General features: G+C 34.2%; 27 protein-coding genes (1 of these 27 running past the window's edge). 13 read left to right on the forward strand and 14 right to left on the reverse strand.

Going from position 1 to position 57,671, the window contains the following annotated elements; genetic code table 11:
- On the forward strand, positions 1-547 hold a 547-nt coding region (locus tag ACEN2I_RS08480), incomplete at its 5' end, for a transposase (RefSeq protein WP_441765667.1).
- Here the strand turns inward: ACEN2I_RS08480 and cas2 are convergent.
- The 4 genes from cas2 to ACEN2I_RS08500 all read right to left on the reverse strand — a co-directional run bounded on the left by cas2 (position 544) and on the right by ACEN2I_RS08500 (position 6,788).
- Positions 544-849 (reverse strand): CRISPR-associated endonuclease Cas2, encoded by a 306-nt coding sequence (gene cas2, locus ACEN2I_RS08485; RefSeq protein WP_441765668.1) that lies wholly within the window; start codon positions 847-849, stop codon positions 544-546. The genes ACEN2I_RS08480 and cas2 overlap by 4 nt on opposite strands.
- Positions 849-1,763: a type II CRISPR-associated endonuclease Cas1 gene (gene cas1, locus ACEN2I_RS08490; protein ID WP_441765669.1), complete on the reverse strand. Its 915-nt coding sequence runs from the start codon at positions 1,761-1,763 to the stop codon at positions 849-851. The genes cas2 and cas1 overlap by 1 nt, the downstream gene beginning before the upstream one ends.
- 300 nt (positions 1,764-2,063) lie before the next feature.
- A complete protein-coding gene (locus ACEN2I_RS08495; RefSeq protein ID WP_441765670.1) occupies positions 2,064-4,109 on the reverse strand; it encodes a transketolase family protein in 2,046 nt (681 codons plus the stop codon).
- A 54-nt stretch (positions 4,110-4,163) separates the two neighbouring features.
- Positions 4,164-6,788 (reverse strand): glycoside hydrolase family 3 C-terminal domain-containing protein, encoded by a 2,625-nt coding sequence (locus tag ACEN2I_RS08500; RefSeq protein ID WP_441765671.1) that lies wholly within the window; start codon positions 6,786-6,788, stop codon positions 4,164-4,166.
- Between the two features lie 222 nt (positions 6,789-7,010).
- Between ACEN2I_RS08500 and ACEN2I_RS08505 the strand changes: the two genes are divergently transcribed.
- The 12 genes from ACEN2I_RS08505 (at position 7,011) to ACEN2I_RS08560 (ending at position 33,034) form a co-directional block, all read left to right on the forward strand.
- Positions 7,011-8,042 carry a LacI family DNA-binding transcriptional regulator gene (locus tag ACEN2I_RS08505; protein ID WP_441765672.1) on the forward strand — a complete coding sequence of 344 codons (1,032 nt, stop codon included), beginning with the start codon at positions 7,011-7,013 and terminating at the stop codon, positions 8,040-8,042.
- Between the two features lie 302 nt (positions 8,043-8,344).
- The gene (locus ACEN2I_RS08510) at positions 8,345-10,510 is read left to right on the forward strand and encodes an alpha-glucuronidase family glycosyl hydrolase (RefSeq protein ID WP_441765673.1); all 2,166 of its coding nucleotides are present in this window, start codon (positions 8,345-8,347) and stop codon (positions 10,508-10,510) included.
- A 42-nt stretch (positions 10,511-10,552) separates the two neighbouring features.
- Positions 10,553-11,668, forward strand: a complete 1,116-nt coding sequence (locus ACEN2I_RS08515; protein ID WP_441765674.1) for an endo-1,4-beta-xylanase — start codon at positions 10,553-10,555, stop codon at positions 11,666-11,668.
- Between the two features lie 525 nt (positions 11,669-12,193).
- Positions 12,194-15,283 (forward strand): SusC/RagA family TonB-linked outer membrane protein, encoded by a 3,090-nt coding sequence (locus ACEN2I_RS08520; RefSeq protein WP_441765675.1) that lies wholly within the window; start codon positions 12,194-12,196, stop codon positions 15,281-15,283.
- A gap of 12 nt (positions 15,284-15,295) precedes the next feature.
- Positions 15,296-17,242 (forward strand): RagB/SusD family nutrient uptake outer membrane protein, encoded by a 1,947-nt coding sequence (locus ACEN2I_RS08525; RefSeq protein WP_441765676.1) that lies wholly within the window; start codon positions 15,296-15,298, stop codon positions 17,240-17,242.
- Positions 17,243-17,526: 284 nt separating this feature from the next.
- Complete coding sequence (locus tag ACEN2I_RS08530; RefSeq protein ID WP_441765677.1) at positions 17,527-19,260, forward strand: glycoside hydrolase family 43 protein; 1,734 nt, start codon at positions 17,527-17,529, stop codon at positions 19,258-19,260.
- A 44-nt stretch (positions 19,261-19,304) separates the two neighbouring features.
- A complete protein-coding gene (locus tag ACEN2I_RS08535) occupies positions 19,305-20,543 on the forward strand; it encodes an SGNH/GDSL hydrolase family protein (protein ID WP_441765678.1) in 1,239 nt (412 codons plus the stop codon).
- 73 nt (positions 20,544-20,616) lie between these two features.
- Positions 20,617-23,340 (forward strand): alpha/beta hydrolase-fold protein, encoded by a 2,724-nt coding sequence (locus ACEN2I_RS08540; RefSeq protein WP_441765679.1) that lies wholly within the window; start codon positions 20,617-20,619, stop codon positions 23,338-23,340.
- A gap of 42 nt (positions 23,341-23,382) precedes the next feature.
- Positions 23,383-25,917: a glycosyl hydrolase 115 family protein gene (locus tag ACEN2I_RS08545; RefSeq protein WP_441765680.1), complete on the forward strand. Its 2,535-nt coding sequence runs from the start codon at positions 23,383-23,385 to the stop codon at positions 25,915-25,917.
- Between the two features lie 146 nt (positions 25,918-26,063).
- Complete coding sequence (locus ACEN2I_RS08550; protein WP_441765681.1) at positions 26,064-28,361, forward strand: beta-L-arabinofuranosidase domain-containing protein; 2,298 nt, start codon at positions 26,064-26,066, stop codon at positions 28,359-28,361.
- 84 nt (positions 28,362-28,445) lie between these two features.
- Entirely contained in the window at positions 28,446-31,040 is a 2,595-nt protein-coding gene (xyl3A, locus tag ACEN2I_RS08555) for a xylan 1,4-beta-xylosidase (protein ID WP_441765682.1), read from the forward strand.
- Between the two features lie 50 nt (positions 31,041-31,090).
- Positions 31,091-33,034, forward strand: coding sequence for a glycoside hydrolase family 97 catalytic domain-containing protein (locus tag ACEN2I_RS08560; RefSeq protein ID WP_441765683.1), 1,944 nt, complete (start codon positions 31,091-31,093; stop codon positions 33,032-33,034).
- A 118-nt stretch (positions 33,035-33,152) separates the two neighbouring features.
- On the opposite strand, the gene ACEN2I_RS08565 is transcribed toward ACEN2I_RS08560, so the two are convergent.
- The 10 genes from ACEN2I_RS08565 to ACEN2I_RS08610 form a co-directional block, all read right to left on the reverse strand.
- Positions 33,153-35,318 (reverse strand): beta-glucosidase, encoded by a 2,166-nt coding sequence (locus ACEN2I_RS08565; RefSeq protein WP_441765684.1) that lies wholly within the window; start codon positions 35,316-35,318, stop codon positions 33,153-33,155.
- 253 nt (positions 35,319-35,571) lie between these two features.
- Positions 35,572-37,020: a RagB/SusD family nutrient uptake outer membrane protein gene (locus ACEN2I_RS08570; protein WP_441765685.1), complete on the reverse strand. Its 1,449-nt coding sequence runs from the start codon at positions 37,018-37,020 to the stop codon at positions 35,572-35,574.
- A gap of 18 nt (positions 37,021-37,038) precedes the next feature.
- Positions 37,039-40,224: a SusC/RagA family TonB-linked outer membrane protein gene (locus ACEN2I_RS08575; protein WP_441765686.1), complete on the reverse strand. Its 3,186-nt coding sequence runs from the start codon at positions 40,222-40,224 to the stop codon at positions 37,039-37,041.
- Positions 40,225-40,339: 115 nt separating this feature from the next.
- Positions 40,340-43,636, reverse strand: a complete 3,297-nt coding sequence (locus ACEN2I_RS08580) for a VCBS repeat-containing protein (protein ID WP_441765687.1) — start codon at positions 43,634-43,636, stop codon at positions 40,340-40,342.
- Between the two features lie 62 nt (positions 43,637-43,698).
- Positions 43,699-45,909: an FG-GAP-like repeat-containing protein gene (locus tag ACEN2I_RS08585; RefSeq protein WP_441765688.1), complete on the reverse strand. Its 2,211-nt coding sequence runs from the start codon at positions 45,907-45,909 to the stop codon at positions 43,699-43,701.
- Positions 45,910-45,942: 33 nt separating this feature from the next.
- On the reverse strand, positions 45,943-47,427 hold the full coding sequence (locus tag ACEN2I_RS08590) for a vanadium-dependent haloperoxidase (RefSeq protein WP_441765689.1): 1,485 nt from the start codon (positions 47,425-47,427) through the stop codon (positions 45,943-45,945).
- Positions 47,428-47,594: 167 nt separating this feature from the next.
- A complete protein-coding gene (locus tag ACEN2I_RS08595) occupies positions 47,595-48,137 on the reverse strand; it encodes a hypothetical protein (protein ID WP_441765690.1) in 543 nt (180 codons plus the stop codon).
- A 209-nt stretch (positions 48,138-48,346) separates the two neighbouring features.
- Positions 48,347-49,855: a RagB/SusD family nutrient uptake outer membrane protein gene (locus ACEN2I_RS08600; RefSeq protein WP_441765691.1), complete on the reverse strand. Its 1,509-nt coding sequence runs from the start codon at positions 49,853-49,855 to the stop codon at positions 48,347-48,349.
- A 10-nt stretch (positions 49,856-49,865) separates the two neighbouring features.
- Positions 49,866-52,883 carry a SusC/RagA family TonB-linked outer membrane protein gene (locus ACEN2I_RS08605; RefSeq protein WP_441765692.1) on the reverse strand — a complete coding sequence of 1,006 codons (3,018 nt, stop codon included), beginning with the start codon at positions 52,881-52,883 and terminating at the stop codon, positions 49,866-49,868.
- Positions 52,884-53,548: 665 nt separating this feature from the next.
- A protein-coding gene (locus ACEN2I_RS08610; protein WP_441765693.1) for a two-component regulator propeller domain-containing protein crosses the window boundary here: on the reverse strand, positions 53,549-57,671 show its 3' portion. It continues 14 nt past the right edge of the window; 4,123 of the gene's 4,137 nt are visible here — the last part of the coding sequence; its start codon lies beyond the right edge, outside the window — the gene reads right to left on this strand; the stop codon is at positions 53,549-53,551.

The raw sequence follows: 57,671 nt of genomic DNA on the forward strand, positions 1-57,671 counted from the left end.
TGAAAATCATTCCAATGAAAATTTTCCCAATGGAAATCATTCCGATGGGAATCATTCTAATGAAAATCATTTCAATGAAAATCATTTCAATGAAAATCATTTCAATGAAAATCATTCTAATGAAAATAATTCTAATGAAAATAATTCTAATGAAAATCAAGCAGAATCCTTGTCAGGAATAAAAATGAATTTGAATTTTTATGGTAAAATTGTTGAAGAACAAATAATTTGGTTGCAAGAACAATATTTATATGTTGATATTCATAATTACATTATTATGCCAAATCATCTCCATTTAATTTTAGAAATTGATAGTTTGATCGTTAAAGACAAGGCTGTTAAAATAAAATCTTTGTCGAGTTTGATTGGAGCTTTTAAGACAACTTCTTCAAAATTTATTCATAAAAAAGGATTTGAGAATTTTGCCTGGCAACGTTCTTTCCATGACCATATTATTAGAAATACAAATGCTTATGACAACATTTATACGTATATTGATTTGAATCCTCAAAAATGGCATCAAGATTGTTTTTTTGAAAAAAATTAAAATAATTCTAATTGTGTAGGCTGAGGTGCAGACGGTACGGCAGCTTTTCCCCAAAAATTCAAAATATTACCAAATTGTTTATCGGTTATTCGAAGCACACTTACTTTTCCTAAGGGAGGCAATAGTCTGTGGATTCTCTTTTCGTGTACATCGGCGCTTTCACTGCTGGCACAATGGCGTACATAAACAGAATATTGCATCATCGAGAATCCATCTTTCAATAAATTGTTTCTAAAACCGGATGCATTTCGTCTGTCCTTTTTTGTTTCTGTGGGCAGATCAAAAAAAACAAATAGCCACATTATTCGATATCCGTTAAGCTCCATAAGGCTGGATATTTAATTTTTTTTCGATTTTCTGTAAAGCATTGCTGGAGAGAACTTGACGTTTTTTGTAAAGCTATCATTAAAGGACTTTTCTCTTCTTTAAAGTACACTGTTCGGGTTAATATTTGTAATAATTCGGCCTTAATAGCAGTGTTTAATTCCTGTTCATCAAAACGCTGCATAATTTCAAAGACTTTTTCATCTACAATTGGTCGAAATGGTTCCATAATATCATCGGCAAGTGCAAAAGCATTATACTTACTTTTATGGTGGATTCCTAATGTATTCAGTAATCCGCTTCCGGAAAGAGCCCTTGCAGTGGCGGCTCGTAAAATAGCATAGCCATAATTCAGGAAATTATTAGGATAATTTCCGTATCGTTCACGTTTGATTCCATCATAATCTAAATTCGGAAGAGGGAAATATTTCCAGTATTGCTGTGCTGCTACTCCTTCCATATTAGATGAATCACCACTTAAAACTTTATTTGCCAGAAATGCAAAGCTATTTTTAGAGTCCGTTATTTTTTCGAGTAATTGCCCTTGGTTTTTAATTTTTTCTACGATGGTTTGCTGCCACAACTGTTTTTTTAAAGGTATTGAAGCTTCAATTTGATTTTTGAATATTTCCTGTTGAATATGATGACTGTTGAGGTTTAACAGCATTCCGTTAGGAAGATGATTCTTCCCGCAGATGACAATAGCAGTATTGTTCTCAACAAGTAAATTCATAGCAGGAATACTCAGGTAGATTTCATTATGATCAAGAACAAGAAAACCAATGTCCTCAATTGGAATAGAACTTTCTTTCAGTTCTGATTTTAGTACCAGCTGATTGTTTTTTGCCGTTATGGAAAATTTGTTTTCAATTAAAATAGTTCTTTTTAGCATAATTATAGCATCCTTAAATTATTTCTTTAAAGTTCGACTTAAAAGAAATGCTGTTTTTACGGATTTCCATAATTTCGGATTTTAGTTTCGATATTATTAATGAAAACTTAGTGATGTTAGATTATTTGTTGAATTTATCAATCCTCAGATAATTGCGTTTTGAATTGATTTTAGAAGGATTATTCGAAAATTTTAAGACAATTAAAAAACAGCCTCCAAATCAATACAATTTGGAGGCTGTTAATCAAGTACTAAAAAAAGGAAATACTCTTTTTTATTTAATCATTGCAAACTTTCAATTCAGTTAGACTTATTTGCTTCTAAATATTTTATGATTTCCTCACAGGCATTTTTACTGGTAAAACCAAATTTGTGATCCAGAACTGATGCCGGAGCTGAATATCCAAAATGATCCAATCCGAAAACTTTTCCTCTGTTTCCGGCAAGGCTTTCCAGATTCACAGGAAGCCCTGCCGTAAGTCCAAAAACCAGTCCGTTTGTTGGAATTACACTTTCTTGATATTCTTTTGACTGTGATCTGAAGAGTCCTTCTGAGATTATCGAGGCTACATTTATTTTGATATTTATTGTTTTTTCAAGTTCAGCAGCTGCATCGATCAATGTTGCCACTTCAGATCCGTTGGCGATTAGGGTAATATCTGGATTTTGAATTTCTTTAACCAGGTATCCTCCTTTTTTGGCTTTGCCTGCTTCTTCAAATCTTGAAGTTCCAAGAGTTGGGATGTCTTTAATATCCTGTCTGGAAAGAATCAGTCCCGTTGGAGTTTTCTTATTCTCCAGTGCTATCTGCCAGGCTACTGAAGTTTCGATTGCATCTGCCGGACGTAATGCCAATAAACTTTGGTCTCCCGAATGGTTTTTGATTTTTTCCAACAACCTGATCTGTGCTTCCTGTTCAATAGGCTGATGCGTTGGTCCGTCTTCTCCTACGCGGAAAGAATCATGTGTCCAGACATACTTTACCGGAAGTTCCTGAATCGCTGCCAGACGAATGGCTGGTTTCATATAATCGGAGAATACGAAAAATGTTGCTACAACAGGAATTACGCCTCCGTGTAGTGCGATTCCGTTAGCGATTGCCGCCATTGTCAATTCAGCCACTCCAGCCTGCAGGAATGCTCCGCTGAAATTATTCTTTTTTAAAACGGATGATTTTTTTAAAAAACCGTCTGTCTTGTCGCTATTTGATAAATCGGCAGAAGATACGATCATGTTTTCTACATTTTCAGCCAGATAGCCCAAAACAGCTGCAGAGGCATCACGTGTTGCAGCATTTGCTTTTTGTGCAATACTGCCAAAATCCAGATTTGGTAAATCGCCTGAGAAAAACTTCTGGATTTTTTTTGACAATGCAGGATTTTGATTTTCCCACTGAGCAATTTTTGCTTTTCTATCTGCTGATTCTGCTATTTTTTTGTCTAAAATATTCTCGTAATGTGCAGCAACTTCTTCGTATACAGCAAAGGAATCTTTCGGATTTGCGCCCAGATTAAGAAGTGTTGATTTAAAACACGCTTTGGTAGCACCAATTGGTTTTCCGTGCAGTTCGCACTGGCCTTCATACATTGATCCGTCTGCCGTAACACAGCCTTTGCCCATTATAGTTCTTCCAATAATTAGGGTGGGTCTTTCCAATTCGGCATGAGCCGCATTCAAAGCTGAGCGAATATGGGTATGGCTATGACCGTCGATGGTGATCACTTTCCATCCCCAGGATTCGTATTTCATGGCGGTATCTTCTGTGGTAACCTCATCGGTCATTGAGGAAAGCTGTACATCATTGGAGTCATAAAACATAATAAAATTATTCAGTCCCAAATGTCCTGCAATACGTCCTGCGCCCTGAGAAATTTCTTCCTGAACGCCTCCATCGGTTATAAAACCATATATTTTATGATCGAATAAATTATCAAATCTGGCCGATAAAAATTTGGCGGCAATTGCTGCACCAACACCCATTGCATGACCCTGACCCAAAGGTCCGGAGGTATTTTCGATACCTCTTTTTACATCAATTTCGGGATGTCCCGGCGTAGCAGAACCCCATTGTCTAAATTGCTCTAAATCTGATTTTTCGTAATTACCAAGCAAATGATACTGGGCATACATCAAAGCCGAAAGATGTCCGGCATCCATAAAAAAACGATCCCTGAAAATCCAATGCATGTCGGTTGGATCGTATTTTAGATATTCTGTATAAAGAATATGCATAAAATCGGCTCCTCCCATTGATCCGCCGGGATGGCCTGAATTGGCTTTCTCAACCATTGAAATGGCCAATGCTCTAATATTATCTGCTGATAACTGGTCTATTGTCTTGTTCATTTTATTGTGTATTAATGTAATCTTGAAATAGGGTTGAAGCTTAAGTTTTTATCGTTAGTTTATTTGAATAACATGAGTTACTATATTGCTTTTTATTTCGTTTTTTTCATCTGGCTGAGAGCCGCCAATTGCAAGTTTAATTTTGCCAGAAAACTGTTTTTGGACACCTTCTGCCGTAATTGATGACAAGTCTTCCGGAGAAAGTGTAAAGTTGATGGTTTTGCTTTCACCTGATTTTAAATGAAGCCTTTCAAAACCTTTTAGGCTCTTTATCGGAGCTTTTATGGACTTATTTTGATTGATTACATAGAGTTGGGCAACTTCTTCACCTTCCATTCTGCCAGAGTTGGTTATTCTTACAGAGACTGAAAGAGGATTACCCTTTTTTATTTCGGAGGAAACTTTTAATTGATCATATTTAAATGTAGTATAGCTAAGTCCATAACCGAAGCCATAAAGCGGACTGCCTTTAAAATAACGATACGTTTTGTTATCCATGCTGTAATCTACAAAAGAAGGCAGGTCTGAATCGCTTTTATAAAAGGTTATGGGAAGCCTTCCTGCAGGATTGTAATCTCCAAAAAGTATATCCGAGACTGCTGTTCCTGATTCCTGACCTCCATACCATGCATTGAGTATGGCAGGAATATTTTCTGCTTCCCAGGGAATAGCTATAGCACTGCCGGTCATCATAACAAAAATCACTGGCTTTCCCGAAACTTTAAGCGCTTTCATCAGTTCAGTCTGGATTTTTGGAAGAAGGATAGATGTGCGGTCACCACCACTGAAGCCCGGATAGTTAACAGGCATTTCTTCACCTTCTAATTGTGGGGATATTCCGCCGACATAAATAAAGGCATCAGCATCTTTATTTTTCTCCGCTATTTTTTTAAAATCAGTTCTTTCAAAATTACCTGTATTTAAGGTTACGTTTGCTTTTCCCTCTCCCTGCCAATATTCTAAAACTAAATTATATACAGTATTCTTTTTAGTACTTAATTTAAAAGTTTTTTCTCCCCATCTATTTTTGTCCCATGCATTTATAACTTCCTTTCCGTCTATTAAAAAACGATATCCATCATCTGCACTGATTTCAAATGTAATTGAGCCATCCTGAGTTGCCGTAAAGTTTGTAGTATAACGTGCAGAAAAATGGTTTGCTTTAATAGCATTTACAATAAGTTCGCCTTCCTGCCAAAAGTTATTGATTTCAGATTCTGTTCTCACAGCTTTAGGCCTACCTGTCAGATCTTTATTGTTGTAATATTCTGCTTTAAAACCCTGTTTTCCTTCATAAGTGTATTGATTTTTAAGATCCTGATATACTAATAAAGTATCATTGGTAAAGTTGATTGCTTTTTCATAAATAATTTCTGTATTGATCCCCACTTTATCTTTAATTCCTTGCAGCACTGTTGTCAGTTTGCTTGGAGTTCCGTTATAATTTCCTAATATGGAAATAGAATTGTCTGCATTAGGACCAAGAATCACAATCTTTTTTAAGTTTTTGTTTAAGGGTAGTGTGTTCTTTTCATTTCGAAGTAAAACCATGGATTGCCTTGCCATTTTTAACGCATGCTGCTGATGTTGGGTACTTTCTAAAACTGATGATGGTGTTTGTGCATAGTTTACCATTTCGACAGGATCAAACATTCCAAGTCTGAAACGGATCATAAAAAGGCGTTTTACAGAAATATCAATTTGGCTCTCACTGATTTTTCCATTCTTCACAGCTTGAACCAAAGCTTTGTAAGCATCTGTACCACAGTCAATATCTGTTCCGTGAAATACAGCATCTGCAGAAGCGGATTCAGCATCGGGATGCGTTTTATGATTTTTGAAAAAGTCATCAATTGCCCAGCAGTCTGAGGTCACATAACCTTCAAATTTCCATTGATTTCTTAAAATGTTTGTCATTAAAATATCACTGGCACAACATGGCTGAGTTCTAAAAGCATTATATGCACACATAACACCAGCTACTTTGGACTCTGTTACTAATTTTTTAAATGCAGGAAGATACGTATCCCAAAGTTCATAAGGAGTGACATCTACATCAAAGGTATGTCGTAAAGATTCAGGTCCGCTGTGTACGGCGTAGTGTTTGGCACATGCAGCAGCTTTTAAATATTTAGGATCATCGCCCTGGAGGCCTTTGACAAATGAATCTCCCAATACACTCGTTAAATAAGGATCTTCGCCATAAGTTTCCTGTCCGCGTCCCCAGCGTGGATCTCGAAAAATATTAATGTTGGGTGTCCAATATGTAAGACCTAAATAGCGTTCATTGGTTCGGCCCAATTCAACAGCTTTATTATAAATAGCTCTTCCTTCAAGTGCAGAATAATCGGCCATTTTAAAAAGTGAATTTTTATCAAATGTAGCAGCCATTGCTATAGCCTGAGGATAAACAGTAGTTTTAAAAGGAGTTCTTGCTACACCGTGTAAAGTTTCGTTCCACCAGTCATATGCAGGTATAGACAGCCGGGGAATTGCCGGAGATGAATTTAACATCTGTGATACTTTTTCTTCCAGTGTCAATTTGCTTACCAGATCATTTACACGTTCTTCAAAAGTTAATTTGGGGTTTTGAAATAAAAATTTAGCTGCTTTTTTCTGTCCTAAGCAATAACATGAAATTAACAATGCTATTACAGGGATGATTTTTTTTGTTCTCATTAGTTTCATTTTTTACGATTAAATTAAAACAACCGATTGTGTAAAGAAATAACTTTTTTTTAAAATAAAAAAGTTATGTTCATTATAATGTTTCAAAAAATGTATATTCAATATAAATACGTTATAAAATTTTATAATAAAACTTTAAATATCTTAAATGATTGTGAAATATATTATTGTATCACTAAAAGGAGTACATTTACAGATTTACTATTTTTATTTATGGAAGAACATAAACACGTAACGATTTATGATATTGCAGAGAAACTTAATCTTGCAACATCAACAATTTCGAGAGCTCTCAAAGATCATCATAGTATCAGTGATAAGACAATAAAAAAGGTAAAGCAGACTGCAAAAGAAATGGGTTTTGTTCCTAATACTTTAGCAGCAGGTTTAAGGGGTAACGTAACAAAAACTATTGGTATTTTGATTCCAACCGTTACACAGCCTTTTTTATCATCCCTAATCAGTGGTATTGAGATTGCTGCTCAAAAATCTGACTATTCAGTTATTATTATGCAGTCACATGATTCTTACCAGATGGAGGTAGATTTAGCTAAATCACTATACAGTAATAGAGTAAGCGGGGTTATTTGTTCTTTGGCAATGGAAACAAAGGATACTTCGCATTTTAAACAGTTTTCCAATAATAATATTCCGTTAGTGTTTGTTGACAGGGTTCCTAAAGATTACGATACTTTTCGGGTGGTAATCAATAATTATTTGGCTGGTTACAAAGCAACTAAGCATTTAATAGAACAAGGATGTAAGAGAATTGCGCATCTAACTGCCGGTTCAGAATTTGGTACTCTTTATAATGAAAGAAAAAGAGGTTATGTTGACGCTTTGTTAGAACATGATATTCCAGTTGAAAATAATCTGATTATAAGTTTAAAAGAGATGACTTATGAAGCAGGAGTAAAGGCCTGTAACCAATTATTTGATTTGAAAACGCCACCTGATGGACTATTTGCTCCGGGTGATATTCTTGCAGTAAGTGCTGTACAGACTGCAAAAAAAAGAGGAATTAAAGTGCCTGATCAGTTTGCGGTAATAGGCTTTAATAATGATCCGATCTCAGAGATAATTGAGCCTAATATTTCTACTATAACCCATCCAGCGGAGAAAATGGGTAAGGCTGCAGCCGAATTAATCATCAAGAATCTAAAATCTGTTAAGGAAGAGGATGCGAAAGAAATTACATTTTTAAATACACAAGTACTAATACGTGAGTCTTCAAGGAAGATTTAATTATATTTTACTTCTTTGATTAACCTGTTAATTCGTATTTTGAATTAGCAGGTTTTTTTATTAAATCAATATACTTTCAACTCTGGCTGGTACGTTTTGAGAGGTTAATATTTTTAAATAATATATAAAAGAGACTTTTTATTTTTTTATTACCTTAATTTTGTATTTTAGCACAACCGATTGCAAATGTAAAAATATTTTAAATACCATATTTTTTTAGCTTATATTTTGATAAATATCCTGTTTTAAACAGATTTTTTTATTTGTCTAAACATAAACGAATATAAAACAGAAATAATAAAATGACGCATATTAAAAAGACTTTTTTTAGATTCACCATATTGTTTTTTGTAGTTTGCTGGCCTGTATTGTCTCAAAAAGACTATAAACTATGGTTACAATATGAAAAGAAAACGGATTCAAAAATAATTTCAGGTTATCTGTCAAATATTAAAGGAATAGTAGTATTAGATAATACGGAAACTTCAAAAATTGCTAAAAACGAATTACAGGCTGCTTTGAATGATATGTTAGGGAATAAATTTCAGACTGCAGCAAAATTAGAAGGTGAAAATAAAATAATTGTAGGTTCAAAAGCGGTATTGACTTCTGAAATTCAAGAGTTAGTTGGTTCTGATTTTGAGCAGATAAATGATGAAGGTTTTATTATCAAATCCATTTCAATAAAAAATAAAAAGCATATTGTTGTTACAGGTAAAAAAGATGTTGGCCTTTTATACGGCGTTTATAACTTTCTGAGATTGATTCAGACAAATAAATCAATACAAAATTTAAACATTGTTGATACACCCAAAACTAATATTAGAATTTTAAATCACTGGGATAACTTAGATAGAACTGTTGAAAGAGGTTACGCAGGTTTTTCGTTATGGAATTGGCAAAAACTGCCTGATTTTATTGACCAGCGTTATATTGATTACGCCAAGGCAAATGCATCAATCGGAATTAACGGAACAGTTTTGACAAATGTAAATGCGAATGCTCTAATCTTAACGCCTCAATATTTAGAAAAGGTAGAAGCTTTGGCAAACGTATTCAGACCATACGGAATAAAAGTATATCTAACCGCTCGCTTTTCGGCACCAATCGAAATAGGAGGATTAAAAACAGCTGACCCAAAAGATACAGATGTAGCTAATTGGTGGAAAAGCAAAGCCAAACAAATTTATAAAAGAATCCCTGATTTTGGAGGATTTTTAGTGAAGGCAAATTCAGAAGGTCAGCCTGGCCCGCAAAATTACGGAAGAGATCATGTTGATGGAGCAAATATGATTGCAGATGCCGTTGCACCTTTTGGAGGCGTAATTATGTGGAGAGCTTTTGTCTATTCTGAACATGATGCTAATGACAGAGCCAAACAAGCTTATGCTGAATTTGTGCCGTACGACGGAAAATTTAGAGACAATGTAATTGTTCAGGTAAAAAATGGAGCCATCGATTTTCAGCCTCGTGAACCTTTTCATCCCATGTTTGGTGCGATGCCAAAAACACCTTTGATGATGGAGTTTCAAATCACTCAGGAATATTTGGGTTTCAGTACGCATTTGGTTTTTCTGCCAAAATTGTTTCAGGAAGTTTTAGAATCGGATACCTATCAAAAAGGAAAAGGGACAACGGTAGCCAGAGTCATTGACGGTTCTTTAACGAAAACTAAACTGACCGGAATTGCAGGAGTCTCCAATATCGGAAATGATTTAAACTGGACCGGACATCCTTTTGCGCAGGCAAATTGGTACGGCTTTGGAAGATTGGCATGGAATCCTAATTTAGATTCGGAAGTTATTGCTGATGAATGGCTGAGATGTACTTTTTCTAACGACGAAAATTTTATTGCGCCAGTCAAAAAAATGATGATCGAATCGCGTGAAGCTGTTGTCAACTATATGACACCACTTGGGCTGCATCATATTATGGACACAGGACATCATTACGGTCCAGGTCCGTGGGTTTCTAATTTATCAAGACCAGAATGGAATCCTGTATATTACCATAAAGCAGATAAAAACGGGATTGGTTTTGACAGATCTAAAAGCGGGACAAATGCTACAGCACAATATGCTCATGAAGTAGGGAAAATTTTTGATGATATAAAAACCTGTCCTGAAAAAGATTTATTATGGTTTCATCATGTCTCCTGGGATTATAAATTAAAAAACGGACAAACGCTTTGGAACGGTATGGCTTTAAAGTATCAGGAAGGTGTAAATCAGGTAAAAAACATGCAAAATACCTGGAATAAAACCGAAAAATATGTTGACGCAGAACGTTTTAAAGAAGTTCAGATGTTGTTAGAAATTCAATATAAAGAAGCAAAATGGTGGAGAGATGCGTGTTTGTTGTATTTTCAACAATATTCAGGAGAAGAATTACCGGAAGGAGTAGGAAAACCAACACAATCTTTAGACTATTTTAAATCATTAAAATTTCCTTTTGCACCAGGAAATTAAATATCTGAATAAAAAATGAGCTATCAATTTAAACTAATACAAATGAGATTAACTAATTACTATTTACTGCTTTTAACTCTTATAATTTTGAGCAGCTGTAATGCACAAAAAGAAAACAATGTTGTTTCGTTGAAAGACAGTTTTAAAAATGATTTTTGCATTGGAACTGCTTTGAGTGCAAATCAAATTGAAGAGAAAAATGAAAAAGAAGATTCTCTAATCAAAAAAGAGTTTAATGCTATAACGGCAGAAAATATCATGAAATCGATGTTTTTACATCCTGCAAAAGATAAATATGATTTTGCAATGGCTGATAAATTTATTGCATACGGCGAGAAGAATAAAATGTTTATTCATGGTCATACTTTGATTTGGCACAGTCAATTGGCCTCCTGGATGGCAGAAATTAAAGACAGCATTGAGATGAAAAATTTCATGAAAGACCATATCACTACAATCGTTTCAAAATATAAAGGAAGGATTGATTCGTGGGATGTTGTCAATGAAGCTTTGAACGAGGATGGGACATTAAGAAAATCAGTTTTTTTCAATACACTTGGAGAGCAATACCTTGTTGATGCATTTAAATTAGCTGCCGCTGCTGATCCAAAAGTTGATTTGTATTACAACGACTATAATAATGAAGAGCCCGCCAAAAGACAAGGAAATATTAATCTGATCAAAAAAATAAAAGCAGGAGGAGGAAAAATTGATGGCGTTGGAATTCAGGCGCACTGGCGATTGGAAAGTCCTTCTATAGAGACTATTGAGGAAAGCATTTTGGCTTATTCTGCTTTGGGTTTAAAGGTTGCTTTTACAGAATTAGATATTACAGTTTTACCAAATCCATGGGATTTAAAAGGCGCTGATGTCAATCAAAATTTTGAAGGAAATGCCAAAATGAATCCTTATCAGGAAAAACTTCCGGATTCTGTTCAGGTTAAGCTCGCTAATCGTTATGCGTCAATTTTTAAGTTGTTCCTGAAACATAAAGATAAAATTAGCCGTGTAACATTTTGGGGAGTCCACGATGGACAGTCCTGGTTAAATGATTGGCCGATAAAAGGAAGGACAAATTATCCATTATTATTTAATAGTAACTTAAAGCCAAAAAAAGCATATCAAAGTGTAATGAAACTAAAAGAAACTAATGAATAATTTTTGACACCAAAAAAACTTTCATCTGGAAGCTTTACAGGGTAAACATTGTAAATATTATAAAAAGACTCCTTACTTAAAGAGTCTTTTATTTTAAGCAACCGATTGTATGTGGCTGTTTACTTCTTATTTTGTACAGTAAAGTGCAATATACTACAATTTCAGTATAATGCAATCAGTTGTTCTTGTCGATACTGCTGTATTTAATAGTATTTTTACTTTTGTTTTTTAATCAAACTTTAATTTACTATTATGATTTTAATGTAATGTTAATTTTTATGATTTTTTCAACGATATACGAAAAAGAGACTTAATTTATTATTCTTCGAGCCTTATGTAAATATATAATTATAGATAATTTATTTATTTAACATAAAAATTACACCATTTATTTTTTAAACCTATATAATTAGTAATAGTACAAGTAAAAAATTAAACAACCGATTGTGTATTGGCTGTTTTTTTTTATATTTGTTGTAAATACACTTATTAACTCAACCAAATTAATTATCTAAATCAATTTTTATGACTAACTATTTTGTTACAATTAAATCGAAGCATTTAAAATGCTTTTGTTTTTTGATCTTAATGTTTGCCTTTTCACTCGATGCGGGTGCGCAAACGAAAGTCAAAGGGACAGTATCCGATGCGAGTGGTCCTATTCCTGGAGCTAATGTAAATTTAAAAGGGACAAAGAATGGTGTAAGTACCGGTTTTGATGGTACTTATACTATTGATGCGCCTTCTAATGGAGTGCTTGTTTTTAGCTTTATAGGCTTAAAAACTAAAGAAGTTTCGGTAAATGGACAAACCCAGCTAAATGTGAAGCTTGAAGAAGAGTCAGGCCTATTAAAAGAAGTTGTTGTTATTGGATATGGTACGCAAAGAAAAGAAGCGGTAACCGGATCTGTAGCTTCTCTTGGAGGAAAAGAATTAAATGAAGTGCAATCTGCCAATGTAACACAAGCACTACAGGGTAGATTGGCAGGGGTCGAGCTAACACAAACCTCTACCAAGCCAGGAGCGGCTATGCAAATCCGTATACGTGGAACCAGATCGCTTACGGGTGATAATAATCCGTTAGTTGTACTTGATGGTGTTCCTTTTGGAGGGGAGATAGGGGATATCAATCCGGTTGATATTAAATCTGTAGATGTTTTAAAAGATGCCTCTGCAACTGCTATTTACGGTTCAAGAGGTGCAAATGGAGTTATATTAATTACAACTAATAAGGGACGTAAGAACCAGAAAGCCACATTTTCTTATAATGGGTTTACTGGTATCAAGCAGGTTTTTGGTAAATACGATATGATGGATGGTGCGAAGTTTGCAGCACTTCGTGATTATTCAACTTTATATAGTGATGGTGTTGATGAATCGAGAGATACCAATACAGACTGGCAGGATTTGCTGTATGGTGCTGGTGAGATGATTAGTCATGATGTGAGTGTTTCAGGGGGTACAGAACGTGGTTCATACAATGCAGGTTTAGGTTATTATAAAGAAGAGTCTGTTTTGCCTGGTCAAAAATATGAGCGTTTCAGCCTTAGAGGAGGTTTAGACCAGCAAATTGGAAAAATTTTCCGTATGGGATTTACTACTAATAGTAATTATGCTGTTACAAATGGCGATAATATCGGCACGGGAACTATCTTAGGTACGTCACCTTTGGCAAATCCATATAATGCAGACGGATCACTGAAAAGAACAGTGAGAATGGGAGCTGATGAAAATTGGGTGTACACAAGAAATACTATAGAAGGTTTAGGAGAATCTTATGTAAACCAAACAAGAGCTTTTAGTTCGTATAATAATATTTTTGCCGAGGTAAAAATACCAGGAGTTGAAGGTTTAAAATATCGCATGAACGGCGGATTGAACTTTCGTACCTCTAACAGTGGGTATTATGAAGGATATGGTGTATTTGATGTAAATCCAACAACGATTTCAAATGCAGCTATTGGCAACACATTGTCAACACAATGGCTTATTGAAAACTTGTTGACTTATGATAAAACTTTTGCGGATAAACACACAATCAACTTTGTTGGGTTGTACTCAAATGAACAGCGTACAAGTAACAGTTCTCGTATAACAAGAAATGGTATTACTTCTGATGCCTTTCAGTTTTACAATTTAGGACAAAGTGAAGAAGAAGCAGTTATAAACCCTGCAGACCAGGATTATACACAATGGGGATTAAAGTCCTATATGGCCAGATTAATGTATTCTTATGATAATAAATATTTTATTTCTGGTACAGTTCGTTCAGATGGTTCTTCAAGACTTGCACCAGGCAATAAATGGTTTACTTATCCGGCTGTATCTGCAGGATGGACAGTTTCAAATGAATCTTTTATGAAAAAACTTTCATGGGTTAATTTAATTAAATTGCGTGCTGGTTATGGTACAACTTCTAATCAGGCAGTTGCTCCGTATTCGACTTTAGGAGCTTTGGGTACCAGACCTTATAATTTTGGAAGTACAAATTCTACAGGTGTCTATGTTACACAAGCGCCTAACCCTAATTTAGGCTGGGAATTCTCTACAACCTGGAATTATGGATTAGATTTTGGATTCTTTAATAATCGGTTATTTGGTACGATTGAATATTATACAACACACACAACAGATGTTCTGCAAAGTGTTAATCTGCCACCAACAGGAGGTGTGAGTAATTATGTTGGAAATGTTGGAGAGACTGAAAATAAAGGTTTTGAAATAGCATTAAACGGAGTAATCCTTGATAATCCAAAAGGACTGAGCTGGACAGTGGGTTTTAACTTATATGCTAACGATAATAAATTAGTCAAACTGGCTTCAGGAGCGACAAGAGATGAAGGGAACTCCTGGTTTGTTGGTCATAATATCAATTCTATTTATGATTATCAAAAGGTGGGTATTTGGCAGGAAGGGGATCCTTACATGTCTATTTATGAGCCTGGGCCTACTGGAATTAATCAGCAGGGAACTGTTGTGGGATCTATTAAGGTTAAATACACCGGAGATTTTAATGCAGATGGTTCTCCAACACGTGCAATTAATGGAAGTGACAGACAAATTATAGATACCGACCCGGATTTTCAGGGAGGTTTTAATACAAATTTAACCTATAAAGGTTTCGATTTTTCTGCTGTGGGAGCATTTAAGAGTGGTGGTGTGCTAATCAGTACGCTTTATGGAGGTGCAAGCTACCTTAATTTACTTAACGGACGCAGAAGTAATGTGGATGTAGATTATTGGACACCGGATAACAGAGATGCTGAGTTCCCAAATCCAAAAGGTATTAGAAGTGGAGATAATCCGAAGTATATGTCAACAATGGGTTATTTTGATGCTTCGTATGTAAAAATCAGAGCATTAACACTAGGTTACACATTAGATCAGCAGTTTATGAGAGATTTAGGTATTGAAAAACTAAGACTTTATGTTACGGCTCAAAATCCTTTTGTACTTTTTTCTCCATACCACAAAATGTCAGGAATGGATCCTGAAACAAATTCACTAGGGGATGAAAACCAGGCAGTAAATTCATACCAACGCAGGTTTTTGGTTATTGGAACAAACACACCTTCAACCCGAAATTATTTATTCGGACTTAATTTAACATTTTAATCAGGAACAACCATGAAACGATATATTTATAAAAAATTAATTATAGGATCAGTAGTTTTGTTCTCTTTTGCAGGCTGCTCGGATATTTTAGAAGAAAAACCACATGATTTTTATGAACCTGGGTATTTTAAAACAGAAGCGGGTGTAAAACAGGGATTAACTTCACATTATGCTCATTTACGCTGGATATACGGGCAAGCCTATTATTACAATTCTGTTCAAACCGGGACTGATGAAAATACATATGGACAACAGGCCGACGGAAACTTCAAAGATCATGATTTGTCCGGAGTTGGAGTTATTAATCCTAATTCGAGCAGAGCTGATGTAGTTTGGAATAATTCATACAATGATATAAACACGGCCAGCGGAATTATTGAAAATGCAGCAGCAGTGGGTGTAGCAAACAGTTTAATTGCTGAGTCCAGATTTTTCAGGGCTTTTGATTATTTTTTATTAGTACAGAATTTTGGTGGAGTACCTTTAGATTTGGGTGCAGGAGAACTAAAATTTAACACTAAACCATCGAGATCTTCTAAGCGAAATACAGTACCAGAGGTTTATACTAAAGCTATTTTTCCGGATCTGGTAATGGCTGTAAATGAATTGCCTGATGCTCAAAGATTAACTGGTACGGTAACTAAAACGGTAGCGCGTTTGTATTTGGCAAAAGCATATCTTACCTATGCATGGTGGTTAGAAAATCCAAATAATATTCCGACCTATCCTGATACACCAAGAACAGATCCTGATGGACACAATGCACAATGGTATTTTCAAAAAGCATACGATCTTGCTTTAGACGGAATTAATAATCCGGGTTCATATGGGTTGTTGGACTATTATTATGATGTTAACTTAGGTTCTAATGATCGTAATAAAGAAGTAATGCTTTATGCTGACCATACTCAAGAAAGTGAGTATTACAATGGTGCAAGTCTTACATACGGAAGTGGAGGTTCACCTGATAATTTTGCCGGCTGGATGGGTACATTCAATTATACAGCTATCAGAAGTAAAAACTCGGCAGGAACTTCAGTTTCTTCCGTGCAGCGTGCTGCTGATCAGTTTTTAGGACGCCCATGGACAAGAATGACACCACCAATTGAAGTATTTACCAATACTTTTGCTGATAAGACAAATGATTCCAGATATGACGGAACATTTACTTCTGTTTACCGTGGAAATTGGAATCTGATTGGAACCGGGTTAACAGGAGTTCCAACATTATATAATGCGAATGGATTACCTGTAACACCAAATGGTGCAATTGTAACGTTTTTAAATAATGAACCAGCTACACCAATTACATATCCTTCGGGAGCAGGTGAAAATGGTGTTGGTGCCGGAGTTTTGCCAGGCAGAGCTGATTATGTTATTTCACCATCAGGAATAAACAGAATAGTTTATCCGGGATTATGGAAATTAGGGCCATACCGAACTGATAATGCCGGAGGTTTAGGACAGCCAAATGCCGGTAGTACAAGACCATTCCCGATAGCTAAATTTTCAGAACTTTATTTTGTTGCTGCTGAAGCTGCAGTAAAAGGAGCAACGGGTTCTATGACTGCAAGAAGCCTAATCAATGTAATACGTGCCCGTGCTGGAAAATGGCGTTGGGATAATAATGGAAATGTTGCAAAGAATGCAGACAATAGTGCTTTATTAACAAGTGCAACACCTGCGGTAATTGATATTAATTTTATTCTGACCGAACGTTCACGTGAATATTATGGTGAAGGATACCGTTGGTACGACTTAGTAAGAACTCAAAAATGGAATGAACTTGCCGGGAAATATTCAATTGGCGGATCAAATTATGGTGATCATACACCACAAGTTGTTACCAGAACTATTGAACCATATCATTATTTGCGTCCAATCCCTCAGGGACAGATAGATTTAATGGAAATGAGTGCTGCTGAAAAGGCAGAATATCAGAATCCTGGATATAACTAGATATGATACTATAAGCAAATTTAACCGTAATTATAAGTGTTAATTTTACAGAATGGCTTATAAGTTAGTTAGATGAGTTTGCTTAAGTTTGAAGCCGGGGGTTGATTCCCTCGGCTTTTAAATTCTGAATTAGCTTAAGAAATTCTGAATTCATTTATAGCTTAAACTTTGAAAAACATTTTATGATAAACATGGAGCAAATGTATAATTATCATAAAATTTCAGGATTGCAAATTAATTTTAAACTAATTACATTTTAAACAGATGTTATAAAAACAATTACAATGAAGAAGCAACAACTATTTTTCTTGTTATCATTGATTTTTCTTTTTTCTTTTAAAGGAATACAAGTTAAGGATACCATTACAGGAAAATCAAACAAAAAGTCTCCGGTCTTTTCAAATGTTATTTATCAGGGTGATGATAATATTTATAAAAATAATCCATTGAAACCAGATGAGTTTTACTCGCCAGTTCTACAGGGATGTTATCCGGATCCTGCTATAACCAGAAAAGGAGATGACTATTATATGGTTTGTTCTTCATTTGCGATGTTTCCAGGTGTTCCCATTTTCCATTCTAAGGATTTAGTGAATTGGACAGACCTGGGAGGTGTGTTAAATAATGTTTCCGAGTTTAACCCTCATGATACTGGTATCAGCCAGGGTGTATATGCTCCTGGAATAACTTATAATCCTCATAATGATACTTTCTACATGATTGTAACGGCTTTTTCAGGAGGTCTGGGTAATATTATAGTCAAAACAAAAGATCCTATGAAGGGATGGGGAAGTCCTATAAAATTAGGTTTTGACGGAATTGATCCATGTATTTTCTTTGATGATAACGGAAAAGGTTATGTAGTTCATAATGATGCTCCCGATAAAGGAAAACAATTATATGAAGGTCATCGTGTCATTAAAGTATGGGAATATGATCTTGAAAAGGATAAAGTAATTCCGGGTACGGATAAAGTTATAGTGGATGGAGGTGTAGACCTTTCTAAAAAACCAATATGGATTGAAGCACCCCATTTGTATAAAAAAGACGGAAATTATTATTTAATGTGTGCTGAAGGTGGAACCGGAGGAAATCATAGTGAAGTTATTTTTATTAGTGACAGTCCAAAAGGACCTTTTAAACCAGCATCAAATAATCCGATTCTTACACAAAGATATTTTCCGCAAAACAGAAAAGATAAAGTAGACTGGGCGGGACATGCTGATTTAGTACTGGGGCCTGATAATAGATATTACGGTGTATTTTTAGGTGTTCGTCCAAATAATAAAGACAGAGTAAATACAGGACGCGAAACTTTTATGCTTCCGGTAGACTGGTCAGGAACTTTTCCGGTTTTTGAAAACGGATTAGTGCCTTTGGAGCCAAAAATAAAAATGCCTAAAGGAGTTACCGAAAACAAAACGGGTAAAGATGGATTTTTTCCAAATGGGAATTTTACATTTACTGAAAATTTTACTGATAAAATATTAGATTACAGATGGATAGGGCTTAGAGGGCCTCGTGAAAATTTTATCAAGATAACTAAAAAAGGACTTCAGATTAATCCTTTTGAAGTCAATATTAAAGAAGTAAAACCCACTTCGACACTTTTTTACAGACAAATGCATAATACTTTTTCTTTTGCCACAACACTTGATTATAAACCCGAATCTGAAAAGGATCTTGCAGGAATTGTATGCTTACAGAACGAACGTTTTAATTATGTTTTTGGAATAACAAAGAAAGGAAAGGAAACCTATATCTTGTTGGAAAGAACAGAAAAAGGTCAGTCAAAAATTATAGCAAGCACTAAAATAGACATTAAAAAAACTATTCGCCTTCAGGTAAAAGCAGCGGGAGACAGTTATGAATTTAGTTATGCTCTAAATGGTACTGATTTTAAAAACTTAGGAGTAAGTGTTTCTGGAGATATACTTTCAACAAATACGGCAGGAGGTTTTACAGGAGCATTGGTAGGATTATATGCCACGGCTTCAAATGATGCCCAGGCTGAATAAAAAAAATATCGAATTGCGGGTGCATTAATCTTTACAAATTAAATATGAAAAGAGAATATTTTAAATGGCTATTGTTTATACCTCTGTTTCTTTTGATTTTAGGATGTAAGTCTAATCAGCCATCCCTAAAAGAATCAGAAAAATTAAATAAGGAGAATTGGGTAGGTACTTGGGCTACAGCTCAGCAGTTAGTAGAAACACACAATATGCCTCCTGATCCGGGTCTTACAGATAATACGATTAGGCAAATTATTAGGGTCTCGATTGGAGGAAAGTACATGAAATTACGTTTTTCTAATATATTCAGCGATCAGCCAACAGTTTTGAAATCGGTAAGTGTTGCAAATGTAACTACTGCTCCAGGTATAGATGCAGCAACACAAAAAACAGTAAGTTTTAATGGTAATTCAGGAATAACAATGAATCCTGAACAAGAAGTTTTTTCGGATTCTTTTGCTTTTGATTTACAGCCGGGACAGCTTTTAGCCATTACAATTTATTATGGAGCAACTTCCCAAAAAACATCAGGACATCCTGGCTCCAGAACTACCTCTTATATTTTGCCGGGTAATAATGTAAATAATACAGCTTTTGAAGGAGCAATAAAAACAGACCACTGGTATTCGATTATGGGGCTGGATGTAAATGCTGGTACAAATGCTGCCACTGTAGTATGTCTTGGAAATTCTATTACAGATGGACGCGGATCAGGAACCAACAAACAAAACAGATGGACAGATATCTTATCTTCAAGATTATTATCTAATAAGAAAACGAGTCATATTGGTGTTTTGAATTTAGGAATTGGAGGAAACTGTGTCATTAAAGGAGGATTAGGTCCAACAGCATTAGATCGTTTTGACAGAGATGTTTTATCTCAAAAAGGTACAAAATGGCTGATACTTCTGGAAGGTGTAAACGATATTGGAGGAATTAAAAACCCTAAGGATGCGATTATCAGGGCACAAGAACTTATTGAAGCTTATAAAGTTATGATAGCCAAAGCTCATAAAAAGGACATTAAAGTGTATGGTTGTACCATTTTGCCTTTCGAAAAATCATTCTATGACGCACCACACAGACAACAGGCTAAAGATATTGTAAATGCTTGGATCCGAAACAGTAATGCCTTTGATGCTGTAATTGATTTTGATAAAGCAATGGCTTCAGAAGAAGCTTCAAAAACGATTTTATCCAACATGCACGATGGTGACTTTTTGCATCCAAACGAAGCTGGTTATCTTAGAATGGGAGAAGCAGTAGATTTGGATTTATTTAAATAACAAATTAGTTTTTAATTTCTTGCGTATTTAAATTCAGATTTAAAATAATTTTTTGATACTAAAAACAGCTATAATGAAATCAATAATTAGGTTTTTCGCATTTGCAGTTCTTTTTTCAATAACACAAAAAGGATATTCTCAAGATGCTAATTTTCATGTTTATCTGAGCTTTGGCCAGTCGAATATGGAAGGGTATGCCAAAATAGAACCGCAGGATAAAGAGGGTGTTGATGATCGATTTCAGGTTTTACAGGCAGTCAATTGTCCTGAACTGAAACGTGAAAGGGGAAATTGGTATACCGCTATACCGCCATTGTGCCGCTGTAATACCGGACTAACACCAGTTGATTATTTTGGAAGAAATCTGGTAGCCAATCTTCCTGAAAATATAAAAGTAGGTGTAATTAATGTAGCCGTTGGAGGCTGTAAGATTGAACTTTTTGACAAAGATAAAACAGCAGAATATGTTGCAGCAGCGCCAGACTGGATGAAAGGTATTTTAAAAGAATACGAAGGTAATCCTTATCAAAGGCTTGTGGAGTTGGCAAAAATAGCACAAAAGAAAGGAGTAATTAAAGGTATACTCTTGCATCAGGGAGAATCGAATACAGGAGATACCCTGTGGCCAAAAAAAGTAAAAATAGTCTACGATAATTTAATCAAAGACCTCAATCTGGATTCAAAAAAAGTACCGTTACTTTCGGGAGAAACTGTAAACGAAGACCAGAATGGGAAATGTGGGAGCATGAATAGAATAATTGCGACACTACCAAAAATAATACCTAATTCTTATGTGATTTCATCTAAAGGATGCACGGCTGAACCTGATTTTTTACATTTTAATGCTGCTGGTTACAGAGACTTAGGAAGACGTTATGCCGAAAAAATGCTCTCTTTATTAGGATATAAATTTTCAGACGGAAAAATGCCTTTACTACTACAGGCTCCTATCGGCTTTGATCAGTTAAATGCAAATGTACCATCGGGAAAAATAGAGACTATCAGCTATGAATCTAAAACTGTTGGTTCTATTAGGAAAGCGACAGTATATACACCTCCAGGATTCAATAAAAAGAAAAAATATTCGGTTTTGTATCTTTTGCACGGTATAGGGGGAGATGAAAAAGAATGGCTCAACGGAGGAAGTCCGCAGCTTATATTAGATAATCTTTATGCGGAAGGAAAATTAGAGCCTATGATTGTAGTGATGCCCAATGGAAGAGCCATGAAAGATGACAGCGCTTCTGGTAACATCATGGCACCAGATAAAGTGCAGGCATTTGCTGCTTTTGAAAAAGACTTGTTAAATGACCTGATTCCTTTTATCGAAAAAAAATATCCAACTTTTAAAGACAGAGAGCACCGTGCAATTGCTGGTTTGTCTATGGGCGGTGGACAATCTTTAAATTTCGGATTGGGTAATTTAGATAAATTTGCCTGGATAGGTGCTTTCTCAGCAGCTCCTAATACTAAAATGCCAAAAGAATTGCTCCCCAATCCAGAAGAAGCCAAAAAGAAATTAAAACTCCTTTGGATTTCTTGTGGTGACAATGACTGGCTTATCGGGAATAGTGAAAGAACTCACGATTATTTATATAAAAATGATGTACCTCATATCTACTATATTGAACCGGGAGTCCATGATTTTAAAGTGTGGAAAAATGGCTTATATATGTTTTCGCAGTTTTTGTTTAAGACTGTTAATCAGTCAGATTTTACAAGATATACCATTTTGGGATCTCAGGCAGAAACGAATAGCCGTAATGCTAAATATCCGCAAATATTGCCAGACAATCGGGTAGTTTTTAGAATCGCAGCTCCCGAAGCTTCAAAAGTACAAATAGATTTGGGCAAAAAATACGATATGACAAGAGATTCAGAAGGGCTCTGGACTGTAACTACTGATGTAATCAACAAGGGTTTTAATTATTATTCCCTGCTTATAGATGGTGTGGCTGTCGCAGATCCGGGAAGTCAAACATTTTACGGTATGGGACGTATGGCAAGTGGTATTGAAATTCCAAATAAAGACGGCGATTTTTATACGTTAAAGGATGTTCCGCATGGTGATATCAGAATTAAAAAATACTTTTCGAAAGGAACGAATTCGTGGCGTGAAATGTATGTGTATACACCACCGGGTTATGATAATGCCACACAAAAATATCCGGTTTTATATCTCTTGCATGGAGGAGGTGAAGATCAAACAGGCTGGGCAAATCAGGGAAAAGCAAGTTTGATTTTAGATAATTTAATAGCTGATACTAAGGCAAAGCCAATGGTAATCGCAATGCTTGACGGCAATATGGGAAATACAGGCGGAATTGCAGGTTTTAATGAAAATGCACTAAAAGCTTTTGAAAATGAATTAAAAGCAGGAGCAATTCCATTTGTAGAAAGCAATTTTAAAGTAAAAACAGATGCTGAAAACAGAGCTTTAGCAGGGTTATCTATGGGAGGATTACAAACGCTTTATGCGGGTGTTAAAAATTCTAATTTGTTTTCTTACATTGGTATATTTAGTTCAGGTTGGTGGGCCAATAATTCAACTTTATCAGAGCCTCAATATGAGTTCATGAAAAAAAATGCCGCAACAATTAATTCGAATATAAAAGAATTTTGGATTTCAATGGGAGGTAAAGAAGATATCGCTTATGAAAACTGCAAAATAATGATGAAAAAGTTCGACCAGCTCGGAATTAAATATAAATACAGTGAATATTCTGGAGGACATACTTGGCCAGTTTGGAGACACGATTTATTTAGGTTTGCGCCGTTATTGTTTCAGCAGAAATAAAGATCTTTAAAATAGTAATTGAATTGCAAAATAATAAAATTCATGAATACATTTTCAAAATATATCCTCACACCTATTATCGTTTTTAGTTGTGCTATTTTAAAAGCGCAGCCCTTTATTACAACTGAAAAAGGAAACAACGTTGTTGTACTAAAAGAGAAATCTTCACAGCTGTCTTTTTTTGTAAGCAATGGAACAGATGCTGGTGTTTTACGTGCTATTACTAATTTACAAACTGATTTTGAAAAAGTTACCGGAGGAAAACCTGTTATTTTTAATCAGGAATCAAATTTTTCTTCGCCGTTGATTATCATAGGAACAATCGGAACCAATTCAATTATTGATGATTTAATTAAGGTAAATAAAATCGACGGAAAACTGTTGAAAGGCAAAAACGAAAAATTTAGTATTCAAAATATTAAAAATCCATTTAAAGGTGTAGAAGAAGCTATTATAATTGCCGGAAGCGACAAACGCGGAACAATTTACGGAATTTACGAGTTATCGAAACAAATTGGCGTTTCTCCTTGGTATTACTGGGCTGATGTGCCTGTTGAGAAAAAAGAGACTCTTTATTTTATCAAAGGAACATACACCGATGGAGAACCCGCAGTGAAATACAGAGGAATTTTTATCAATGATGAAGCTCCCGCATTAAGCGGTTGGGCAAAAGCAACATTTGGAGGCTTTAATAGTAAGTTTTATGAGAAGGTTTTTGAATTACTCCTTCGGCTAAAAGCCAATTATATATGGCCTGCCATGTGGGGAAATGCTTTTTATGATGATGATTCGGCGAGTGGACCTTTAGCTAATGAAATGGGAATTATCTTGGGTACATCCCACCATGAACCAATGGCTTTAGCACAGACAGACTGGCACAGGTATATTAAAAAAAATAATCTTCCCAATATTTGGGATTATGCTAAAAATAAAACAGTTTTAGATGAATTCTGGAAAAGCGGAATAGAACGTAGCAAGAATTGGGAAAAATTGGTAACCGTAGGAATGCGTGGAGATGGTGATGAAGCTATGAGTGAAGGAACCAATATAAGTCTGCTGGAGAATATCGTAAAAGAACAGCGTAAAATTATTGCAGAAGTAACGCAAAAAAAAGCTGAAAAAACACCACAAGTTTGGGCATTGTATAAAGAAGTACAGGATTATTATGATCAGGGAATGCGTGTTCCGGATGATGTCATTTTATTGTTCTGTGATGACAATTGGGGAAATGTGCGTAAACTCCCAGACCTGACAAAACCTTTACACAAAGGAGGTTACGGAATGTATTATCATTTTGATTATGTGGGAGGCCCAAGAAATTCAAAATGGATCAATATTAGTCCGATACAAAGGGTTTGGGAACAGATGAATCTGAGCTATTCGCATGGTGTTGATAAGGTGTGGATTGTAAATGTAGGAGATCTTAAACCAATGGAATTTCCGATCAGTTTCTTTTTAGATATGGCGTGGAATCCTAAAAAGTTCAATTCTCACAATCTATTTGAATTTACAGAAAAATGGGCCGCAGGTCAGTTTGGAACAAAATACGCCAAAGAAATCGCAAGACTCTTAAATACATATCCGAAATTCAACCGAAGAGTTACGCCCGAAATGCTGGACAGCAATACGTACAGTCTGGAAAATTACAATGAATTTGAAACAGTAGTTAATGATTATAAAAATCTGGCATTAGACGCATATCGAATTTACAATGAAATTCCAGAGGAATATCAGGACGCTTATTTTCAATTGGTTTTGTATCCTATAGATGCCTGCAGCAATTTGTATGAAATGTATTTTGCCCAAGCGAATAACAGGAAACTGGATTCAGAAAAAAATATTCTGGCTAACACTTTTGCCGATCAGGTAAAAAACAATTTCGCAAGGGATTCTGTACTTCAAAACAAGTATAATAATCAAATTTCAGGAGGTAAATGGACTCACATCATGGATCAGATGAGAATTGGATATAAAGCATGGCACGACTCACCCAAAAACATTTTACCTGAAGTAAGTTATGTTTCAGAAAAAGATCAGGTAGTTTCGAATGTATTCTTAGAAAAAGAGGGCTATGTTGCTATCGAAGCAGAACATTTTTCTAAAGTAAATAATTCAGAAAATATTCATTGGGAGGTAATTCCTGACTTTGGAAAAACAAAAAGCGGTATCACTACATTTCCGCAAAATAAGTATCCATCTCAAACAGAAAATATTTTTGTTGAATATGAAATTGATTTTGTTTCAACCGGAGAGTTTAACGTAGAACTGCTTTTGGCTCCTACGCTTAACTTTAATAGTAATAAAGGGCTTCGTTATGAAGTCTCTTTCGATGGAGAAAAACCACGACTTATCAATTTTAACGGACATTATCGTGGCGAATTAGGAAAATGGCAGGCAGAACACCTGATTCATAGTGCTACTAAACATAGTATTTCAAAAGTAGGAAAACATGTTTTACGTTTTCACGTTTTAGACCCTGGTATTGTGCTGCAGAAGATTGTTATAAATACAGGAGGATTGAAACCATCTTATCTTGGACCGCCGGAAAGTGACATGATTTATAAAGATGATTTTTAAATTTTAGAATATTCTGAATAATCAGATGCCATGGAGGACAACGTGGTTTTAATTTAAATGTTTAATGCAATTCAAATTAGGGTAGATACCCATAATAAATAAAGATTCTAAGACAGATATCAACAATTTCTTAACCACCTGCTATTATGATAATATTTTTTAATAAAAGCAAAATTTTATATAGCTTACTGGGGTTTTTTACGGCATTCTTAGCAGTTGCTCAAATGCAGTCTTTCGATTTAAAAGAGGTTAGATTGAACGATGGGCCTTTTAAAAATGCTCAGGATGTTGATCTTAAGTATATTTTAGAACTCAATCCTGACAGGCTTTTGGCTCCTTACCTCATTGCTTCCGGAATACCTGTAAAGGCAGAACGATATGGGAATTGGGAAAGCATAGGGCTTGACGGGCATATTGCCGGACATTATCTTTCTGCCTTGTCCATGATGTACGCATCTACTGGAAATACAGAGCTTAAAAATCGTTTAGAGTACATGATTTCAGAATTGGCTATTTGTCAGGAAAAGAATGGCAATGGTTATGTGGGAGGAATCCCGCAGGGAAAAGTTTTTTGGGATCGAATTCATAACGGAGATATAGACGGAAGTAATTTTGGCTTAAACAACACCTGGGTTCCTATTTATAATATTCACAAACTTTTTGCGGGTTTGTATGATGCTTATCATTATACAGGAAATAAAAAAGCAAAAGATATTTTAATAAAACTAGGCGATTGGTTTATTGAATTAATTCGCCCGCTTTCTGATGAGCAGATTCAGAATATATTAAAAACAGAACATGGGGGAATAAATGAATCTTTTGCAGATTTGTATATCCTTACTAAAGACAAAAAATATCTGGAAACTGCCGAGAAAATTTCTCATTTAGCCATTCTAAATCCACTAATAAAAAAAGAAGATAAATTAACAGGACTGCATGCGAATACACAAATACCAAAAGTTATTGGTTTTGAAAAAATTGCAATGTTTTCAGGAAATAAAAAATGGTCAGATGCTGTACAGTTTTTTTGGAAAAATGTAACCCAAAAACGCAGTGTAGCTTTTGGAGGAAACAGTTTTGCTGAACATTTTAATCCTGTTGAAGATTTTAGTGGCATGGTAAAATCAAATCAGGGACCTGAAACATGTAACTCCTATAATATGGAGCGTTTAGGAAAAGCTTTATTTCTGGATAAAAGCGATGTGTCATATCTTGACTTTTACGAACGTACGCTATACAACCATATTCTGTCAAGCCAGCATCCGGAAAAAGGTGGTTTTGTATATTTTACTCCCATCAGACCGAATCATTATCGGGTATATTCACAACCAGAAACAAGTATGTGGTGCTGTGTAGGTTCAGGGCTTGAAAATCATTCCAAATATGGGGAATTAATTTACAGTCACACAGCTAAAGATGTTTTTGTAAATCTTTTTATTTCATCAAAATTAAACTGGAAAGAAAAAGATATTTACCTTGAACAAAGCACAAAATTTCCATTTGAAAATAATACAGATCTTGTTTTAAAACTAAAAAAAAGCAAAACATTTTCCGTGAATATCCGCTACCCGAAGTGGGCTGAAAATTTTGAAATTTTTGTAAACGGAAAAATTCAAAAAACAGAAATTAAACCATCCAGTTATGTAATTCTCAAAAGGAAATGGAAATCGGGAGATCAAATAACGGTTAAATTTAAAACTTCGACACATTTAGAAAGTTTGCCAGACGGTTCGAATTGGAGTGCTTTTGTGAACGGGCCGATTGTACTGGCTGCCAAAACATCAGACAAAAATTTAGATGGATTATTTGCTGATGACAGCCGAATGGGACATGTCGCGGCTGGTAAATATTATCCTCTTGATCAGGCATATGCTTTAATAGGAGAAAAGGAAGACTATGTTGCAAAATTGAAGGAATTGGATAAACTGCATTTCCGTTTAGATTCATTAGAATTAGAACCTTTTTTTGAAATCCATGACTCCCGATATCAAATGTATTTCCAGAATTATACCAAAGAACAGTATCAGGAAAAACATGCATTATTGAAGCAGCAGGAAATAGAAGCAATGGCTTTGGAATCTAAAACAATTGATAAAATTAATTGCGGTGAACAGCAGTCAGAAGTTGATCACCGTTATAAAGGCGAAAAAAGTGAATCAGGTTATGAAGATACAAAGGCATGGAGAAGTACACGGTCTTATATTTCATATCAATTAGTAAATAAAAAAAAGTCGGGTAAACTTTTGGAGATAAGCACCATTGATAATTTTAAAATAGATACCATCACAATCCTTATCAATGAAAAACCTGCCAATATAGTGTCTTTAGAGAATAAAGTAATGAGTCTGAATGTAGATAATATAGAAGAAATAAACATAAAAATAACAGCAAAAACAACTCGTAATAGTCCAAAGTTTTATCAGTTAAGAATTCTAAAAAATTAAAAATATTACAGGAATTTCAAAATTAATTGGCTTATAAATTATTACTAAAATTGGTATCATACACGCAACACAAATACACAAATTATGAAAAGTAGTTATGTTTATATAATAAGTTTAGTATGTTTTTTTAGTGCAAATGCACAGCAGTTACCTTATAAAAACCCTTCTCTTAGTGCTACTGAGCGAGCTAAAGATTTAATTTTGAGATTAACTCTTGAAGAAAAGGCTGTATTGATGTGTGATCAGTCGGATGCTATCCCAAGACTTGGAATTAAAAAATTCAATTGGTGGAGCGAAGCATTACATGGCTATGCAAACAATGATAATGTAACTGTTTTTCCTGAGCCTATTGGAATGGCAGCTTCATTTGATGACGAATTACTGTATCGTGTTTTTGATGCTGTATCCGATGAAGCCAGAGCAAAATATAACCAATGGATTAAAGATGGAAATGAAAACAAACGTTTTTTGAGCCTTTCGGTTTGGACACCTAATGTAAATATTTTTAGAGATCCCCGTTGGGGTCGTGGTCAGGAAACGTATGGCGAAGACCCTTATCTGACTACCAGGATGGGAATTTCAGTTGTAAAAGGATTGCAAGGTCCTGCAGATGCTAAATACCGTAAGCTTTTAGCTTGTGCAAAACATTATGCCGTTCATTCAGGACCAGAATGGAGCAGGCATGAATTGAATTTGAATAATGTAGATCCTCGTGAGTTATATGAAACCTATTTGCCTGCTTTTAAAGCGTTAGTTCAAGATGCCGATGTTAGACAAGTAATGTGTGCCTATCAGCGTATAGATGATGAACCTTGTTGTAGTAATACTAAACTTTTACAGCGTATTCTTCGTGATGAGTGGGGTTATAAATATTTGGTAGTTTCAGATTGTGGGGCGGTTACGGATTTCTACACCACTCATAAAGTTTCGTCGGATGCGGTTCACGCTGCTTCAAAAGCGGTCCTGGCAGGAACGGATGTAGAATGTGTTTGGGAAAAGTATCCTTTTAAAGAATTGCCTGCAGCAGTTGCCAAAGATTTAATAAAGGAAGATGATATTGATAAAAGTCTGCTTCGTGTTTTAGTGGGGCGTTTTGATTTGGGCGAAATGGATGATGATGCAATTGTTCCTTGGACGCAAATTCCTCCATCAGTTCTTAACAGTAAAGAACACCAGCAATTAGCACTTGAAATGGCTCAAAAGTCAATGACGCTTTTGCAAAATAAAAACAATATACTTCCATTAAACAAAACTTCGGGTAAAATTGCTTTAATTGGTCCAAATGCCAGCAATGAACCAATGCTGTGGGGAAATTATAATGGAACTCCAAATAAAACGATTACCATTAAAGCTGGAATTGAATCCAAAATTTCAGCCGACAAAATCTTTTATGATAAAGCCTGTGATTTAGTCGAGGATAAAGTAAACCAAAGTTATTTTGACCAAATTTCATTTGAAGGAAAGAAAGGAATGAAAGTTACCTATTGGAATAATCCAAATAGAGAGGGTACTAGTGTTATATCTCAGCAAATTGTGAATCCTATAAAAATGACAACTGCTGGTCAGCATGAGTTTGCTTCTGGAGTTAAACTAGAAGGATTTTCAGGAAAATATGAAACAGAATTTACTGCCAAAGCAAATGATACGCTTGTATTTAAAACAGGTGCTACAGGAGCTTTTGAATTAATAGTTGATGGAAAATCTGTTGCTAAATATACCAATTGGCGTACTATTCCTAGTAATTTTCCTTTTGTCGTCGAAGCAGGTAAAAAATATAAAATCGAAATTATTTTCGCCCAATCCAACAATTGGCAGGCTAATCTTGAATTCGATTTTGGAAAAGAATATGCAATCGATTTTAGTGGATTAATTAAAAAATTAAAAGGAATAGATACCGTAGTTTTTGTAGGAGGACTTTCAACTTTATTGGAAGGCGAAGAAATGCCGGTTTCATATCCGGGTTTTAAAGGCGGAGACCGAACAAACATTGAGCTGCCGGCTGTGCAGAGAAAATGTTTGCAAGAACTTAAAGCTGTGGGCAAAAAAGTAATTTTTGTAAACTGTTCGGGTTCAGCTATTGCTTTAACTCCTGAGACAATAAGCTGTGACGCTATTTTACAGGCATGGTATCCAGGAGAATCCGGAGGTCAGGCTGTAGCCGATGTTCTTTTTGGAGATTATAATCCTGCCGGGAAATTGCCTGTTTCATTTTATAAAAATTCTGAAATATTAGGTGATTTTGAAGATTATTCAATGAAAGGACGTACTTATAGATATACAACGAATGTGCTGTTTCCATTTGGTTTTGGATTAAGTTACTCTAAATTTAATATTGGGATTGGCAAATTAAACAAGACCACTATAAAATCAAATGAAAATACGCAATTAAGTTTTCCAATACAAAACAGCAGTAAACGCAATGGAACAGAGATTGTTCAGGTATATGTTAGAAAATTAAATGATAAAGCTGGCCCTTTGAAAACATTGAGATCATTTAAAAGAGTAGAATTAAAAGCCGGAGAAAAGCAAAATGTAACAATAGATTTACCTGCTTCTTCGTTCGAATTTTATGATTCTAAAATTAATGGAATGAATGTGACTTCGGGCGAATATGAGTTGTATTACGGTAGTAGTTCAGATGCCAAAGATTTAAGAACAATAAAAGTATTTGTACAATAATTATTTCATTTTTTTGCAAATAAAAATAAACCAATTAATCTAAGTCAATTATGCGTTTTAAGTATGTTTTATCTTTATGTCTGTTTAGTTTCATTACATTAAATGCACAATCTGTTGTAAAAAGCCCTGATGGAAAACTTAAGGTTTCCGTTTCGGTCTCGACTGGAATACCATTGTACAGTATTTCATATAATGAAAAAACCTTTTTAGAAAATTCACCTCTGGGATTGAAAACCAATGTCGGTGATTTTACCTCAGGTTTAGTTTTTGAAGCAAAAGTGAATCAAAATAAAATTGATGATACCTACTATTTACCTAATATAAAGCAAAGTAAAGTTCATTATGTGGCAAACGAAGCTGTATTTTCTTTTACGAAAGAAGGAAAAAATGCTATTGATGTAATTTTTAGAATAAGTAATAATAATGTAGCTTTTAGATATAAAGTATATCCGCAAAAAGAAGCACGTGCCTGTGTAGTACAGGAAGAAGCTTCAGGTTTTATTCTGCCTCAAGGAACAACTAATTTTCTTTGTCCGCAAAGCAAACCAATGACAGGCTACGCCAGAACAGCCCCGAGTTATGAGACATCCTATACGTTGGATGCTCCAATGGGAAAAAATGGCATAGGTGAAGGGTATACATTTCCGTGTCTTTTTAAAGTAAATAATGATGGATGGGTTTTAATATCCGAGACAGGTGTAGATAGTGGTTATTGTGGGAGCAGACTTATTGGACATGATAAAGGATTATATACTGTCGGATTTCCAATGGCAGGAGAAAATAATGGAAACGGAACAACTGCTCCGGGAATACCGCTTATTGGAGAAACTCCCTGGCGAACAATCACAATTGGAGAAACTCTGGCACCTATTGTAGAAACTACAATTCCTTTTGATTTGGTTAAACCAAAATACCAGGCTTCCAAAGAATATCAGTATACGAAAGGTTCCTGGAGCTGGATAATGAAAATGGATAGCAATACTACTTTTCCGGTACAGAAACAATACATTGATTTTAGTGCCGCTATGGGATATGAAACCATTTTAGTTGATGCACTTTGGGATACTCAGATAGGAAAGGATAAAATCTCAGAACTGGCTAGATATGGTGCAGAAAAAAGAGTTGGTTTGTATTTATGGTATAATTCTAATGGATATTGGAATGATGCGCCTCAAGGACCGAGAGGGTTGATGAACAATTCGACAATTCGCCGTCAGGAAATGGCATGGATGAAAAGTATTGGTGTAAAAGGAATTAAGGTAGATTTTTTTGGTGGAGACAAACAAGTGACCATGAAATTGTATGAAGATATCCTGACAGATGCAAATGATTTTGGGATAATGGTTATTTTTCATGGTTGTACATTACCAAGAGGATGGGAGCGTATGTATCCAAATTATGCCTCTAGTGAAGCTGTTTTAGCCAGCGAAAATTTGCATTTTGGACAAGCAAGCTGTGACAATGAAGCAATAAGCGCCTCGATACATACATTTATTCGAAACACAGTAGGAAGCATGGATTTTGGAGGAAGTGCCCTCAATGATTTTTACAATGCAGACAACACTCCCGATAAAGGTTCAAAACGAATGACTTCGGATGTTTTTGCTTTGGCTACAGCCGTATTATTTCAAAGCGGGGTACAGCATTTTGCGTTAGCACCAAACAATTTGACAGATGCTCCGGACTGGGCTATTAATTTTATGAAAGAAGTACCGACAACATGGGATGAAATTCGATTTTTAGACGGATATCCAGGGAAATATGTGGTACTTGCCCGACGTAAAGGAACAAAATGGTATATAGCAGGTGTGAATGCGCAAAAAGAAATTTTAAAGCTTAAAATAAAATTGCCAATGATGGTTTCAGGATTATCGTTAAAATGCTATCAGGACGATGAAAAATTAAATGGAAAAGTAAAAACAATAAAAATTAAAACGAACCAGGAAGTTGAAGTAATAATTCCTCATAATGGAGGAATACTTCTTTTAAATTAATTGTAAATTTATAAATAGAGGATTTATTAAAAATCTGTCAGAATATTTAAATGGGTTATAAAATGAAAAAAGTTGCGTTTAAGCAACTTTTTTCATTTTCAAGAATATCAAGAGATTCTTATTGTACAGTAACAGTCAAACTACTCACGATGTTTTTGGATGATGTAGCGGTATAAAGCACAAATTCATCCGGTTCAATTTTCCAGTTAGAAGTTTTCTCGTCGTAGAAAGCCAGGTCTTTTACTTTTACTTTTAAACCAATTGTTTTTTGTTCTCCTGGTTTTAGGAATATTTTGTTAAAAGCTTTTAATTCCTTTTTAGGCCTTAAAACCGATGGTGCTGTTTGACCTGCATACAATTGAACTACTTCTGCACCATTTGTTTTTCCTGTATTTTTGATATTGAATTTTACTGTTATTTCATCATCAACACCGTAGACTTTTTTATCAGAAGTAACATTTGTAATTTCGAACGAAGTATAGGACATACCGTAACCAAAAGGATATTGAGGGGCAATACCTTTTATATCAAACCAGCGATAACCTACCAAAATATCTTCATCATAATTTACTTTTAAATTATGCCCGGGATATGCACCTAAAGCATGCGCTGGGGATTGACTTAAAGTAACCGGAATAGTAAAAGGCAGTTTTCCTGACGGAAATTCTGTACCGCTCAATACATCAACTATCGCATTTCCGGCTTCCATTCCGCCATACCATCCCCAAACTAAGGCCGGCACACGAGATTCAATACCTGCTAATTCAAGTGGAGAACCAGCAATAATCACGACAATCGTTTTAGGGTTTGCTTTGGCTACTTCCTGAATTAACGTTTCTTGTCCGTAAGGCAAACGCATGTGCAGCCTGTCAAATGATTCCGAATCGAAATCATGGTTTAAACCGGCAAAAACAATTGCTACATCAGATTTTTTGGCTTGAGCCACTGCTTCTTCGATTAATTTCCAATCTACCTTATCTGTATTTAATTGTCCGTCGCTGCTTCTTTCAACAACATGAGATTGTTTTTCATACCCTTGTGCAAAATTTATTTGCATTGTCTTTCCGTATTTTGTGGTCATCGCCTCAAGTGGTGTTATCTCATACAAAGCTTTGATTTCTGAACTAAATCCGCCGCCGCAATGTGTACGGGTAGCATTATCACCAATAATTGCTATTGATTTCAAAGCACTCATATTTAAAGGCAACATTTGTTTTTCATTTTTCAACAAAACAATAGCTTCTACTGCAGAACGATAGGCCGCCTGTTGGTGTTCCTTCGTATTTAAAGAACCTTTTTCGCGTGTTTCAGGATCCAAGACTTTAGTTTTAATCATGACTCTCAGAATATTTGCCACTTTTTCGTTAACTACGCTTTCTTTTATCTTTCCTTCTTTAACTGCCTTAATCAAAGGATCTGCAAAATACCAATCGTTATAGTTTTCTTTTTCAGTTCCCATTTCTAAATCTAAACCGGCTAAAGCTGCTTTTTCAGTACTATGCACAGCATCCCAATCTGACATATAAACTCCTTTGAAATTAAATTCATTTCGCAAAAGTGTTCGCCCTAAATAATTATTTTCAGTACAATATTCACCTCTGAATTTATTATAAGCACCCATAACTCCTAGTGCTCCTGCATCAACAATTGAAGATTTGAAACCCGGCAAATAAATTTCACGTAAAGCACGTTCACTCATATTTACATCTACAACAAAACGATTTTCTTCCTGATTATTGGCTACAAAATGCTTTACACATGCAGCCACATCTTTGGTTTGCAAAGCTTCGATATAACTTATTGAAAGTTGAGAAATAAGAAAAGGATCTTCACTCAAATATTCAAAGTTTCTTCCACAAAGCGGAGAACGAATGATGTTGATTCCTGGCCCAAGTAAAACATCTTTTTTACGAAAACGAGCTTCTTCACCTAAAACGATACCGCGCTGTTTAGCCAGTTCCAGATTCCAACTTGCTGCCATAGCGGTTCCAGGAGGGAAACATGTAGAGGAATCATTTGTTTGTCCCGTATATTTCCAGTTATGGCGGTTCATTTCTGCCCTTACTCCGTGTGGACCATCAGACAAAGCCCATTCTGGAATTCCGAGATGTTTTACTTCTGAAGTGTAAAATTTAGAATTTCCATGCAGCATACCCACTTTTTCTTTTAAAGTCATTTTTTGAATTAACTTCTGAATTCTTTTTTCAGTAGCTGCAGCTGTTTGTGAAAAAGAACTTTGAAAAAATACTGAAAACAAAACAATAGCCATAAATCGTAATCTCATTTTATATGTTTTAGAAAACCTTTTGGTTAAATTAAATAATTTGATTTTTATGATAAATGGGAAATAAACCCAATTAAAAAGTTCTCAAAATTAGAGCAATAAGGTATAGTGGAGTGATACAAATCGAGCATTTTATATAATAAATGAAGCAGAATTCAATGAAAAAAGCTAATTTTTTAAACTTAATAAAATGGATCATATTTATTATTTGGTATAAAATTTAGCTTATTTTCAAATGACTATGTATGTGTTTTTAAGAATTTGGTTCTATTAGTTTATTTACTGATATTTCCCCGCTTGGTATAGGCCAGATATAATTACTGCTGGTTGGTAAAACCAAAGGAGCTAAACCTATTGATCCTTTTTTTGCAGGCAGATTTTGTACCTTTCTTTGTAAATCCATCAACCGGAAACCTTCTCCTAAAAGTTCAATATCTCTTTCTTTTTGTATTGTCGATATGAGCATCTCTTTTGTATCAATATCATTTACGGGGAAAATATAATTAGGGTCTGAACGATTTCGCACAGCCTCCAATAATGCTGTTGCAGTTGTTAAATTGTCAGTATAAGCAGCTGCCTCGGCATAGTTTAATAGTATTTCGGCATAACGGATTACAGGTACATAATCTCTAAAAGGTGCCGTTGTAATATTGAATTTTTTTAATACTTTTTGATTGGCTGCACTTTTGCCGATAAGGCTGGAACGCGCATCACTACCTGAATTAAATGCAGGATCGCTGACAATACCTTCGGCAGCTAAAAAGATAATAGGCTGTGCTAAATAATTATACGCTAAAGAATATTGTGCCGATGGTGTTTCAGTAGTAGAATTTGCAAAAGGAATAGAAAAAACTGCTTCAGTTCCGGTATAACTTCCCCCAAAAATAGCAGTATAATTTCCTTCTAATTTTTGGGTTAAATTTCCTTCTGTATACTGAAAAGGCAGGGTAGAAGAAACAATTTTTTTAGATTCTGTAATTACCCTGTCAAAGTTGTTCTGCGCCAATAAAACCCTTGTTTTTAATGCAATTGCTGTACACCTTTTTGCTCTGAAAGTATTGAGTAGCGGAGTAGTGTAACTTATCGGCAAATCTATTTCAGCTTCGTCTAAATCTTTTAGAATTTGTGTATACACCATTTCTACAGAGCTTCGTGCCAGATCATTATTTCCAGAAGTTGTAATAGAAGTTAAACGCAAAGGCAGACCCAAAGCATTTTTGTCCTGATTATAAGGTTTGGCGTATGTTTGAATCAAACTGAAATAACAAAAAGCACGAATAAATTTAGCTTCGGCAATGTAGTTTTTAGCCAGCTCTTTTGAAATTACCGTTGTTTCATTCATTTTGCTGATTAGAATATTTGAAGCATTAATGGCAGCATATCCAACTGCCCAAACATTGTTTACAAAATCATTTGTTGACGCCACATTTTGATTCCATACTGCGGAACCTGTTGCTGCATTTCCGTCATTCTGGCCAAACTGATCTGCCCGCTGTTCATTAAAAACAATGAATCGGCCACCGTAAAAACTTTGATTTTGCAGTTGTTTGTATAAATTATTGGTCTGTGCCAAAATTTTATCAGGAGTACTAAATGCAAGCGATTCAGGAATGCTGGTTTCAGGCTCAGTGTCTAATAAATCATCATTACAAGCTGCTGTAAACATCAGAATAAAACAGCTGATTAAAATATATTTTTTCATTTTTTTCTTCGTTTGTAATTAAAAACCAATATTTAAGCCCAAAGTATACACTTGAGCGTTGGGAGGAACATTTTGATCTTTTCCTGAATTAATAGAGTTCCCGTTGATGGAAACTTCGGGGTCAGAACCCCTGTATTTAGTAAAAGTGTACAGGTTATTTCCTTGTAAATACACATAAACAGAGCTGAATGCGTTTTTTAGAAAAGAAGCTTCCACAGGGACATTGTATCCTAAAGAAAGATTTTTCAGCTTTACAAAAGAACCATCTTCTACTTTTGAAGTACTTGAAAATGAAAAACCTGCTGAAACGTTATCGCCATAATACAACTTTTGAATGTCGGTAATTTGTCCAGGAGTTGTCCATCTGTTTTTTATAAATTCTCCATTGTTAAAATATCGCTGATCAGAATTGGTTGCACGTGTTCCATTATACAGTTTATTTCCCTGAGCAAAAGTTAGATTTACGGCCAAAACGAAATTCTTGTAATTAAAAGTATTATTGAATCCTCCAAACAATTTTGGCAATGAAGGTCCTTGTATAACACCATCTTTATAATTGTCTATTGCCGGAGCGGCACTGCCATCGAGATAGGTCCATTTTGGAGAACCAATATGATTGTATTGCACTTCTTTACCTTCGCTGTTTATAAAAATCATTTGACCGTTTTCCGGATTTACCCCTTTGTTAGGCACTGCAAAAACAGACCCGATAGAATAGCCTATTCTGGTCATATTTTGTACACCAAATACACTTGGCACAAATACATCACTCGCTAATGATGTTACTTTGTTTTTAAGAGTAGAAAGATTCAAACTCACATTCCAATTGAAGTTTCTTGCAGTAACAGCAATTGCGTTAATGCCAATTTCATAACCTGTATTGTACATTCCACCCACATTTTCGTTAATGTAATTATTCGGAATTCCTGCTGAAAGCGCTTGTGGTGTTTTTAAAATCAAATCCCTGATTTTGTTATTGTAATAATCAAATTCTACAGAAACACGATTGTTTAGCATGGCAAAATTAAGTCCCAAATCGAGTTTTGAACTGGTTTCCCACTTTAGATCCGGATTGGCAGTTTGAGAATATCCCAAAGTTGGAGCACCACCATAAGTAGACGAATTGTAGGTTCCAATGGAGGGATAGTTTCCTATTTCGCTATTACCGACAATACCATAACTGGCTCTCAATTTTAAGTTATTCAGAAAGCCGCTTAATTTTGAATCTTTAAAAAATGATTCTTCCATGATGTTCCAGCTTACAGAGCCTCCTCCAAAATTACCGTATTTGTTTCCCTCAGATAAAGCCGATAAACCATCCACTCTATAATTTAAAGTCAGGAAATATTTATTTTTAAAATTGTAGTTTAAGTTGGTGAAATAAGACAACAGGGCGTTTTCTGAAAGGTCATTCCCGATTGGTGAAATATTAGCATAACTTCCCTGGTAATTTTTATAGTAAGTGTCGGTAATATTACTTTGAGAAGCTCCCCAACTGTTCAGAGAAGTTTTAATTCTCTCATAACCAGCCAGAATCGTAAAATTGTGGTTTTCATTAAAAGAATCTTTATACGTAATAGTATTAGCCCAATCAGTTCTGGATAAATCGGTCGCAATATTAGTTGCCACACCGTTGTAAGATGCGCCTCCTCCGTGAATTGGGTTTAAAAACAATTTGTTTTCAAGTCCAATACTATTCAATCCAAAACTGGTTCTAAAAGTCAACTTTTTAGTGATATTAAACTCGCCGTAGACATTTCCTAAAAGTGATTTACTAATTGAAGTCGTCAAATCAAGTTCCTGAACCATCGCTAAATTGTAGGCGTTAATGCTACCAATAATGGAAGGAATATTGGCTCCATAACCCACACTTATTCCATTTTGAATACTGTAAGAACCATCCGGATTGTAAACAGGTACATTGGGAGGCAAAACATACGTCATCCTTCCTAAAGGTTCATTTGTAATATATTCGGTGTTATAGGTCGATGAAGACAAGGTGTTACCTGCAACAGCACCCGTATTTGGACCTACATTTTTTGCTCTGCTGTATGAAACATTAACACCAATCCTCATAAAATTGTTCACGTCATGATTGAGGTTTAACCTTGTCATGTAATTTTGAAAGGTATTGTTTTTTATAAAGCTGTTTTGATTGGTATAGTCTGCAGAAAAATAATATTGAGTCGTTTCATTACCTCCCGAAATATTAATATTGTGATTACTCGAAAAGCCCGGTTCGTAGGCTACATCGTACCAATTTGTATCTACCGTACTTCCGTCATCATTTTGAGACAGAAAAAAACCGGGTGCTTTACCAGCATTGACAAGTGCTTCATTTTTTATCATAGTATAGTCTTCGGCATTTAATAATTTAGGCAAATTATAAGGGGTACTTCGGCTGAACCAGGTGTTGTAGTTGAATTTAGTTTTACCTTTCTTCCCTCTTTTTGTGGTAATGACCATAACGCCATTTGCAGCTCTGGATCCATAAATTGCGGAAGCAGACGCATCTTTTAATACATCAACAGAAGCAATATCATTAGGATTGATTCCTGAAAGGGGATTGTTTCCTACAAAACCGCCCAATGAGCCGGTAAAAACAGCCACACCATCTACCACGATTAAAGGGAAAAGCCCTGACGTAATCGTATTTAAACCCCGAATCCGAATAACAGGCGTATTGTTTAATACACTTGTAGATTGAATCACATCGATTCCTGTTGCCTGTCCGCCTAATAGCTGATCAAAACTGGTTGAAGGACGATTCTGTAGTTGCCTGGCTGAAACAGTGGAAACAGAACCTGAAAACTCAGATTTTTTTTGAAACAAGTAGCCACTGGAAATTAAGATTTCATCTAATTCATTCGAGTTGTCCTGCAATACTATTTTTATACTTTTATTGGATTTTAAAGTTAAATTTTGAGTTAGATAACCCATCATAGTTACTGTTATCGTAATTGGAAATTGAGCTGCGGTAGTAATTGAAAAACACCCATTTTCATCTGTAATTACAGTTTCATTAGTTCCTGTAATCTGGATCGTAGAAGCTACAATTGCTTCATTTTTATTGTCTGTAATTTTTCCTTCTATGGTATTTGTTTGCCCAAAAAAAGAAAATGAAATTAAGAGACAAAATAGTATTATAAACCGATTTCCATTTGCTGATATGACCAACAAACAGGATATACATTTTTGTTTCATTTTTTTGATTTTATAGCATAGCCTAAACCAGAACTAAAGTGTTCTGGTTTTAAGCAGCAGTATTTAAATAGAGTTTATTAGGAAGACCGATCACTAATTTTCAAATCTTAGAAGTTTAATTGATTTTAACGCTTTGTAAAAACGAATTATTTTTAGTGACTAAAAGATAGGTTTTACCTTTTACGTTTATTTTTTCCATGTTTTTAACATCACCAGTAGTAAAGAATCCGCTTTGAATTGCTGATACCGAATGAAAATTTCCTTTTCCATTTCCCTTTAAAAACAGCCCATGACCCGCATCGTTTCTGGGTGTTTCAACTTCCGAATTGTACATGTTACCAGTAATTAAAGCATCAAGTTTGCCGTCATGATCATAATCATCTACCAAAATTTGATTAATACAGCTGAGCTGTGCTTCAACCGGAAGTTGGTGAATTATAAATTTACCATTTTTATTTTCTAAATAAATACTGGCAAATGATTTCACTTTATAATGCAAGGCTTCCTTCAATGACTTCTCAGTATAAACATCAACCAAAGTAGCTTCTGAAAAGCTTTCGTAATCTTTGAATTTTTTCTTGATATTTGGTATCTGTTGAGACGAACAGCCACGTCCACGCACCGGATACTGCTTTCCGTCATTGTAGTAACTCAGCACAATATCCTTATGTTTATCATTGTCAAAATCTTTCACAAAAATATCAAAGGTTTCATCGGGAGTTGCTTTGTACTTGTAATTCAGGCCGTTATTTCCTACTATGTAATCCATATCACCGTCATTATCAAAATCACCTTGCTGAATGCTCCACCACCAACCTGTAGTGTCATTATTAAGTCCCATGTTTTTTGTAACTTCTTTGAAACCCGATTTCGTATTTTGAAAAACACGAATTGGCATCCATTCGCCCACAATAATTATATCATCTAATTTATCATTATTAAAATCAGTAATTACAGCACTGGTTGCCATTCCTAAATTGACAAATTCTTTTGGTACTTTTTTAGAAATTTCAAATTTAGGTTGCCCAACTGTACCAATATTATGCAATAAATAAGTTGTTGCTGGAGATGGATATTGACCAGGAACTTGCCTTCCTAATACCAAAAGATCTTGTTTGCCATCTTTATCATAATCGATAGGATATACTTTTGAACCACTCGTTATCATCGTTGGTAACACTCCTTTTGGTGCTTTAGTAAAATCACCTTTTCCGTTGTTGAGGTATAATCTGTCTTGCAATTTTGGATCGTTAATCAAAAATTCATAACCTCCACTCACTAAATATAAATCATTATCACCGTCATTATCGGCATCAAAAATCAATGCTCCTGTATCTTCACTAAATTTATCTTCCTCAAAAGCCAAAGTGTTTTTTTCTGTGAAACCATTTTTAGTCTGTAAAAATATTTTTCCTGTATAGCCAGAAGATCCTCCAATGAAATAATCTTCAAGACCATCTTTATTTAAATCCCCAACAGCTATGGCAGGACCAAAACTTGACATTTTATGAGGCAGTAATACCTGATCTTTAAAGTCATCGTATTTGTTTTCTTCGTGTTTAAAAATTGGAAAAATTCCATTTTCACTTGTAAACAAGACAGTTTTAGTAGTTGTTTCGACTGTTATTTCTTCTTTAGCATCTTGTTCGTTCAATTGTAAAGTCTGGTTTGCTTTAACGTTATATAACTTTTGGATTTTACCATTATTCCAGACAACTTTTACCTCGTCGATGGTTTTGTCTTTTGCAATGCCAAAATGCAATTCGGGAGCTACCGATGACTGAAATCCTCTTGTTAAGGTAAGTTCCTGCATCTGGATTCCATTTTTGGTTTTGATATAAACACGATTCCCTAAACCAAAAGTGTTTTTTGAACTTCCTTTGAAATTTACTTTGATATAATTATTGATTTTAGAACTTGCATTTTCAAAAACAGAGGCATAATCATCGATATTATTGACAACCAAATCCAAGTCGCCATCGTTGTCTAAATCAGCATAGGCAACACCATTTGAAAAGCCTTTATATTCAATTCCCCATTTTTTATTTGCTTGTTCAAAATTTAAATTTCCTTTATTTTGAAACATGAAATTATCAATTTTTTCAGAAGGAATTTCCTGGGACTTTTTAAGCAAGTCTTTTGGTTTTAAATTCAATGCTTCTAAACTATTAAAGAAATCATTATTATTAATTTCTCTTCGGGTTCCATTGCTTACAAATAAATCTTTGTTTCCGTCATTATCAAAATCAGCAAATAAAGGTCCCCAGCTCCAGTCAGTAGATGAGGTTCCTGTAATGCGCGATACATTGCCAAAATGTGGTATGCCGTTTTGATTAACTCCAGTGTTTAGCTGCATGCAATTGTGCATATACTGGTAATTAAAACCGGCACCAACTACATCCCAAAAAAGTTGTGGATTCATACTGGACATATTCGCTTTTTTACGACGATTGTCTTTGGCATCCATGTCTACCTGAAAAACATCTAAGTTACCATCATTGTTAAAATCAGAAATATCTACACCCATTCCGTAGAAAGAATTGTGTGCTGTAGCCTGTTTTACAACTTCCTTAAAAGTACCATCCTGATTATTGATGTACATGAAATCGGGTGAGTTAAAATCATTTGAAACATAGATATCAGGCCAGCTGTCGTTGTTTAAATCTCCAATTGTCGCACTTAATGATAATCCGTAAGCCATTACACCCGCTTTTTTAGTAACATTGGTAAAATGACCACCATCATTTCGGTATAAATGCCCAGTTTCATTGTCTTTGACATGCAGCATCATTTGTAAATAATCACTAGTTGCCGAATTGAATTTTGTTGGCGGATAATTGGCGACAAATAAATCTAAATCACCATCTTTATCATAATCAAAAAAGGTACCCTGAACACTATTTCCTATGTCATCTATACCGTATTCTTTAGCCTTTTCTGTAAAAGTACCATTACCATTGTTAATGTATAATTGATTGTTTTTAGGCCCAAATTTTCCGCTTACACTACAATAAATGTCTAAAAAACCATCTCCATTTACATCTGCCATAGTTACTCCATTGTACCAGCGATTATCTCCTTCTACACCCGCTTTTACTGTAATATCTTCAAATTTTAAACTTCCTTTGTTTAAATACAATTTATTGGAGACCTGATTTCCTGTAAAAAAGACATCTACCAGACCATCATTATTAATGTCCCCAGTAGCAACTCCTCCTCCTAAATAGATATAATGATAGGTGAAGTAATTCAGTGAGTCATTTTCAGTTAAATTATTGCTGAAATCAATTCCTGTGTCAGATCGATCCAAGATAGAAAATATCTTCTCATCTGATTCGTTATTAGAACAGTTTACACATAATAATATGGTTAACATACTAAAAAGAACTGCTTTTATTTTTCTATTTCTCATTTTTAAATTAAATAACTACGTGATGAACTGTGTTGTCATCTTACTTTAACTATACTATTTAGTTAAATACATATAGAAGATTTAGTGCCAGCTGTAGAAAAAAACATCTTTTTAATATTCAATTTTGAAAAGTCTTTTTCTCCCTCTATAATTTTAAGGTATTGATTTGGCTTTATGTTTCTAAATATTTTCTTTTTACGGCTTTTCGGCCAGGTTATTTCAATTTGATCAATCATTTTAGCTTGTCCAATTCCAATTTCCATTCTTAAAGCTGATGCACCAAAACTTCCGCCTGAATTTAATATTCTATAGACAGATCTGGAAACACCATTTTCCCTGAAACTAACTTTTACCTTTGTTCCAATCGCAGAACGATTACTGTCTGTCCCTTCTAATTTCAATTTTATCCAATGGTTGTTGTTTTGACCCGGGTTGAGATATAAAGAATTATAGAAAGAATCTCCTATATAGGCACCTCCGACTTCTATAAAAATATCAGTATTGCCATCATTATCAAGATCATTCAAGGCCACGCCATGGCCTTTCTGCAAATTTCCTACCCGAGCAGAAAAAGTAACATCAGTAAATTTCCCATTGCCCATATTTCTAAATAATTTATTGGGTATTAGGGATTTATAATCTGGGTTCCCTGTGCCAAGATACATGTCCAGAAATCCATCATTATCAATATCACCAAAATTAGCACCCATTGCAAAGACTGTTTTACTTAGGCCCGATACCTCAGATTCATTTGTAAAAGTTCCATCATGATTATTATGGTACAAATACATTTTACTACTTTCATTTGGTATGTTCAATGCATCCATTGCAATTTGACGAGCTACAGCACCATCAAATTCATAACCACAAACAAAAATATCCTGCCAGCCATCATTATCATAATCCCAGAACCATGTTGGAAATGTCATGACATTGATTCCCGCTAAACCCGCCTGATCTGTAACATCTATAAATTGTGGAATGCCATTTTTAAGTCCAGTGTTTTTTAGTAATATTTTTCTTTTATTCATTCCGGAAAGAAACAAATCAATATCACCATCATTATCATAATCAGCAGATGTTACTCCTTTAATGAAACTGAGAATATCACATTTTGCTTCTTTAGCAACATTAGTAAATGTTCCGTCCTGATTATTTAAATATAATTCAGAAGGGTAGGACTCATTAGCTGATGACTCGTTGCCTATAAATAAGTCTAAATATCCATCATTATTAAAATCATTCCAGTTACCAGCTTGAGTAGGAAATTCAGAATACAATCCGCTTTTGATGGTTACATCGGTAAATGTACCATCACCATTGTTGCGTAACAGCGAGTTGGGCTGTCTTCCGAATTGGTGCATCCAGGCCCCTCTCATAACAAAAATATCAGTATCGCCGTCATTATCATAGTCAGCTTGAATCATGCTTAACCCACCTTTGAAACGGCCTATTTCTGATTTTTTTGAATAATCTATAAATTTCCCCTTTTTATCGTTTTGATAATAGTGCATTATTCCGTCTAAACTCCAATCAGACGTTATAATATCTAAATAATTATCATTATTAAAATCATCAATAATAACTCCTCCAGACATATTTCTGTTTGTTATGCCTACGTTTGAGGCAACATCTATGAATGGTTTTATACTATAATCAGAATTATCTCTATTAAGGTTTGAAATTAACCATTGCTTAGGAACCTCTAAAGGATAACCGCCTATTGTCATATAAGCAATATTGAGCAGCCATCTTGATTCATAATCATTGGGATTTATATTCAATAATTTCGTATAAATTTCAATTGCTTTTTGAGAGCCTTGTCGTATAATATGAACTCCATTTTTTTGTATAGGCATAATACACGATTCTGGATTGTGATGATTGACGCAATTTTGTTTTTCGCCGAGTCTCATGTAGGCAATAGCCAAAATTTTTAGTGATCCAGGATTATCTTTTCTGCTGAGTTCTTTTTGTTTTCTGATTGCATTTTCAAGAACTTTCACAGATTCAGCTTCTTTTCCCAGGTTCAATAATGCATTTCCATTTTTTAATTCATTTGTTATTTTGAAAAATCCGTCATATGAATTTTTAATTATGGAATCATAATAAGCAACTTCGGCTTTTGATGCAAATGCGTTATTTTTTACATTATACATTCTATTCCTAGCTTCCAGAATATTAACCATTTTGTCATTAGGATTAGAAAAATAATCGCATGATTGTGCTAAAGCAGCTGTTACAAATAACAATATTAATTGTTTAATTTTCATAATTAAAACATTTTGATTAGGTGAATCCTGCTATTATTTATCGAAATTTTTATTTCCTATATGAAGATTATAAAATTTCCAAACTTCATGAGCTACATTTCTTCCTAGCCTGAGTCCTTCGACATTATCTGCCTGAATATGATATCCTCCCATAACTCTGGAAATTCCTGCCATATTAGCTGTTTCTGTGAATGTTGGAAATTTTAATACTACAGATTTTCCAATGTTATTTGGTTCTGTCATCGAGCCTGGAGTTTCCCATGTTGCAGATTCTCCAAACGCATCACTTCCGGTCCATAATTTTAAGGCTTCACCACAACCGCCGCTAATAGTGCTATGTCCTGAAACATAACCCGGAAAAGCGGGACATAAAAATATATCGGGTGAATAAGGTCTCCAGTACTTTCCTTTCATTTCTATATTTCCAAAACCCGGACCTCCCCAGGCTTTTATATTTTGATCTTTATAATAGTAATGTACTAAAGCATAAGGACGGGCAAAATCATAAAACATTTTCGTATCCCAACATGCTATAAAACAATCCATAGCAGTTACCTGATTATAGAAAAACATTTTGACATCCTGATCTACAGTATGATTATCACGTCTGGAAACATCCTGGGCGAATTTTAGCCAATGTCCGGCTTGCTGTACAGATTTTGGTCCATCACGCATAAACTCTACCAATGCTTTTTGTTCATTAGTAAGATTATATTGTAAATCAATTAGTTCTTTCACTTCATTTTTAAGTTGTTCCGAATCCAAAGAAGGTGGAGGTATAGCACGAAACTGATTTCCGGATTGTAACCCTACAGGTTTTACTTTATTCCAAAATGGAGTTGCACAGCCTGGTGCAAATTTACCACCTTTTCCATCTGAAAAATATTTTGGCTGCCAGTGAATTACATCAATCATTTCATCTGGAGAATTGACCGGATTATAATTTACATAGTTAAAATAGGGGGTTCCATTTGAACCATCTTCTTCTCCATATTGATTTGAGCCATCATGCTTTCTAGCTTCAATTACTGCTTTTGCAGCTAAATTTCCTATTCCTACTGGTGTTTTAGGATCAAGTGATTTATCATTAGGATCAAGTCCTAATTTTACCATAAAGCTTATAAATAAATCTTTGTCTGAAAAATAATATTCAGATAACGCATTATAGGCAGCATAACTAATAGCAATTTCTTTATTTTTGAGTGTCTGTTCTTTTTTAGGTCTTCTTTCCGTATCTTTTAAATATACAGGAATTGCTTTATTATCATAGCGGCTCCAGGCATCAAAGACAGCAACAAATGTCAATCCTAAATAACGGGAAGTTACTGTTGGTCTTGGTTTAAAATTTTCGGTATCATTACCTGTTGCAGTAATTGCCATTTCCGACCATTTATAGGTTATATTATTTTCTCCAGTTGGTTCTTTAATTTTATTTTTATTGTCTTTATTTTGTGGAAATGTTTTTGGGATTAAAATACTAAACAACAGTATTTTAATCATTAGTTTATGAACTTTCATTTTGGTGGTTTTATATGGTTTTTTGATAGTTTTCTTTTCAATTAGAATTAATTGAGATTATTATATGTCAAATTATAAGCAAGCTCAATCTTAAGTTAAAAACTAAAGATTTTGCCATAGCATGGTTTACTTAATCAAGGCTATTTATATTTTAACATTTAAGAAGACTATACCATATCTGGAGGAGTATAATTGGTAGTAAAATATCCGGGAAGGAGGTTTTCTTTTGGATTATATGAATTTAAAGTAGCAGGTAAAATTAATTTTACAGTAGTAATCATTAAATTAATAGTATCATTAGGAATGTAATCCTGAATAAACGATTTCATTAATTTTTTACATGGATTTTCTTTATCTGAATTAGTATCAAATAATTGACTATCTACAATTTTTTTTAAATCTTTACTATAAAATTGATTATGAGAATTTTTTAGGCAATATAATTTTAAAACATTGTTTACAATTCTTTTTTTAAAGACATGATACGTCTTATTTTCGACAACAAAATCTTCATTTGCATATTCAAAACCTGAATCAACAATATAGGCATAAGGATTAATTATAACTTCAATTACTTCAAAATTTGAATCATCAGTTTTCTCCATGGAGTTCACCCAGATTTGCTGTTGTTGTTCAGCAAACATGATATAAAATCCTAAAACATTATAAAACAATGTTATGATTAAAAAGAGTGATGCAATTCTTTTCATATTGAATAAAATTGGGTGATTTACAAACTTTTTTAAATATTGTAAAACATACAACTTCTAGTTGTGGTTATTAACTAAATTAAATCAAAAGGAGTTGAGGTTATGGCTTGGATTATTTTTTAGTTAGTACTTACAGATAGTAAATAAACAGCGCATTTACTAATGCGCTGTTTATTAAACACTAACTCAAACTAACTAACTTAAATCATTTAGAAACCAGGATTATTATCACTTGGTTTTATTTTTGGGTTTGAAGATGTTTCTCTGTTTGGTATTGGCCATAATTCATTCTTGCCTACTTGAAAGCCAGAATCTTTTAGTACTGTACCAGCCATGCCCCATCTAATAAGGTCATCAAAACGAATTTGTTCGGCAGCAAATTCCACCATACGTTCATGTACAATAGCAGTGAAGACAGCATCTTTTGAAAGTGTTGTAGCTAATGCTCCTCCTCCTGTAAATGCTCTAGCACGAACTTCATTAATGTAACCGATTGCAGTAGATTGAACACCTCCAGCTCTTTGATTTTCACATTCTGCTTTCATAAGCAGCACATCTGAATAACGCATTACTTTAAAGTTAATGCCAGAATCCATTGTTTCAGCGTCACTTCTATATAAATTAGAATATTTTTTCCAACTTGCAGGTCTAACATTTTCACCAAAACCAGATTTAAAATTGCTTGATACCATAGTATTAGCATCATTATTGAATTTTGACCCGGGCTTATAAAAAGTTGCGTCAGCGCGTTTATCGCCAGGTTCATAAGCTGCTAATATAGCATCCGATGGAGCCACATTAAACCACCCTCCTCCAGCAGGATTACCATATTCCTGACTTCTAAGTGTTGCTTCATTTGCACCGTCTCCTCCGCTATTATTATTGCTGCTCCATCTATCTCCTGACCCTAATGCTGCATCAAATTCAATCTCAAAAATTGATTCGACACCATGTTCTTTTTCTTCCATAAAATTATCAAAGAAATTAGGTTCTAAGCTGTATCCTGTAACACTATTTAAAGCAACTAATGCTTCATCATATTTTTTTTGATACAATAATGCTTTTCCTAAGTAAGCAAAAGCAGCAGACTTGTTAGGTCTTCCTTTATCGTCTGAAGCTAAGAGGTTTTTTGAAGCAAAATCAAAATCATCTGTAATCAATTTGTACACCTCTTCTTTAGGACTTCTGGCAGCGGCAGTTATAGTCTGTGTAGTATAAATTGGTAAATCGCCAAAACGCGGTACTAAAAGAAAATAATAATAAGCTCTTAAAAAATGAGCTTCTCCTAAATATTTATTTTTTTGCTCTTGTGTTAAAATATTATTTGGTAAAGCCTGAATTATTTCCTCATTATCCAATACAAAATTTGCCTTAGATATCCCTAAAAAACAGGCTTCCCAATAAAACTGAATAATATCACTACTGGCATCAAAAGTAAAATTTATAAAAGGACTTTTGTTACCTTCTAGTCCTGAATTCCCTACGTTTTCTCCAGCCATATTGTCTAAAGCAAAGAAAATATGTCTACCATAAAGACCATTTGTCTGTAAGTTTGCATAGGCTGCATTTACTGAAGCTTCTACCTGACTTTTTGTTTTGAAGAAAGTTTCAGGAGACAAGGCATTTGGATTAGTTAATTCTAAATCTTTGGTGTCACATGAATTTATTGCAAAAATTCCAGACAATACTACAACTATATATTTTATTTTTTTCATCATTTTTTATGTATTAAAATGTAACTTCAAGCCCAAAAATTACTGATTTAGGTTGTGGATACCTTCCTATATCAATACCGGCAGAATTGGCATTATCATCTACGCGTGCAATTTCAGGATCTAAACCAGAATAGTCAGTAATAGTAATAAGGTTTTGTCCACTTAAATAAAATCTTATTTTTGAAAAATATTTTTGGAATTCTTTTCCTGATAATGTATATCCTACAGTGATGTTTTTCAGCCTTGTATAAGAACCATCTTCAACATATCTCTGACTGGCAGAATTCCAGTTTATAGGTGCACCAACTGCTCTTGGTATAGTTGCTGATGGATTGGATACCGTTGTTCCTGTAACAATAGATCTATCTAGAACTTCTGTGCCAGAGTTAAACAAACGCTGCATAGCCTGCGTATCGAATTTATTCGCGTTAAAAACATCATTACCCTGAACTCCTGATATAAAACAATTAAAATCGAAGTTTTTGTAGGCTGCTGTAAGGTTTAAACCGTATGTAAAATCTGGATATGGATTTCCAATATTTGTTTTGTCATCTGAATTAATTATTTTATCACCATTGCGGTCAACAATTTTAATATCACCAGCTTTAATGGTAGTTTGCCCTGGCCCAAAAACCGCATCTACTTCTGCTTGGTTTTTATAAATCCCATTGGTTTCATAACCATAAAAATAGAATAATGGTTCTCCTGCTTTAAGCATAGAGAAATTTTCTAAACCAGCTCTTGGTACTGGTCCTGCTAATACATTTGCTACATCTGGCGCTAATTGTGTTACTTCATTTTTACTCGTTCCCAAATTAGCTGTAGCTGACCAGGTAAAATCACCTTTTCTATCATTGTAACCTAATGTTATTTCATAACCGCTAACTTTAACGTCAGCAATATTTTGCAATTGACTTCCACTAATAGAACCAAGAGAAGCCGCAAGTGGTATTCTAAAAAGCACATCACTACTTTTATTGTTAAAATATTCGAGTGATCCAGTAAATTTTTCATCAAATAAACCAAAATCTAAACCTATATTTCTATCATTTTTGGACTCCCACTTTAAATCTGGATTAGCTGCACTTCCCGCAGTGAAACCTGGTGCCAATACTCCATTAATTGGATAATTATAGCCTCCTGGTAAACTGGAACTATACTGATAATCGTCTACTCTGTCATTACCAGTTGTACCTGTACTGGCTCTAAGTTTCAAAGTACTAAAGACAGAATTTTCCATAAAACTTTCTTTTGCAATATTCCAGCCTAAAGCAAAAGAATAGAAATTACCATAGCGATTATTAGATCCAAAACGAGAAGAACCATCTCTACGACCTGAAACAGCTAAAATGTATTTATCATCATAATCATAGTTTATACGAGCAATATAACCTAAATTATTAGCTTCATAATTAGTAGAACTTAAATTTGGATCCTGAAGTCTTAATTGATCAATTTCATTAGATATATAGAAGCGGCTTGCAGCATTTACGCTCGAGCTCTTGCTATCAATTTTAGTTATAACTCCTAATACTTCAATATTATGTTTATCAGCAATCGTAGTTTTGTAAGCTAAACTATTATCAAATACAATGGTTTGACCTTGACTGTTTATTTCAGCCGTTGTAGAGTAATCAAAACCATGTGCCGCGCCATCACGGTAGCTAGGAACAAATGTATGATCTTTACTTGTATAATAATCTAAAGAAACTTGTGAACGAAATTTTAAGCCTTTGTAAATCTCTAATTCTGCAAAGATGTTTCCTATTATGGATACTCCAGTAATTTTTTGATATCCTAAATTTGCTACACGCACAGGGTTTTCAGCATCATTACCTCCATCCAAACCAACGCTGGGACCCTGATATCCTCCAGTAGTATTGTTATCATCATATACAGGTAAATAAGGAGCCATTTTAATAGCATGCTCTAATAATGTTCTGCCTCCGGAGGCACGCTCTGGGTTAGTTTTATTAAATGACAATCCTATACTACTGCCTACTGTTAATTTACCTATGTTTTGAGTATTATTACTTCTAAAAGAATAGCGTTCAAAACCGGTACCAATAATACTTCCTTCTTGTTTTAAATATCCCGCAGAATAACGGCTTGTTGAATTTTCTGTACCACTTGAGAAACTCAAATTATAATCCTGCATGATCCCGGTCTGAAAAATTTCGTCTTGCCAATCAGTTGTTTGATTACCAAATTCAGCTGCTCTTGCTGTCAAATCAGTACCAAAAGCGTCTTTTGCATATTGTAGATATTGTTGCGTATTTAATACATCAAATCTTTTTGTGACTTTTTGTGAACCTACATAAGAACTAAAGGTCAATTCTCCTGGGCCTTTTTTTCCTTTTTTGGTAGTCACCATAACAACCCCATTAAAAGCTTTTGAACCGTATAAAGCTGTAGTCGAGGCATCTTTTAAAACGGATATAGACTCAATATCATTTGGACTTAGTCCTGATAAATTTCCTGTCAATACTCCGTCAATTACATATAAAGGAGCACTATTACCCATTGTAGCTAAACCACGTATAGAAACTGTTGGATTAGAACCTGGTGCACCATTTACAACATTAACACCAGCAGCTCTTCCTTGTAAAGCTGATTCTGCATTAGTAATTGGCACGGCTACAATATCTTTAGAACTTACTGTTGAAATGGCACCTGTTACCTTAGATCTTTTTTGAGTACCGTAAGCGATTACAACTTCATTTAAAGTTTGTGTAGATTCGGCTAATTTTACATTAATAATTGTCTGACCACCAACAGTTATCGTTTGCGAAGTCAATCCAACATAAGAATATGTTATTTTATCTGTAGCATTAACCCCTTGTAAAGAGTAGTTACCATCAAAATCAGTTGATGCGCTATTTTTAGATCCTTGTACATTAATACTGGCACCAGGTAAAGGAATCCCTGATGGATCCGTCACCACACCCTTGATGGTCTTTGATTGTGCCATCACATTTTGAATGCTAACTATTAGCAATGCGACTATTGCAATTTTTATTTTTAACATCATAGTTAATTGGTTTTTTTGTTTAGTTAAATAATTGTTTGGTTGTAAAGTACTATTTATTATATTGATTATAATTAGCTAATGAATTGTTTTCTAGTATTTTAAACTTTTTTAAAATCACTATTAAAAGGTGTTTTATTTTATGTTTTCAAGTTATTTTTTATTTAATCTGCATTTCAAAAGAGGTACTCAATAAATAAATTGTTTTTTCATTTCATGCTTATAAATTGTTTTTAGGTGTTAATAATAGTTTGAGTTTTTGTTTGACATTGTTAATCCAAAAATATAAGCTTAACATAAATTTCACATACAACAAATGATGCAAAAACTATCAAATTTGTAGCACGATACTTGTAAAACTAATAAATTCAGTATTTTAGGTTTGTTTTTAATAAAAAAATGCAAATAAGATATTGTTAGTTATGTTGCTTTATTTTTTTGTTATCAAAAAAAATAAATAACCATTTATTTATATTTGATAATTGCGAAAAATTAAACGAAAAATAAAAAGAAAGAAAATTACTCTTAATTTGAGTTGTTGTTTGTGTAAAGTACAATCACTTAGCAAAATTGTATATTGAGGCCAAATTTTCGAAATAACAGCAAATAAAAAAGATTATTTACAAAAAAAGACGATATAAACCGTCTTAATTAATACTTGAAAAAAGTTATTGTTTGTTATTATGTGTAGGGAGGTATCCGTATTTTTCTTTATAACATTTTGTAAAATAAGAAGGAGAGCTAAAACCGACCTTAAAACTAATTTCGGTTATATTATCATTACCCAGCTCTATTAGTTCTTTTGCCTTTTCTAAACGAATATTTCGTATAAATTCATTTACTGATACTCCCGTTAGAGTTTTAATTTTTCTATATAATTGGCTTCTGCTCAAAAATACTTTAGAAGCCAACACTTCAACACTTAAATCAGGCTCACTGATGTTTTCATTAATATAATTCAGGGTGTTTTTTATAAAATCATTATCTAAAGTGGTTGTTTTTTCTTTAGCCTTTAGCGTAATTCCGTTATAGAATTTATTAAACATGATTTGCCTGCTGTTAATCAATTGTACTAAGCTTGACCTCAAAATATCCATATCAAAAGGTTTACTCAAATATATGTCAGCGCCAGAATCGATTCCTTCTAATCTGTCTTTAACTAATGCTTTTGCAGATAGCATCATTAAAGGAATATGACTGGTTTTTAAATCGGCTTTTATGTTTTTACATAATTCCAAACCACTCATAACAGGCATAATTACATCTGTTAAAATCAAATCCGGTAATTTCTGTACTGCTAATTCTAAACCAACTTTACCATTCTCAGCTACTAAAACTTTGTACTCTTTTTTGAGTTCATTCTTTAAATAATTTCGCAATTCAACATTGTCTTCTACAATCAAAATGGTATAAATTCGATCTGGTTTTTCTTCATTATCCTGAAGTTCAATGTCTGCTTTTTCAATTATGGGTTTGAAACTATTTTTTTTCTCTTTTTTAAATTCTTCAAGCAATATTTCGTTTTCATTAAAAAACTCTTTTCCAATAGGGAATACTAATTTAAAAGTAGTTCCAACTCCCAATTCACTTTCAACTTCAATTGTTCCTTTGTGCAGTTCTACAAATCCCCGAACAACTTCTAGTCCTATGCCGGTACTTCCATAATAGGTTTTATTTAAGTTGTTTACCTGATAAAAACGGTCGAATATTCTCTTAATATCTTTTTTATCAAGTCCGGATCCTGTATCTTCAATAATAACCTCAAAAGAAGGATAAGTGTCTGCTTGACTCATCAAAGGAAAATGAAGCAATTCCTGATTAGCTACTATTTTTATAATTATTTTGCCATTATCAGGAGTAACCTTAAAAGCATTTGAAATAACATTAAAAATAATTTTCTCGAACATTTTTGGATCTATCCAATCTTTTAGAGATGTTTTATTAGACTCAAATTGCAACAGAATTCCGCGGCTGGATGCTTCTTCATCAAAATAACTTACAATTTCTTTTGTAAAACCGACTACTTCAATAAGCTGTAATTGCAGGGTCATTTTATTAAACTGCAGTTGATTAAAATCCATTAACTCATTTATTAGTCTTGAGAGTCTGTCTGAACTTTTTTGAATCGTTTTCAATTTATTCAATACACCATCTGACAGCTCCTGACTATTATTCCGCAGTATATCCCCCAATGGATTTAGAATTAAAGTTAGTGGAGTTCTAAACTCATGGGAGATATTTGTAAAGAATTGTAATTTCTTGTTATTTAATTTTTCAATCTGAATTGCTTTTTTCTGTTCAAATTCTATCATTTGTTTTTGTTTAAAACGATTTTGATAGTATTGATTAGCAAAATGAACTGCAGCAAATAGTAATAAGGAATAGAATAGATAAGCAAAAGATGTTTTCCACCAGGGAGGTAAAATTTCAATTTTTAATTCTAATGGTTTTTGGCTCCATGCCCCATTTTTTTCGGCAGCTTTAACCTTAAAAACATAATTACCTGGTGGTAAATTGGTATAAGTTGCAGAACGTTTACTTCCAACATAATTCCAGGTATCCTCAAAACCTTCTAAATAATAAGCAAACTCATTTCTGGCAGGAAACGAATAATTAACAGCAATAAAATCAATTGTAAATACAGACTGATCATGTTTAAGAATTATTTTTTTTGTTTGTGATATTACTTTTATTAAGGGAGAGTTTTTTTCAAGTGGTCCTACAGATTTATTAAAAAGTTTTAGGTCAGTCAAGTAAATTGGAAGCTGTTTTTTACTTTTAACTAAATTTGTAGGATTAAAATAATTTAGACCTTCGTAGCTTCCAAAATAAAGCAATCCATTTTTATCTTTTAGAACAGAATTATTATTAAAGTCATTTCCCAGCAAACCATCATAAGTAGAGTAATTGACAGTGGTTTTGTTTTTTAAATTCAGCCGGGTAATTCCTTTTTTTCCGCTTAACCATATACACCCATCATTAGATTCTACAATCGAAGAAATTGACTTTTCATGTATACCGGGAAAATTAATATACCATTTTAGGGAATCTGTTTTTTTATTATAACTAAATAATCCGGCACCATCAGTACCAATCCAAATTTCTTTATTTTTAGTTTCATATAAGGTATTAATTGTATGTGTACTTTTATGATTTTTAAGTTTTTCGGACATTTTATCACGAAAAGAAGTTACTGAAAATGAAACAAAATCATCTGTATTAACTTTGTACAATCCCGTTGTTGAACCAACCCAAACATTATCATCAGAGTCTACTATAACTTTTCTGATATCTAAATTAATTAATCCATTTTTATAAAACGGTTTAGAATTACAATGGTGAAATTGACCATCTGAAGGGGTATAATAATGTAAACCTTTTGCAAAAGTTCCTATCCAAATTATACCTCTGGAATCTTGAGCAAGGCTCATTATATTGTCAGAAGTCAAATTAGGAGTATTCTTTGTGTTGTAATTAATGAAGTTCCTGCTTTCTTTCTTTAAAAGAAAAACCCCCTCATTCCAGCTGGATAGCCAAATATTCTGTTTTTTATCAATAAATACATTTGTGATGTTATCATTGGTTAATCCAGAATAAAAGCTATTGTCAGATTTTGTAATATGTTTAAAATTTTTAGTTTTAGGATTGTAAACATCAACTCCACCGCCTTCCATAGAAATCCATAATTGGCCTTCATTATCTTTGGCAATAGCGGTTACACAATTAGTTTGTAATGATTGGGAATTCCCTGGTAAACTTTCTATAATATTTACCTTGCTGTTTATTTTATCAAAAATCCCTAAGCCTTTGTTGTAATAGCCCAGCCAGATTCTTTTTTCCTTATCTAAAAATAAAGACCAAACGGAATTTGAACTTAAACTACGAGTATTGAATTTGCTATTTACATATTTTTTTTGAATGTCACCCTTTTCGTTTACAATGATTAAGCCATCATTTTCTGTTGCACAAAGAATTGTTTTAGGATCTGTTGCCAATATTGACATAATTCTTTTTTGGGTAATAGGATAGGAAACAGTTTGCTTAACTTTTGAATTTAAAGCTACCTTGATCAGGCCTTTATAACCATTACCAAACCATAAGTTTTGGTTACTGTCAATAAACATGGATACAATATTTCCTGAGATTGGTTGATTATCATTACCTGTTTTTACTTTTTTAATTTCATTTTTTATTGAATCAACTACTTTTAACCCAAGGTTTGTACCCAAATAAATAGTCCCTTTTTTATCTTTTGCTAAACAATTGATAAGATAAGTTGCAGCATTTGGAATATCTAGCTTAAGCTTAGTAATTTGACGTGACTTAGTATTTAGTTTTAACAGGCCACTATTAAAAGTTCCTAAGAAAAGGTTGCCGTTATTGTCTTCAATAATACTTTTTACAGATATTACTGTTTTTTTTTTGATTTTATCTTGTAAATCAATGCTTTCAAAAGTATTTAGATTTCGGTTGTAAAGACATAATCCTTCATCAGTACCAATCCACAACCGGTTGCGGGTATCTACATAAGCTATATAAATTAGATTGCTATTTATAGAATTATTTACGTTGGAGTTTTGTTCGTAAGCAATATAGTTAACACCATCAAATTTATATAGACCTGCACCATTTGTACCAATCCACATAATACCAGATTGGTCCTGAGTGATGGTGTAAATACCGCTTTTTGAAGTTTCGTTACTTACTAACCTAAATTGATAGTTCTCAAATGTATTTTGAGAAAACAAATTAGTTATTGTAAATAGTAAAATGGTAATAAATTTAAAACTT

It is taken from the genome of Flavobacterium sp. W22_SRS_FK3 (genome assembly GCF_052113665.1).
Classification (GTDB): Bacteria; Bacteroidota; Bacteroidia; order Flavobacteriales; family Flavobacteriaceae; genus Flavobacterium.

Excerpts from the sequence above, each read along its gene's own strand:
- ACEN2I_RS08520 (WP_441765675.1), top strand. The coding sequence starts at position 12,194 with ATGACTAACTATTTTGTTACAATTAAATCGAAGCATTTAAAATGCTTT.
- ACEN2I_RS08565 (WP_441765684.1), bottom strand. The coding sequence starts at position 35,318 with ATGAGATTACGATTTATGGCTATTGTTTTGTTTTCAGTATTTTTTCAA.
- ACEN2I_RS08495 (WP_441765670.1), bottom strand. The coding sequence starts at position 4,109 with ATGAACAAGACAATAGACCAGTTATCAGCAGATAATATTAGAGCATTG.
- ACEN2I_RS08585 (WP_441765688.1), bottom strand. The coding sequence starts at position 45,909 with ATGAAAATTAAACAATTAATATTGTTATTTGTAACAGCTGCTTTAGCA.
- ACEN2I_RS08595 (WP_441765690.1), bottom strand. The coding sequence starts at position 48,137 with ATGAAAAGAATTGCATCACTCTTTTTAATCATAACATTGTTTTATAAT.
- ACEN2I_RS08560 (WP_441765683.1), top strand. The coding sequence starts at position 31,091 with ATGCGTTTTAAGTATGTTTTATCTTTATGTCTGTTTAGTTTCATTACA.
- ACEN2I_RS08570 (WP_441765685.1), bottom strand. The coding sequence starts at position 37,020 with ATGAAAAAATATATTTTAATCAGCTGTTTTATTCTGATGTTTACAGCA.
- xyl3A (WP_441765682.1), top strand. The coding sequence starts at position 28,446 with ATGAAAAGTAGTTATGTTTATATAATAAGTTTAGTATGTTTTTTTAGT.
- ACEN2I_RS08525 (WP_441765676.1), top strand. The coding sequence starts at position 15,296 with ATGAAACGATATATTTATAAAAAATTAATTATAGGATCAGTAGTTTTG.
- ACEN2I_RS08580 (WP_441765687.1), bottom strand. The coding sequence starts at position 43,636 with ATGAGAAATAGAAAAATAAAAGCAGTTCTTTTTAGTATGTTAACCATA.
- ACEN2I_RS08590 (WP_441765689.1), bottom strand. The coding sequence starts at position 47,427 with ATGAAAGTTCATAAACTAATGATTAAAATACTGTTGTTTAGTATTTTA.
- ACEN2I_RS08600 (WP_441765691.1), bottom strand. The coding sequence starts at position 49,855 with ATGATGAAAAAAATAAAATATATAGTTGTAGTATTGTCTGGAATTTTT.
- cas2 (WP_441765668.1), bottom strand. The coding sequence starts at position 849 with ATGTGGCTATTTGTTTTTTTTGATCTGCCCACAGAAACAAAAAAGGAC.
- ACEN2I_RS08540 (WP_441765679.1), top strand. The coding sequence starts at position 20,617 with ATGAAATCAATAATTAGGTTTTTCGCATTTGCAGTTCTTTTTTCAATA.
- ACEN2I_RS08515 (WP_441765674.1), top strand. The coding sequence starts at position 10,553 with ATGAGATTAACTAATTACTATTTACTGCTTTTAACTCTTATAATTTTG.
- ACEN2I_RS08535 (WP_441765678.1), top strand. The coding sequence starts at position 19,305 with ATGAAAAGAGAATATTTTAAATGGCTATTGTTTATACCTCTGTTTCTT.
- ACEN2I_RS08530 (WP_441765677.1), top strand. The coding sequence starts at position 17,527 with ATGAAGAAGCAACAACTATTTTTCTTGTTATCATTGATTTTTCTTTTT.
- ACEN2I_RS08505 (WP_441765672.1), top strand. The coding sequence starts at position 7,011 with ATGGAAGAACATAAACACGTAACGATTTATGATATTGCAGAGAAACTT.
- ACEN2I_RS08605 (WP_441765692.1), bottom strand. The coding sequence starts at position 52,883 with ATGATGTTAAAAATAAAAATTGCAATAGTCGCATTGCTAATAGTTAGC.
- ACEN2I_RS08510 (WP_441765673.1), top strand. The coding sequence starts at position 8,345 with ATGACGCATATTAAAAAGACTTTTTTTAGATTCACCATATTGTTTTTT.
- cas1 (WP_441765669.1), bottom strand. The coding sequence starts at position 1,763 with ATGCTAAAAAGAACTATTTTAATTGAAAACAAATTTTCCATAACGGCA.
- ACEN2I_RS08575 (WP_441765686.1), bottom strand. The coding sequence starts at position 40,224 with ATGAAACAAAAATGTATATCCTGTTTGTTGGTCATATCAGCAAATGGA.
- ACEN2I_RS08550 (WP_441765681.1), top strand. The coding sequence starts at position 26,064 with ATGATAATATTTTTTAATAAAAGCAAAATTTTATATAGCTTACTGGGG.
- ACEN2I_RS08545 (WP_441765680.1), top strand. The coding sequence starts at position 23,383 with ATGAATACATTTTCAAAATATATCCTCACACCTATTATCGTTTTTAGT.
- ACEN2I_RS08500 (WP_441765671.1), bottom strand. The coding sequence starts at position 6,788 with ATGAGAACAAAAAAAATCATCCCTGTAATAGCATTGTTAATTTCATGT.